The 45,482-nt window shown below is 61.9% G+C and carries 47 protein-coding genes; 22 read left to right on the top strand and 25 right to left on the bottom strand.

Annotation, left to right across the window (positions count from 1 at the left end; translation table 11 throughout):
* The first annotated feature begins 487 nt into the window (after positions 1-487).
* Positions 488-1,414: an ABC transporter ATP-binding protein gene (locus EDE09_RS26625; protein WP_105372619.1), complete on the top strand. Its 927-nt coding sequence runs from the start codon at positions 488-490 to the stop codon at positions 1,412-1,414.
* On the top strand, positions 1,411-2,172 hold the full coding sequence (locus tag EDE09_RS26620; protein WP_105372568.1) for an ABC transporter permease: 762 nt from the start codon (positions 1,411-1,413) through the stop codon (positions 2,170-2,172). Before EDE09_RS26625 ends, EDE09_RS26620 begins: the two co-directional genes overlap by 4 nt.
* 24 nt (positions 2,173-2,196) lie before the next feature.
* On the opposite strand, the gene EDE09_RS26615 is transcribed toward EDE09_RS26620, so the two are convergent.
* Positions 2,197-3,414, bottom strand: coding sequence for an MFS transporter (locus tag EDE09_RS26615; protein ID WP_112798213.1), 1,218 nt, complete (start codon positions 3,412-3,414; stop codon positions 2,197-2,199).
* Positions 3,415-3,548: 134 nt separating this feature from the next.
* On the opposite strand from EDE09_RS26615, the gene EDE09_RS26610 reads away from it, so the two are divergent.
* Positions 3,549-4,520, top strand: a complete 972-nt coding sequence (locus EDE09_RS26610; RefSeq protein ID WP_105372620.1) for an AraC family transcriptional regulator — start codon at positions 3,549-3,551, stop codon at positions 4,518-4,520.
* Between the two features lie 5 nt (positions 4,521-4,525).
* Here the strand turns inward: EDE09_RS26610 and EDE09_RS26605 are convergent, their stop codons facing one another.
* The 5 genes from EDE09_RS26605 to EDE09_RS26585 all read right to left on the bottom strand — a co-directional run bounded on the left by EDE09_RS26605 (position 4,526) and on the right by EDE09_RS26585 (position 7,728).
* A complete protein-coding gene (locus tag EDE09_RS26605; protein WP_132413424.1) occupies positions 4,526-5,488 on the bottom strand; it encodes a hypothetical protein in 963 nt (320 codons plus the stop codon).
* A 36-nt stretch (positions 5,489-5,524) separates the two neighbouring features.
* Complete coding sequence (locus EDE09_RS26600) at positions 5,525-5,797, bottom strand: M15 family metallopeptidase (protein WP_132413422.1); 273 nt, start codon at positions 5,795-5,797, stop codon at positions 5,525-5,527.
* 213 nt (positions 5,798-6,010) lie between these two features.
* The gene (locus tag EDE09_RS26595) at positions 6,011-6,715 is read right to left on the bottom strand and encodes a TIGR02281 family clan AA aspartic protease (protein ID WP_112798212.1); all 705 of its coding nucleotides are present in this window, start codon (positions 6,713-6,715) and stop codon (positions 6,011-6,013) included.
* Positions 6,712-6,933 carry a DUF1289 domain-containing protein gene (locus tag EDE09_RS26590; RefSeq protein ID WP_132413420.1) on the bottom strand — a complete coding sequence of 74 codons (222 nt, stop codon included), beginning with the start codon at positions 6,931-6,933 and terminating at the stop codon, positions 6,712-6,714. The genes EDE09_RS26595 and EDE09_RS26590 overlap by 4 nt, the downstream gene beginning before the upstream one ends.
* Positions 6,934-6,951: 18 nt before the next feature.
* Complete coding sequence (locus EDE09_RS26585) at positions 6,952-7,728, bottom strand: adenosylcobinamide-GDP ribazoletransferase (protein ID WP_132413428.1); 777 nt, start codon at positions 7,726-7,728, stop codon at positions 6,952-6,954.
* 101 nt (positions 7,729-7,829) lie between these two features.
* Here EDE09_RS26585 and cobT point away from each other — a divergent pair, with 101 nt between their 5' ends.
* Both cobT and EDE09_RS26575 read left to right on the top strand, forming a co-directional pair.
* Positions 7,830-8,849 carry a nicotinate-nucleotide--dimethylbenzimidazole phosphoribosyltransferase gene (cobT, locus tag EDE09_RS26580; protein WP_132413418.1) on the top strand — a complete coding sequence of 340 codons (1,020 nt, stop codon included), beginning with the start codon at positions 7,830-7,832 and terminating at the stop codon, positions 8,847-8,849.
* Positions 8,850-8,854: 5 nt separating this feature from the next.
* Positions 8,855-9,247 (top strand): diacylglycerol kinase, encoded by a 393-nt coding sequence (locus EDE09_RS26575; RefSeq protein ID WP_132413416.1) that lies wholly within the window; start codon positions 8,855-8,857, stop codon positions 9,245-9,247.
* Between the two features lie 250 nt (positions 9,248-9,497).
* On the opposite strand, the gene EDE09_RS26570 is transcribed toward EDE09_RS26575, so the two are convergent.
* Positions 9,498-11,033, bottom strand: a complete 1,536-nt coding sequence (locus EDE09_RS26570) for a HAMP domain-containing sensor histidine kinase (protein WP_105372577.1) — start codon at positions 11,031-11,033, stop codon at positions 9,498-9,500.
* Positions 11,034-11,169: 136 nt separating this feature from the next.
* Here EDE09_RS26570 and EDE09_RS26565 point away from each other — a divergent pair, with 136 nt between their 5' ends.
* From EDE09_RS26565 to EDE09_RS26545, 5 genes are all read left to right on the top strand, one after another.
* Positions 11,170-11,745 (top strand): thermonuclease family protein, encoded by a 576-nt coding sequence (locus tag EDE09_RS26565; RefSeq protein WP_132413414.1) that lies wholly within the window; start codon positions 11,170-11,172, stop codon positions 11,743-11,745.
* Complete coding sequence (locus tag EDE09_RS26560; protein ID WP_165924276.1) at positions 11,723-12,367, top strand: uracil-DNA glycosylase family protein; 645 nt, start codon at positions 11,723-11,725, stop codon at positions 12,365-12,367. Before EDE09_RS26565 ends, EDE09_RS26560 begins: the two co-directional genes overlap by 23 nt.
* A gap of 65 nt (positions 12,368-12,432) precedes the next feature.
* Positions 12,433-12,921, top strand: a complete 489-nt coding sequence (locus EDE09_RS26555; protein WP_046637655.1) for an Lrp/AsnC family transcriptional regulator — start codon at positions 12,433-12,435, stop codon at positions 12,919-12,921.
* A 102-nt stretch (positions 12,922-13,023) separates the two neighbouring features.
* Positions 13,024-13,440, top strand: coding sequence for an ester cyclase (locus EDE09_RS26550; RefSeq protein WP_112798202.1), 417 nt, complete (start codon positions 13,024-13,026; stop codon positions 13,438-13,440).
* Between the two features lie 18 nt (positions 13,441-13,458).
* Positions 13,459-14,253: an AraC family transcriptional regulator gene (locus EDE09_RS26545; protein ID WP_132413410.1), complete on the top strand. Its 795-nt coding sequence runs from the start codon at positions 13,459-13,461 to the stop codon at positions 14,251-14,253.
* Here the strand turns inward: EDE09_RS26545 and EDE09_RS26540 are convergent.
* Together EDE09_RS26540 and EDE09_RS26535 are read right to left on the bottom strand one after the other, a co-directional pair.
* A complete protein-coding gene (locus EDE09_RS26540) occupies positions 14,207-14,899 on the bottom strand; it encodes a DNA alkylation repair protein (RefSeq protein ID WP_132413408.1) in 693 nt (230 codons plus the stop codon). The two genes, EDE09_RS26545 and EDE09_RS26540, sit on opposite strands and share 47 nt — an antisense overlap.
* Complete coding sequence (locus tag EDE09_RS26535; RefSeq protein ID WP_132413406.1) at positions 14,896-15,783, bottom strand: NAD(P)-dependent oxidoreductase; 888 nt, start codon at positions 15,781-15,783, stop codon at positions 14,896-14,898. Before EDE09_RS26535 ends, EDE09_RS26540 begins: the two co-directional genes overlap by 4 nt.
* A gap of 272 nt (positions 15,784-16,055) precedes the next feature.
* On the opposite strand from EDE09_RS26535, the gene EDE09_RS26530 reads away from it, so the two are divergent.
* The 4 genes from EDE09_RS26530 to EDE09_RS26515 are packed head-to-tail and all read left to right on the top strand — an operon-like array spanning position 16,056 to position 19,923.
* Positions 16,056-17,021, top strand: a complete 966-nt coding sequence (locus EDE09_RS26530; RefSeq protein WP_105372584.1) for an aliphatic sulfonate ABC transporter substrate-binding protein — start codon at positions 16,056-16,058, stop codon at positions 17,019-17,021.
* Positions 17,022-17,056: 35 nt separating this feature from the next.
* Positions 17,057-18,229 carry an FMNH2-dependent alkanesulfonate monooxygenase gene (gene ssuD, locus EDE09_RS26525; RefSeq protein ID WP_132413404.1) on the top strand — a complete coding sequence of 391 codons (1,173 nt, stop codon included), beginning with the start codon at positions 17,057-17,059 and terminating at the stop codon, positions 18,227-18,229.
* A 24-nt stretch (positions 18,230-18,253) separates the two neighbouring features.
* A complete protein-coding gene (ssuC, locus tag EDE09_RS26520; RefSeq protein ID WP_132413402.1) occupies positions 18,254-19,096 on the top strand; it encodes an aliphatic sulfonate ABC transporter permease SsuC in 843 nt (280 codons plus the stop codon).
* Positions 19,097-19,098: 2 nt separating this feature from the next.
* Entirely contained in the window at positions 19,099-19,923 is an 825-nt protein-coding gene (locus tag EDE09_RS26515) for an ATP-binding cassette domain-containing protein (protein ID WP_132413400.1), read from the top strand.
* Positions 19,924-19,926: 3 nt separating this feature from the next.
* On the opposite strand, the gene EDE09_RS26510 is transcribed toward EDE09_RS26515, so the two are convergent.
* On the bottom strand, positions 19,927-20,244 hold the full coding sequence (locus EDE09_RS26510) for a helix-turn-helix transcriptional regulator (protein WP_132413426.1): 318 nt from the start codon (positions 20,242-20,244) through the stop codon (positions 19,927-19,929).
* Positions 20,245-20,274: 30 nt separating this feature from the next.
* Here EDE09_RS26510 and EDE09_RS26505 point away from each other — a divergent pair, with 30 nt between their 5' ends.
* Positions 20,275-22,224, top strand: a complete 1,950-nt coding sequence (locus EDE09_RS26505; RefSeq protein WP_132413398.1) for a cation:proton antiporter — start codon at positions 20,275-20,277, stop codon at positions 22,222-22,224.
* On the opposite strand, the gene EDE09_RS26500 is transcribed toward EDE09_RS26505, so the two are convergent.
* Genes EDE09_RS26500 through EDE09_RS26490 form a run of 3 tightly spaced genes read right to left on the bottom strand, consistent with a single transcriptional unit; the run spans position 22,225 to position 24,031 of the window.
* Positions 22,225-22,635: a CopD family protein gene (locus EDE09_RS26500; RefSeq protein WP_105372588.1), complete on the bottom strand. Its 411-nt coding sequence runs from the start codon at positions 22,633-22,635 to the stop codon at positions 22,225-22,227.
* Positions 22,636-22,641: 6 nt separating this feature from the next.
* Positions 22,642-23,196 (bottom strand): DinB family protein, encoded by a 555-nt coding sequence (locus EDE09_RS26495; protein ID WP_132413396.1) that lies wholly within the window; start codon positions 23,194-23,196, stop codon positions 22,642-22,644.
* Between the two features lie 25 nt (positions 23,197-23,221).
* Entirely contained in the window at positions 23,222-24,031 is an 810-nt protein-coding gene (locus EDE09_RS26490) for a methyltransferase domain-containing protein (protein WP_105372624.1), read from the bottom strand.
* A 122-nt stretch (positions 24,032-24,153) separates the two neighbouring features.
* Here EDE09_RS26490 and EDE09_RS26485 point away from each other — a divergent pair, with 122 nt between their 5' ends.
* Positions 24,154-24,876, top strand: coding sequence for a DUF2270 domain-containing protein (locus tag EDE09_RS26485; RefSeq protein ID WP_105372590.1), 723 nt, complete (start codon positions 24,154-24,156; stop codon positions 24,874-24,876).
* A gap of 16 nt (positions 24,877-24,892) precedes the next feature.
* On the opposite strand, the gene EDE09_RS26480 is transcribed toward EDE09_RS26485, so the two are convergent.
* The 4 genes from EDE09_RS26480 to EDE09_RS26465 form a co-directional block, all read right to left on the bottom strand.
* A complete protein-coding gene (locus EDE09_RS26480) occupies positions 24,893-25,156 on the bottom strand; it encodes an usg protein (protein WP_105372591.1) in 264 nt (87 codons plus the stop codon).
* A 154-nt stretch (positions 25,157-25,310) separates the two neighbouring features.
* On the bottom strand, positions 25,311-26,141 hold the full coding sequence (locus EDE09_RS26475; RefSeq protein ID WP_105372592.1) for an ABC transporter permease: 831 nt from the start codon (positions 26,139-26,141) through the stop codon (positions 25,311-25,313).
* Complete coding sequence (locus EDE09_RS26470; protein ID WP_105372593.1) at positions 26,138-26,920, bottom strand: ABC transporter permease; 783 nt, start codon at positions 26,918-26,920, stop codon at positions 26,138-26,140. The genes EDE09_RS26475 and EDE09_RS26470 overlap by 4 nt, the downstream gene beginning before the upstream one ends.
* 130 nt (positions 26,921-27,050) lie before the next feature.
* Positions 27,051-27,833: an ABC transporter substrate-binding protein gene (locus EDE09_RS26465; protein WP_105372594.1), complete on the bottom strand. Its 783-nt coding sequence runs from the start codon at positions 27,831-27,833 to the stop codon at positions 27,051-27,053.
* A gap of 322 nt (positions 27,834-28,155) precedes the next feature.
* Here EDE09_RS26465 and EDE09_RS26460 point away from each other — a divergent pair, with 322 nt between their 5' ends.
* The gene (locus EDE09_RS26460; protein WP_132413394.1) at positions 28,156-30,252 is read left to right on the top strand and encodes an OmpA family protein; all 2,097 of its coding nucleotides are present in this window, start codon (positions 28,156-28,158) and stop codon (positions 30,250-30,252) included.
* 49 nt (positions 30,253-30,301) lie between these two features.
* Here the strand turns inward: EDE09_RS26460 and mobB are convergent, their stop codons facing one another.
* The 4 genes from mobB to EDE09_RS26440 are packed head-to-tail and all read right to left on the bottom strand — an operon-like array spanning position 30,302 to position 33,602.
* A complete protein-coding gene (gene mobB / locus EDE09_RS26455; protein WP_112798183.1) occupies positions 30,302-30,817 on the bottom strand; it encodes a molybdopterin-guanine dinucleotide biosynthesis protein B in 516 nt (171 codons plus the stop codon).
* Entirely contained in the window at positions 30,814-31,440 is a 627-nt protein-coding gene (gene mobA, locus EDE09_RS26450) for a molybdenum cofactor guanylyltransferase MobA (protein ID WP_112798181.1), read from the bottom strand. Before mobA ends, mobB begins: the two co-directional genes overlap by 4 nt.
* Positions 31,440-32,666, bottom strand: coding sequence for a multidrug effflux MFS transporter (locus EDE09_RS26445; RefSeq protein ID WP_112798179.1), 1,227 nt, complete (start codon positions 32,664-32,666; stop codon positions 31,440-31,442). The genes mobA and EDE09_RS26445 overlap by 1 nt, the downstream gene beginning before the upstream one ends.
* A 30-nt stretch (positions 32,667-32,696) precedes the next feature.
* On the bottom strand, positions 32,697-33,602 hold the full coding sequence (locus EDE09_RS26440; protein ID WP_105372598.1) for a DMT family transporter: 906 nt from the start codon (positions 33,600-33,602) through the stop codon (positions 32,697-32,699).
* 282 nt (positions 33,603-33,884) lie between these two features.
* On the opposite strand from EDE09_RS26440, the gene EDE09_RS26435 reads away from it, so the two are divergent.
* Positions 33,885-36,449, top strand: coding sequence for a methyl-accepting chemotaxis protein (locus tag EDE09_RS26435; protein WP_112798177.1), 2,565 nt, complete (start codon positions 33,885-33,887; stop codon positions 36,447-36,449).
* Between the two features lie 85 nt (positions 36,450-36,534).
* Here the strand turns inward: EDE09_RS26435 and moaA are convergent, their stop codons facing one another.
* Positions 36,535-37,584, bottom strand: a complete 1,050-nt coding sequence (gene moaA, locus EDE09_RS26430) for a GTP 3',8-cyclase MoaA (protein WP_112798175.1) — start codon at positions 37,582-37,584, stop codon at positions 36,535-36,537.
* Between the two features lie 158 nt (positions 37,585-37,742).
* Here moaA and EDE09_RS26425 point away from each other — a divergent pair, with 158 nt between their 5' ends.
* Complete coding sequence (locus tag EDE09_RS26425; RefSeq protein WP_112798173.1) at positions 37,743-38,117, top strand: DUF971 domain-containing protein; 375 nt, start codon at positions 37,743-37,745, stop codon at positions 38,115-38,117.
* Positions 38,118-38,124: 7 nt separating this feature from the next.
* Here the strand turns inward: EDE09_RS26425 and EDE09_RS26420 are convergent, their stop codons facing one another.
* Complete coding sequence (locus tag EDE09_RS26420; protein ID WP_112798171.1) at positions 38,125-38,601, bottom strand: MarR family transcriptional regulator; 477 nt, start codon at positions 38,599-38,601, stop codon at positions 38,125-38,127.
* Between the two features lie 260 nt (positions 38,602-38,861).
* On the opposite strand from EDE09_RS26420, the gene EDE09_RS26415 reads away from it, so the two are divergent.
* Together EDE09_RS26415 and EDE09_RS26410 are read left to right on the top strand one after the other, a co-directional pair.
* Positions 38,862-39,575 carry an alpha/beta hydrolase gene (locus EDE09_RS26415; RefSeq protein ID WP_245422892.1) on the top strand — a complete coding sequence of 238 codons (714 nt, stop codon included), beginning with the start codon at positions 38,862-38,864 and terminating at the stop codon, positions 39,573-39,575.
* A 68-nt stretch (positions 39,576-39,643) separates the two neighbouring features.
* The gene (locus tag EDE09_RS26410) at positions 39,644-40,252 is read left to right on the top strand and encodes a pyridoxamine 5'-phosphate oxidase family protein (protein ID WP_132413392.1); all 609 of its coding nucleotides are present in this window, start codon (positions 39,644-39,646) and stop codon (positions 40,250-40,252) included.
* Positions 40,253-40,280: 28 nt separating this feature from the next.
* Here the strand turns inward: EDE09_RS26410 and EDE09_RS26405 are convergent, their stop codons facing one another.
* Positions 40,281-41,351 (bottom strand): GGDEF domain-containing protein, encoded by a 1,071-nt coding sequence (locus tag EDE09_RS26405; RefSeq protein WP_105372605.1) that lies wholly within the window; start codon positions 41,349-41,351, stop codon positions 40,281-40,283.
* 286 nt (positions 41,352-41,637) lie between these two features.
* Positions 41,638-43,029, bottom strand: coding sequence for a class II fumarate hydratase (fumC, locus tag EDE09_RS26400; RefSeq protein ID WP_112798165.1), 1,392 nt, complete (start codon positions 43,027-43,029; stop codon positions 41,638-41,640).
* Between the two features lie 473 nt (positions 43,030-43,502).
* Here fumC and EDE09_RS26395 point away from each other — a divergent pair, with 473 nt between their 5' ends.
* Positions 43,503-45,347, top strand: a complete 1,845-nt coding sequence (locus tag EDE09_RS26395) for a L,D-transpeptidase family protein (protein ID WP_245505250.1) — start codon at positions 43,503-43,505, stop codon at positions 45,345-45,347.
* Positions 45,348-45,482 lie beyond the last annotated feature (135 nt).

The raw sequence follows: 45,482 nt of genomic DNA, 5'->3' as shown, positions 1-45,482 counted from the left end.
GCTTTGCCCTCAGCCATTGCGGTGTTGCGATCACCCCAATGACAAACGAGGCCGGAGCATCATAACAGACGCTCCGGCCTCTCAATGTATAAGGCCGGCACTGAGGCCGGCCAGGGCGGAGATCGACTTGGGGGAGCAGCCATGCCTCCGAAATGAGCTCTCTTACTGAAAATCAGAAGCAATGCGGCAAGCGAAAAGCAATGATCTGAAACATGTAGGTCATGACGGTCACGCAAGGGATGGGTGCGGCGGGGAAGCGGGACCGTTGCTTGCCTGACCGGGACAATGCTGCAGGAACGTCACGGGAAAATGACAGTCTCGGCAAGCGCCGCTTCCGATGGCCACTGTCTTTGCCGGCGATCGTGGGTCCGGCCGATTGGTCAAGAAAAGCGAACGCAATATTCGTTCAGGGAGGGATGGTTTCAAGGAAAGGGCTGCCTATATTGGCGGCACTTCTCGCAAATCCAATCCGCAAAGACCCGTTCGCATGGCTCCCGTTGTTTCCATCCAGAATCTGACCAAAACCTACGGCAACGGTTTTGAAGCGCTGAAAGGCATCGACCTCGAGATCGAGGAGGGCGAGATTCTTGCGCTGCTCGGGCCGAACGGCGCCGGCAAGACGACACTGATCTCGATCGTCTGCGGGCTGGTCAATCCATCGGGCGGCAAGGTGCTGGTCGGCGGCTATGACGTGGTACGGGATTTCCGCCAGACCCGGGCGATGATCGGACTGGTGCCGCAGGAACTGACGACCGATATGTTCGAGACGGTGTGGAACACCGTCAGTTTTTCCCGCGGGGTGCACGGCAAGAAGCCGAACCCTGAATTGGTCGAAAGCGTCCTCAAGGACCTGTCGCTCTGGGACAAGAAGGACAATATGCTGCGCGAACTTTCCGGCGGCATGAAGCGGCGCGTCCTGATCGCCAAGGCGTTGGCGCATGAACCGAAGATATTGTTCCTCGACGAGCCGACCGCTGGCGTCGACGTCAACCTGCGCCGCGAAATGTGGCAGGTGGTCGAAAGGCTCAGGGAAAATGGCGTCACCATCATCCTCACCACCCATTACATCGAAGAGGCGGAGGAGATCGCCGACCGGGTCGGCGTCATCAACGGCGGCAAGCTGCTGCTGATCGAGGAGAAAACGGCGCTGATGAAGAAGCTCGGACGCAAGCAGCTCCGGCTGGAGCTTGCCGAACCGCTGAAGAACCTGCCGGTCAGCCTTTCACCTTACAATCTGACGCTCTCGGAAGACGGTGCGGCACTGCTTCACGAATACCAGGGCGAGGAGGGGGACGGCAGTATCGCCTCGCTGCTCTCCATGTTGCAGGCAGAAAACATTCATTTCCGCGATCTTTCGACGCGGCAGAGTTCGCTGGAGGACATTTTTGTCGCACTGGTGGGAGAACAGGCATGAACGTCGAGGCAATCAAGTCGATCTATTTCTTCGAGATGGCCCGGATGCGGCGGACTCTGCTGCAGAGCGTCATATCGCCGGTCATCACCACCTCCCTCTATTTCATCGTCTTCGGCACGGCGATCGGCTCCCGCATGCAGGCGATCGAGGGCGTTTCCTACGGTTCCTTCATCACGCCCGGGCTGATCATGCTGACGCTGCTCACGCAATGTATCGGCAACGGCTCGATCGGCATCTATTTCCCGAAATTCACCGGCACGATCTATGAAATCCTGTCGGCGCCCGTCGCCATGACGGAGATCCTGATCGGTTACGTGGGGGCGGCGGCGAGCAAGGGGCTGATCATCGGCCTGATCATTCTGGCGACGGCGTCCTTCTTCGTCGACATCTCGATCGCCCACCCCTTCGTGATGCTGACCTTCCTGGTGCTGACGGCGGTGACCTTCAGCCTGTTCGGCTTCATCATCGGCATCTGGGCCAAGAATTTCGAGCAGCTCAACATCGTGCCGATGCTGGTCGTGCCGCCGTTAACCTTCCTCGGGGGCAGCTTCTATTCGATCGACATGCTGCCGCCCTTCTGGCAGGCGGTCAGCCATTTCAATCCGGTGCTCTATCTGGTCAGCGGCTTCCGCTGGAGCTTTTACGAAATCGCCGACGTCAATCCGCTACTCAGCCTCGGCATGGTCGGCCTGTTCCTGGCCATTTGCCTTTCCATTCTCGGCTGGATCTTCCACACCGGGTACCGGCTGCGGAGCTGACCGCAGCCGGTAGTTCGATCCGGTTCAGCCCTCGCTGAGCTGGAGCTGGCGCCCGCCGCGCAGGACCATCACCGACGCGCCCAGGATGGATGCGATGCCGAGGAAGGTCATGACGCCGAGCGGGCCCTCTGCATCGACCAGCAGCCCGCCGAGCACGGCGCCGCTGGAAATGGCGATCTGGAAGGTCGTCAGCAGCAGGGCGCCGGCACTTTCCGCCTCGTCGGATGCCGCCCGCGTGATGTAGCTCTGGATGCTGACCGGCAGCGCCCCGAAGGCAAAGCCCCACAAAGTGACCGCGACGGCGGAAGCCGCGAAGGAAACCCCGGTTGAAATGAGGATGACGGCGGTGAGCGCGAGAAGCCCGGCGCCGAAGATAACGCCGAGGGTAGCGCTGCGTTCGGTGATCATGCCCCCGACGATATTGCCGAAGAAGCCGCTGATGCCGAAGGCGAGCAGGACGAGCGAGATCATCTCGACGTCAAGCCGCGGAATCTCCTCGAGATACGGACGGATGTAGGTGAAGCCCGCGAAATGCCCGGCGACGATGAGAAGCGTCGCAAGAAGCCCGATGCGGATCTTCGGCCGCTTCAGGACGCTCACAAGCGTGCCGAGTCCGGCATGTCCGGCAGGCGGCAGCGAGGGCATGGTGATGGCCTGGGCAAGCAGCGCCAGCACGCCGACCGCGCCGGCCAGCATGAAAGCCGCCCGCCAGCCGAGAGTGGAGCCGATATAGGCGCCGAGCGGTGCGGCGGCGACCGTCGCCACCGAGACGCCGGTGAAGATCATCGCCATGGCCCGCGGCAGATGGTCCAGCGGCACGAGCCGCATGGCAAGCGCCCCCGACATGGCCCAGAAACCGCCAAGCCCGATGCCGAGCAGCACGCGCGAGACGAGAAGCAGGGGCAGGCCGTTGGCAACAGCGGCCAATGCGCAGGAGAGGATAAGCAGGGCGGTCAGACCGAACAGCGTCCAGCGCCGGTCGAGGCTGCGGGTGCCGATGACGACGCCGGGGCCGGCGAATGCTGCGACGACGGCCGTCACGGTCACCGTCTGGCCGGCGGTGCCGGAACTGATGCCGAGATCGGCGGAGATGGGGGTGAGCAGGCTCGCCGGCAGGAATTCCGCCGTCACGAGACCGAATACGCCGAGCGTCAGAGAGACGACCGCGTCCCACCGGGCCTTGCTGCCGGAAACGGACGTATCGCGCAGGCGACCGTCCTCTTCGAAAGTGCTGTCTGTCATGGTTCATGTTCCTGTGTTGGGAGGTGGCACAGTTTCCCTATCGGGGTTGACCAGACGTAGGCGTGACAGCCTGTAGTTTCCATGCTAGAAAATCCGACATGCTTGACCGTTCGTCCAAAATTGAACCCGCTGATGTGGCCGATCCTTTGACCGAGATGTTGCGCGGGCTGCGGCTCGACGGCGTCGAATACGGCCGCTGCAGATTGGCCGAACCCTGGGCGACCTCCTTTCCCGCGCAGGAAGCGGCACGGCTCCATTTCATCTCCTCGGGTTCCGCCTGGCTGCAGACGCCGTGCGGGGAATGGCTGGCTTTGCGGCCGGGCGATGCGGCACTTCTGCCGCGCGGCGATGCGCATGTGCTGGCGAGCGCACCCGGTATTCCGGCGCTGCCGTTCGATCATTTCGGCCGCAAGGAAGTCTGCCAGGGGGTGTTCGACGTAAAATGTGCCGAAGTCTGCGGCGGTACGGTGGCGCTCACGGCTTCGATGCGTTTCAATATCGACAAGCTTCATCCGCTTTTGCAGCTCATGCCGCAGGTGATGCTGACCAGCGATCTGGCGAAGAACGAGCCGTCGATCCCGCATCTTCTCGATGCCATGGCGCGGGAGGTGGAATTGGACCGGGTGGGCGCCGGGGGAATTCTGGCGCGCCTTGCCGACGTTCTGACGGCCACCCTCATCCGCACCTGGGTAGAGCACGGTTGCGGCGACACGACGGGCTGGATCGCGGCCGTCCGCAATCCCGAAGTCGGCCGGGTGCTGGCAGCCATCCATCTGCAGCCGGAACGGGACTGGAGCGTGGCGGCCTTGGCGCGGATCATGGGCGTGTCCCGCTCCGGATTTGCAGAGCGGTTTCTTCGGGTGGTGGGCGAAACGCCGGCGCGGTATGTAGCGCGGGTGCGCATGCACCAGGCGCGCCAATGGTTGGGCAACGGCATGCGCGTGTCGGTCGTCGCGCAGCGTCTGGGCTACGATGCGGAAGCCTCGTTCAGCCGCGCCTTCAAGCGCATCATCGGAGCACCCCCGAGCCAATTCAGGAAAAAGGGCGACGGCGATGAAGCGGTTCGAGGTTTGGTTGACATTGGCCCGATGAGCAGACCGAACTGAACTGTCTACCGCAGTCCGACCTCCTTCAGAACGGCGCAGGCGTCCCCGAACCATTGCGCGGCGCGGTCCAGATGATTGCCGTGGCTGCGCAGGTGCCAGGCATTGGCGTCGGTTTCATACAGTCCGCCGGCGTTGAAGGCAGCCGCAACGAGAATCGGATCCGTGCCCGTCAAGCCGAACCGCTGCTTGATCTCGGCGATGCCGATCTCGATATTGGTCGTCGCATCGTAGAGGGGATGGATCGCCGGCGGAGGCGAAGGCCGCAAAGGATAGACGGGCGCCACCTGAAACTTGTGGTAGGGAAGCGACTGCGCGTCGATCACCCATCGCGCCGTGGTGGCGAGTGTCTGCATCGGGCCGGCGCTGTAGTCTCCCTGCACCGGTGGGTTGACGTCCTTGTTCCAGACATGCGCCTCCCAGCGGAATGTCGAAGGGCCGGTGAAACCCTGCGCGCGATAGGCAGCAGCTTCGGCAGCAATCGTCGTGATGATGATTTCAGGGGGTATGGCGAAGCGGCGGGCCATCAGATCGATCTGCACGCTGAAAGCATCCCAGATGGCGCGACAGGTCAACGGAGCGCCCGAACTGCGCAACGGTTTCTGGCCTCCGGCATAGCTGCGAATATAGATGCCATCCTCGTCAAAGCGCCATTCGATGCCGTTGAACTTGCGATGCCAGCTTTGCTGGCCGACTGCAGGCAGCGGATTGGACTGCGTAAAGGTTTCGGTCGCGACGAGGGCTTCCATCGGCAAAGGAGGGCGGGTCGGTATCTCTTCCGGTACCGGTGGTGCGGCGGGCGTGCCGGACCAGCCGGCAATCGCGGCTTCCAGATTTTCGGCCCAGCTCTCATCGCCACCGGAGGGGTATTTGCCGTTCGCAAGATCGCCGCTGTCCAGTCCGGCCATCTGCAGATGCGGCAGCTCCCAGGACAATGCTTCGAGCCCGTGGCTCTCGCCGATCTGGTGCACCCTTTTCCACGCGTCACGATATTCGCCGCTGGTCTTCTAGCTCCACTGCCCATTCACGAACAGGACCAGATCGATCGCCAGTCCATACTGGTGGTAGGACCTCCACGGTCTCGCCTTCGTCACGATCGGACCCGGACGCGTCCGACCCTGCGCATATAGAAATTCCTGCCGCTGGGGAGAGCGAAAAGCCTCGAATATCCGGAAGGGAAAGCCTTCGGTGTTGAGCTCTTCGACGATCAACCGCGCCGCCTTCCGAACGGCTGGATGAAGATGAGCAGTATCCACGTCTCGCTGGTGCGGCGACGACATAGGTTGTCCTCCCACTTTTAAAGGAACGATGAGAAAATACAGGTGATGGATTCAGTGATGCTTGCGGAATGCTTGCGCGCGAGAAGGTGAACTATAATTGCCGCGAGTGGAGCGGCAGTCAACCGACAGATAGTATTATATACTAACAACACGTTTTGATTGCGTTTGGGGCAAAAGCGTCCATCGAGCCGTCCACGACCCGCCGGGTAGCTGTCAGTCTCTCAACCGGAGCTCGTCGGTCTGCATCTGCAGCGAACCGAGCGTGGAGAGGAAGCTCATGCCGAGAAGGCTTTCGTCAAGCCGTCCTTCCTCTGCCACCAGGGCGCGGATGTTTTTTCGGACGATAGGTCCTATGGCGATCTCGTCGAGACGCACGGGTGCGGCCATGGCGCGGCCGTTGGCCGTCATGACGCTGACTGAAAAGTCGAGAGCTCCAGGATCGAGGCCGATCGCCCGCGCATGTTCATAGGAAAGCACCACGGTGCTGGCGCCGGTATCGACGAGCATCGGCAGCACCTTGCCGTCGACACGGACATTGGTCTGGAAATGGTTGCCGCGCGTCTTGTGGATGATCACCTCGTTGCCACCCTCGCTGGTCGTCACGGACACCGCGGTGCCGGGCAGCAAGCCCGCGGTCATACGGGCGCCGAAACTGCGGGCGTCGTCCCGGTAGAGATAGGCGGCGACCAGCCCAAGCACGATCAGTAGCCAGATGGCGATGTTCCTCAGCACTTCGCCGGATCTGCCGCGGCGGCCGGAGAGGATGCCGACCGACAACAGGCCGGCGATCGGAAGCAGATAGATGATCTGCCCGAAATCGTCATTGGCGATGCCGAAGGTCTGGCCTGCGTCGTGATTGAATATCAGCAGCGCAAGTCCCGCGCCGAGGACGAGGAGAATGAGCGTTAGGGCGTTCATGCGTCGTAGCGCTCCCTGGCCAAACGCTGCCGTTTCGTTTCCCGGCGAGGCTTCCGCTCGACGGTCTCGAGCCGTGCGGGCAGTGTTTCCATCAGTGCGAGCCGTTCGGCATCCGTGTAGTCTATCCAGGCGGCGATTTCCTCGCGCGTGCGCCCGCAGCCGAAGCAGTAGCCGGTCTTGGTGTCGATGGAGCAGACGAGAATGCAGGGCGAAATCATGCAACCTATATCGTGGGTTCAGATGGCGAGAGCAAGAGTGGCAAGCATGCCGATCTCTGAGAGTTGTTGGCTGGCGCCGATCGTATCGCCCGTATGGCCTTCGATCTTGCCGCGCACATAACGGGTAAAACCGAAGCAGAGCGCGCCTGCGACAATCAGCGACAGCAGCACTTTGGGCAACCCAAGAACGAGGACCAGGAGGACCAGGGCCAAAGCGACGCCCATGAAGAGGGCGACATTGCGTGCCGTAGTTTCAGGCAGGCCGGCGCTGGCCGCCACCCCGGTTTCCCTTGCGGATGGCAGTGCGTGCCAGTGCCAGACCATCAGGGCACGGCTTACAGCTGCAGCGCCAAGGAGCGCGAGCGCGGCTGCCGCCGGCTCGTGGCGCGCAAGAGCGGCAAGCGCGCTCGCGCGCAATCCGAACGAAAGGATAAGCGCGATCACGCCGTAGCTGCCGATGCGGCTATCCTTCATGATGACAAGCGCATGTTCCCTGTCGCGCCCGCCGCCGAGACCATCGGCCGCATCCGCAAGACCGTCTTCGTGGAGCGCTCCCGTCAGAAGCGCCAGAAGCGTGAGCGCGATCAGACCTGCGGTCAGGGCATCGCCAGGTGCAAGGAGAAAAAGGGCGATGGCAGGAAGGGTCGCGATCACGAGCCCGGCCGCCGGAAAGGCTTGGACGGCGCGCGAGATCGAGCCGGACTGGCCCTTGAAAAAACGGTCCGGCACCGGCAGACGGCTCAGGAAACCGATCGAGCGTGCAAGGTCTGCGACGAATTCGCTTGTGTTTGGCAGTTGTCCCACCGTGAGTCCCCGACTATGAGAAACGCAAAGAAGCGCGATTTGCCGGGAAAAGACAAGCCGACCCCCGGACGACCAGAGCAAGAGAGATCTCCATGAGCGTGAGTGGCCTGCCTTTCGACGATTTCCGCACCCTGCTTGCCAATCTTCCGGGACCGGATTCTCGCGCGCTTGTCGCGGCGCGCGAACGGGACTCCCAGCTCACCAAGCCGCCGGGCGCGCTCGGCCGGCTGGAAGAGATCGCCTTCTGGCTTGCCGCCTGGACCGGCAGGGCTCCGGCAGTCAACCGCCCTCTGGTGGCGATCTTCGCCGGCAACCACGGGGTCACGAAGCACGGCATCACGCCCTATCCCTCCTCGGTGACACAGCAGATGGTCGAGAATTTCGCGGCCGGCGGTGCCGCGATCAACCAGATCTGCGTGACCCACGATCTCGGCCTCAAGATTTTCGATCTCGCACTTGATTACCCGACCGGTGACATCGCGACCGAAGCCGCGCTTTCCGAGCGAGATTGCGCCGCGACCATGGCCTTCGGCATGGAAGCGATTGCAGGCGGCACCGACCTCCTGTGCATCGGCGAAATGGGGATCGGCAATACGACGGTCGCCGCGGCGATCAATCTGGCGCTTTACGGCGGCACGGCCGATGACTGGGTTGGCCCCGGCACCGGCTCGCATGGCGAACTGCTGGAGCGCAAGATCGCGGTGGTGAAGCAGGCGGTGGAATTCCACAAGGATCATCTCTCCGATCCGCTGGAAGTGCTGCGCCGGTTGGGCGGACGTGAGATCGCGGCAATCGCCGGCGCCATCCTGGCTGCCCGCGTCGAGAAAATTCCCGTGCTGCTCGACGGTTATGTGGTGACGGCCGCGGCGTCCATCCTGAAGGCCGCCAACCCGTCCGCGCTCGACCACTGCCTGGTCGGCCATGTCTCCGGGGAACCTGGCCATCTGCGCGCCATCGAGAAGCTCGGCAAGACGCCTTTGCTGGCGCTCGGCATGCGCCTCGGCGAGGGGACGGGTGCTGCACTCGCGGCCGGCATCGTCAAGGCCGCCGCCGCCTGCCATTCCGGCATGGCGACGTTCGACCAGGCAGGTGTCAGCAACAAGAGCAACTGATCCGGATGGAAAAGACGCCGCTCGACAGCAATATCGCAAAGGCGAGCGGCATCCGCCGGGTCATCGCTGCGACGCGCTATTCCATGCAGGGATTGGTCCGGCTCTGGAAAGAGGAGGCGTTTCGCCACGAGGTCGTCGCCTTTGCCGCTGGCCTCGTGCTCTTCGCGCTGGTCGGTGCGTCGGCGCTCGATTATTTCGTCTTTCTCATCCTGATGCTGGTGCTGTTCTCGGTCGAATCGCTGAATACGGCAATCGAGGAGCTGGTGGATCGCATTTCCCCGGAAATCTCGACAGTCGGCCGGCATGCCAAAGATCTCGGCTCGTTTGCGGTGTTTTGCCTGCTCTGCGCCAACGGGCTCTTCGTGCTTTACGTGGTGGTCAAGAATCTAGCCTTCTAAGGCGGGCATAGAACCATGCTTGGTCAGGATGGCCAGAACTTCCTGCCTCTCCGGTTCAGGCAGGGTTTTGTAAAAATCTCATTTCCCGAAGGCACGAGACCGGCTAATTCGTGCTGATATCGGGTGATAGCGACCGCTAACCGATCCTGTTTATGGTCGGGCAGGCCTTTTGCAACTTCGCTTGCGTAGTCGAGAAGCGCGGCCATACTGTCAGTCTGCACTGGAACCTGTCATTGTAAAAGAGCCTGCATTACGCAAAGCTCTTGCGGCGGCGTTCGATGGCTGGCGCGTCGGCCACGGCGGGGACGCTCTGCAGCACGCGGGTTGCGGGCAGGATGGCGATCGCCTCGGTGCCTTCGCGCAGCTTGGAGCGCAGGATGAACTGGCCGTCGTGCTTGGCAAGGATCGCCTGTACGATCGGCAGGCCGAGGCCGGTACCCTGTTCGGCGCTCTTGATCGCGATCGATCCCTGGCCGAAGGCCGAGAGGACGACGGGTATTTCCTCTTCCGGAATGCCGGGGCCGTTGTCCTTGATGGCCACATACTGGCCGCCGCCGGCCGTCCACCCGACCTTGACCATGACCTCGCCGCCTTGGGGGGTGAATTTCACCGCATTCGACAGGAGGTTCAGCAATACCTGCCGCATGGCCTTTTCATCGGCCCAGACCTGCGGCAGATCTGGCTCGAACTGCTCGCGGATCGAGATGTTCTTGGCTCGGGCCCGCAGCTGGACCATGCCGATGCAATCCTCGGCGATTTCGAGGAGCGAAAGCGCCTCTTCGCTGAGATCGTAGCGGCCCGCCTCGATGCGCGACAGGTCGAGGATTTCGTTGATGAGGTTGAGGAGGTGATGGCCCGAACGGTGGATATCCCCTGCATATTCCCGATAGGTGGGATTGGCGAGCGGGCCGAGGACCTCCGAACTCATCACCTCGGAAAAGCCGAGGATGGCGTTGAGCGGTGTGCGCAATTCGTGCGACATGGAGGCGAGAAAGCGCGATTTCGCCAGATTGGCTTCCTCGGCTCGCCGGCGGGCCTCGTCCGACATGGATTTGGCCACTTCCAGTTCCGCAATCAGGTCGTCCTTTTCCGACTGGTAGGACATCAAGGTGAGATTGGAGCGGTAGAGCCGGTCGGCGATATAGTGGAAAAAGACGACCGCGATGGCGCACATCGCCGTCATGCCGATATCGAGCACCTGCCGCGAGAAGAACGACATCGCGAGCAAGACTGCGACCGCCGGCAGGAAGCCGAAAAGCACTCCGAGCCTCAGCATGAAGGTGCTCATTGCCATGATGGAGATAGCAAAGAGCAGAACCGCGCCCTTATAGAAATAGTAGCCCTCGCCGGAGCAGGCGCTGCAGTCCTGGAGCGCGAAGAGAGCCCAACCGACGCCGAGCAACACCTGTGCCGCGAGCAGCCTGTTTCGCCATTTGCGGGTCTCGATCGCGGCGATTTCCTTCCGGCTTGCCCGCCGTGCGAGCAGCACGTTGATAGCATGCAGGCTGAGCATCAAAAGAGCCCAGCCGAACAGATTGGCGCTCGGGTTGATATAGATGCCGATCGCCGTCACAACGATCACGAACAGCGGCATGATCGACGCGCCCTGCAGCACGGCGCTCGCATGCATGGACAGCATGTCGCGGTCGAAGACCTGATTGCCCTTGGAGCTGGATTGCAGCCGTTCGCGGGTGGCCCGGACAGCCTTCGATACAGCCTTGTTGCGGTGGCTGCGCGATCGATCCACGATGATCTTGTCGGTCGAAGTGCTGACGCCGTTACTCATGACCACTGAACTGCTTACCCGGGTGGTTGAGAGACTAGGGTCAAAACCTTAAGAGAGTCCTGCCGGGAAAGGTTTTGTTTGCCATTTCTCTGAAGCTTCCGTTTTCCAATAAGGCGCGATTGTGGCGATAGGGCTCATGAAATTTAGGGATGGCGTGGTTCTGGTGGCCATGCTCATCCTTCTGGCGCTTATCGTCACCAAGTTGAACGACGGGTCCGACAGCGCGATCCGCGGACCCTTTCACGCGGTCGACGGCGATACGCTTTCAGCGGGCGGCGAAAGGCTGCGGCTGGAGGGCATCGATGCGCCGGAACTCGATCAGACTTGCGAGGACGGCGGCGGACGGAGATGGGCCTGCGGTGCGGAGGCCAGACGATATCTGGCGCATCTGGTGTCGACGGACGAAACAGAGTGCTTGGGGCACGAGCGCGACCGCTACGAGCGGCTCGTGGTGCGCTGCCATGCGGGTGCGGTGAGTGTCAACGGCACGATGGTCCGTGAGGGTCTGGCGGTCGCTTACGGGCTCTACATGCAGGAGGAACGTACGGCGCGGCGCGAGCGGTTGCGGCTCTGGGCAGGGCGGTTTGAAAATCCGCGCGACTGGCGCGCCAGCCGGGGCATGATGGATGGATCGGGCTTACTGGAGGCGGTTCTGGAATGGCTCGAACGATTGATCGGTTCGAATGGGAATGAGGCATATGGCCAATCGTGAGGCGGAGATCGAGGCGCTGCGGCGGGCGATATCCGTCTGCCGCGTCTGCCGGGACGCGCCGGCGAAGAGAGAGGGCGACCGCCTGCCTCACGAACCGCGGCCGGTTGCCGTGTTGTCGAGGACGGCCCGCGTCTTGATCGCCGGACAGGCGCCAGGCCTGCGCGTGCATGAAAGCGGGCTGCCCTTCAACGATGCCTCCGGTAACCGGTTGCGCGACTGGATGGGGGTAAACCGAGAGGAGTTCTACGATCGGGAGCGCTTTGCGATCGTGCCGATGGGTTTCTGTTTTCCGGGTTACGATGCAAAGGGGAGCGACCTTCCGCCAAGGCGCGAATGCGCGCCGCTCTGGCGCTCCCGGGCGATATCGGCAATGCCGCAGATCGAGCTCATCTTGGCCGTCGGCGGTTATGCCCACGCCTGGCATCTCGGCGCGCGGCGCAGGAAGGGCATGACGGAAACGGTTGCGAACTGGCGCGAGTATTTCTTCGCCAACGAAGGGCCGCGCATCCTGCCGCTGCCGCATCCGAGCTGGCGCAATACCGGCTGGCTGAGGAAAAATCCCTGGTTCGAGGCCGAGATACTGCCTGTCCTGCGACAGAATGTGGATAGCCTCATCCGTTGAAACAAAATTCGGTTAACTGCTATGATTTAGGTGTATAACGAAAAATGATTTCGAAAGGGAACTGAATGGACCGCCTCGACCGCAAGATCCTGCGCATTCTGCAGGAAGATTCAACTCTGGCCGTCGCAGATCTTGCGAAGAAGGTAGGGCTTTCGACCACGCCGTGCTGGCGGCGCATCCAGAAGATGGAAGAAGACGGCGTCATTCGCCGCCGCGTGGCGCTCCTCGATCCCGTTAAGGTCAATACCAAGGTCACCGTCTTCGTGTCGATCCGCACCGCCAGCCACTCGATCGAGTGGTTGAAACGGTTTTCGGAGGTGGTCGTGGATTTCCCCGAAGTGGTCGAATTTTATCGCATGAGCGGCGATGTCGACTATCTCCTGCGGGTCGTGGTGCCGGATATCGGCGCCTACGACGCCTTCTACAAGCGGCTGATCGCCAAGATCGAAATCCGCGACGTCTCCTCCGTCTTCGCCATGGAGCAGATCAAATATACGACCGAACTGCCGCTCGATTACATGACGCTCGACAACCAGAAATCGGGCGAGGAATAATTCGCCAATCGGCGGATCGGGATTATTTTCTGGCAGGACGGGCCAAGTAGTAACGGCCCGCTTTCGTGTATCCGTGTTCCGCACAACAAGCTGGAGCGCGAGATGCAGAACCAAGCCGATGCCAACAAGGCGATCGTCCACCGGTACGTAGACGAGATCTGGAACCGGGGAGAGGTCGGGAGGTTCGCCGATTTCTTCGCGGCCGACTATGAAGAGGCCAGCTATTCGCCAGCCAATGCCGATGGGCACTGCGCCATGGTGGCAGTGCAGAAGCGGATCATGCCGGATGCCGTTTGGTCGATCGAGCGGTTGACTGCCGAGGATGATCGCGTCGTCTGCGAATTGGTCCTGCGCGGCACCCATCAGGGGGCGTTTAAAGGTATCGAGCCATCCGGCAATCCGGTTTGCGTGCGCGCCTATCGAACCTTCGTTTTGCAGGACCAGAAGATCGTCCGCCATTCCGCATTGCTCGACACTGCCGAACTGCTAAAGCAGATGCGGGGACAGCAGGTGGCGTAGAGCAAATCCGGCAGGGCGATGGCGACAATCTCTCATGCGTATCATCGGGTTATTGACGAACCATTCGAGATCGAACGGGCCTTCGATGCCGATTACCTGCTCTACGCGTCGGCCGGTACTTTCATTCTCGACATCGGCCAGCGCCGCTGGATGCTGCCGCCACAAAGGGCGGCGCTGATTGCGCGGGGAACGGTGATTGCGGTACGAAGCAAGGGCCCGGCCACGGCATCCTCGGTCCTCTTCGGCGATGGCGAGTTTAAAGCGCCGCTGCCGGGCTGCCGGGTCTTTGGCCTTTCCGAGCTGGTGCGGCAGATGCTCCTGTATGTCATGCGCTGGGATTTCGGGCGCAACGCAGGTGACGGAGCTGCGAATGCCTTTTTCAAGGCGCTTGCGTCCGCAGCAGGCGAATTGGCCGCGGCAGAAGATGACACCTGGTTACCGAAACCGCAGTCGCCGTGCATGGCAGTCGCCATCGACCGGTTGCTGGAACAGCTGGACAGCGATGTCGATTTCTCCACCCTGGCGGAGGCAGCGCGTCTTTCGGAACGGACGTTGGCGCGGCGGTTCGACGCGGAGCTCGGCATGAGCTTTCGCGATTTCCGGCACCGGGCGCGGATGGTGAAAGCCAAGGAGATGCTGCTGGCCGGAGGGGAGCCGGTCACGGAAATCGGGCTTGCATGCGGGTTCGAAAGCACGAGTTCCTTCATCAAGGCGTTTCGGACATTTGCCGGCGCGACGCCGCGGCAATACCGGGTGGGAAGACCGACTAAGGCTTTAGCCGAGCCAGAAGCTTTTCGCTTGCGAGTTCCTTGACGGCATCCTTGCCGATCCAGCGCGCGGTCTTGTCGGTAGAGGCGGCGAGCCTTTCGGCCAGCGCAAGGGCGGGAGGGTGGCAGGTTCGATTGCGCTTGCCGATATTGCGCAGCGCCCAGTTAACGGCTTTCCTGACGAAATTGCGCGGATCTTCTGCATGGCGTTCGATCAGCGGAAGGTAGCTGATGAACGTCGCATCCGGTTCCTGCTTGTTGTGGACAACCGCGCCTGCGATCATCGCAAAAGCGGTGCGGCGCACGAATTCCTGCTCCTCCTCGGCGAATTCAGCGATCAGTTCCTTCCAGAACGGCGTTTGGGTGAAGAGATCGGCGGCGGTGTCGACGATCTCCCACGAATTGAAGTCGCCCGCCCAGCGCCTCGCCTCCGTCTTGGTCAGCGTTTTAGGATCGGCTGTGAGGATGGCGGCCATGCGGGCGTCGCGAAGCCCGGTATTCCAGAGCCTCAGGGCGCGGGCGTGATCTTTCCCGACCTGACGGACGATCGTCTTCATCTGCGGCGTGGTGATGCCGAGCGCTGTGGCGGTGTCGATGCCGAAGCGGCCCATGCCCGCGATATTGGCCTCGTTGCGCAGCGTCTGAAGATGCGCAACGATATCTTCGGCGGACGAAGAGGGGACGAGTTTCATTTCTTTTCGAGCCGGGCGAGTAGCGACGACGTATCCCAGCGCTTGCCTCCCATCGCCTGGACGTCGCCATAAAATTGATCGACAAGGGCGGTCACCGGGAGCTTCGCGCCGTTGCGGCGGGCTTCGGTCAACACGATGTCGAGATCCTTGCGCATCCAGTCGACCGCGAAGCCGAAATCATATTTGCCGGCATTCATCGTCTTGTAGCGGTTTTCCATCTGCCATGAGCCTGCCGCACCCTTGGAGATGACCTCGATGACCTTTTCGATGTCGAGGCCGGCCTGTTTGCCGAAGTGGATCGATTCGGCGAGCCCCTGGACGAGGCCCGCGATGCAGATCTGGTTCATCATCTTCGTGAGCTGGCCGGCGCCTGCCGGACCCATCAGGCCGACCATGCGGGCATAGGCGTCGATCACCGGTTTTGCCTTGTCGAACGTCGCCTCGTTGCCGCCGCACATGACGGTCAGCACACCGTTTTCGGCTCCCGCCTGGCCCCCGGAGACAGGCGCGTCGATGAAACCGACGCCTTTTGCCTTCGCGGCGGCCTCCAGCTCACGGGCGACCTCGGCGCTGGCGGTCGTGTTGTCGATCAGGACCGCACCCGGTTTCATGCCGGCGAGTACGCCCGTATCGCCCAATGTCACCGAGCGGAGATCGTCGTCATTGCCGACGCAGGTAAAGACGAAATCGGCATCCCTGGCGGCCTCTGCGGGGGTAGATGCGGTCTTGCCGCCGTACTTCCCGGCCCAGTCGGAGGCTTTCGAGGCCGTGCGGTTGTAGACGGTAACCTCATGGCCACCCTTTTCCTTCAGATGCCCCGCCATCGGAAAACCCATCACTCCGAGACCGATGAATGCCACCTTCGCCATGCTCACCTCCTGCATTTTCTTTCCTGAGGATTAGAGCAAAGCAGGCATCGGGAAAAGGCGCTTCCTGCGAAAAGCGACGATTTCGCTGCAGAGGGCAAAAGTCGAGATGGTGGAGTTTGTCGTTTCGATTACGCGCCAATCGGGGAATAAATTCTCCCGATGGGCGGATAATTCGAACGAATTTAATGTCGACCACATCGATAGACTATGGAACGATCCTGAACGTCGAAGGGCAAAGCGGCGGGCACGCCGCAATGGACCGGATACCAGAGGGAAAGGCTAGGACCATGGTAACACGCAGACAGACACTCGGGCTAATTGGGGCCGCGGCCGCGGCGGCGGTTCTGCCGGTCGCGGGAGGGGCGAGGGCAGCAGCGAAAGAGCTTCGGATCGGTTGGCAGAAGAACGGCGTTCTGGCGCTGGCAAAAAGCCAGGGGGCGCTCGAAAAGCGTTTCGCGGATCGCGGGATCTCCGTCGCCTGGTCGGAATTTACCTCCGGTCCGCCGCTGCTCGAAGCGCTCGGAGCCGGTGCGCTCGACTTCGGGCCGACAGGCGACGTGCCGCCGCTTTTTGCCCAGGCGGCCCGCGGCAACCTGCTCTATGTCGGCACCTACAGGGGCAGTTCGGCGGGTTCTGCCATCCTCGTCCACAAGGACTCGCCGATCCGGACGCTCGCCGACCTTAAGGGCAAGAAGCTCGCCTTCAAGCGCGGATCGAGTGCTCACAACATCACCGTCAAAGTGCTCCGCAAGGGTGGGCTCACTCTTGATGACGTGACACAGCTCGATCTCGCGCCACCGGATGCGGCAGCCGCCTTCAAGAATGGTTCAATCGACGCATGGTCGATCTGGGATCCCTATACCGCAATCGCCCAGAACGATCCGCAGACGCGGGTGCTGACGACTGCCGAGGGTATCGTCGATTCCTGGAGCTACTTCCTAGCGAATACCGACTTCACGGAAGCGAATGGAGACTTGGTCCCGGAAATCCTTGACGAGTTGAGGAAGGTCGGCAATGCCGCCCAGGCCAATTTCGAGGAGACGGTCAAGGCGCTGGCGACGATCACGGGCGTACCGCAAGAGGTGACGCGGGTTGTCCTTTCCCGCCGCGGCGCAAATCTGGGCGCCGTGTCGACGCTGACGGACGAAGTGGTCGCCTACCAGCAGTCGCTCGCCGACGAGTTCTACGATCTCAAGATCATCCCGCGAAAGCTCTCCGTCAGCGACATCGTCTGGCGCCCGAAACAGAGCTGACCATCCGACCTCTTTCCCCGACAAGGATCTGACCGATGACCGATACATCCAAACCCATCGATTTTCTCTGGTTCATCCCGACCGCCGGCGATGGCACCTATCTCGGCGGCAGCGAGCTCAACCGCGCACCGGATCCCCGTTATCTGCGGGAGATCGCTTCCGCCGTCGACCGGCTTGGCTATTCCGGCGTTCTGCTGCCGACCGGGGTGTCCTGCGAGGAATCCTTCGTGACGGCGGCTTCCCTGGCGCCGTTTACCGAGAAGCTGAAATTTCTCGTGGCTATTCGTCCCGGCACGGCATCGCCCGCCTATTACGCGCGGCTTGCCGCAGCTCTCGACCGGGTTTCGAACGGTCGCCTGCTTCTCAATATCGTCGTCGGGGGAAGCCCGGCGGAACTGGCCGGGGACGGCATTTTTCTGGAGCACGACGAACGCTACAGCCACGCGGAAGAATTCTTCCAGGTATGGGAGGATCTCGTCACCAAGGGACAAGCCGATCTCGACGGCAAGCACATCAAGGCAAAGGGTGCCAGGCTCGGTTTCCCGACCATCCAGCAGCCGCGTCCACCTCTCTATTTCGGCGGATCCTCGGATGCGGGCATCGAGTTCTTTTCCGGCCGTGCGGACAAATACCTCACCTGGGGCGAACCGCCGGCGCAGGTGGAGGAGAAGATCAAGGCCGTGCGGGCGGCCGCAGCCAGGAAGGGCAGGGACGTGACCTTCGGCATCCGCCTCCATTTCATTGTCCGGGAAACGGACGAGGAGGCCTGGGCCGCCGCCGACCGTTTGATCTCCAAACTGGACGACGAAACGATCGCTAAGGCGCAGGCCCATTTTGCCAACGGTTCAGATTCTGTCGGCCAGAAGCGCATGGCCGCTCTGCACGGGGGACGGCGCGACCAGCTGGAGGTATCGCCGAACCTCTGGGCAGGCATCGGGCTTGTGCGTTCCGGCGCCGGCACGGCGCTCGTCGGATCACCTAAAACGGTGGCGGAACGGCTGCGTGAATATCAGCAGCTCGGAATCGATACGGTCATCGGCTCGGGCTACCCGCATCTGGAAGAGGCCTATCGCGTCGCGGAACTGCTGTTCCCGGAACTCGGCATTGGCCGGGAGGAGCAGCCGACCGTCTTCGGCAGCGAGTTCGGCGGTAAGCGCATCTTCGCCGGCGGCGGTCACGCGACCGTCCGCGCCGTCGCGGCTTCGTAGCCGAAGGTTTGAGAGGATCAGACCATGACCATAGCCGAAGCGTTCGCAGGGAGCCGCGAGGCTCGAAAACCGGAGGGTAGGCGAATTCGCCTGCCGTCCCTCTCGAAAGACGCATTTCTGCCCTATCTGGTGCCGGTGCTGATCGTTGCCGCTTGGCAGGCGGCCTCCTCGGCAGGCTGGATCTCGGACCGCATCATGCCCGCTCCGGTCGCGGTGGTGAGAGCCTTCTGGGACGTGGCTCTTTCCGGGCAGCTGGCGCATGACGTCGCCGTCAGTGGTGCGAGGGCGCTGACTGGGCTGCTGATCGGCGGCTCGATCGGATTTCTGCTCGGTATTGCCAATGGCGTGTCTAGGCTGTCCGAGCAGCTCACCGATACCACCTTGCAGATGCTGCGCACCATCCCGCATCTGGCGATGATCCCGCTGGTTATCCTTTGGTTCGGCATCGGCGAGGAGGCCAAACTTTTTCTGACCTCGCTGGGCGTGCTGTTTCCGATCTACCTCAACACCTATCACGGCGTGCGCAATGTCGACCGCGACTTGATCGAGATGGGGCGGATCTACGGCATGAGCGGCTGGTCGCTGTTCCGCAAGGTGATCTTTCCGGGCGCTCTTCCGTCGATCTTCGTCGGCCTGCGCTACGCGCTTGGTATCATGTGGCTGACGCTGATCGTCTCGGAATCCATCGCCGCCTCATCCGGCATCGGGCACATGGCCAATACGGCGCGTGAGTTCATGATGACCGACGTCGTGGTGCTGGCGCTCGTCATCTATGCCGCGCTCGGCAAACTGGCGGATGTGATCGCTAGGATGCTGGAGCGCTGGACGCTGTCGTGGAACGTGGCTTACCAACGTCAAGGAGCCTGAAAATGCCGATCAGACCTTATCAGCGGCCGCTCGCCTTCGTCGGCGGTGAGCCTTTGGAATATGAACCGCCCATTCCGGCGAGGGCGAACCGGCCGCAGGCCGCCGCCGTGAAGCTGTCGGGAATCCAGAAACAGTTCGGCGACAACCGCGTGCTGCGGGGCGTCGACCTCCAAGTACCTGCCGGACAATTCCTGGCGATCGTCGGTAAAAGCGGTTGCGGCAAGAGCACGCTCCTGCGGCTGCTCGTCGGGCTCGACAGCCAGACGTCGGGCGAGATCTCGTTTAAGAACGGGGCGGGGGCCGAGATCGTCCCCAACGCCCGCATCGTCTTCCAAGAGCCCAGGCTTCTGCCCTGGTTCACCGTGTCGGAAAATGTCGAAGTCGGCCTTGGAGACGGGGTGCCGAAAAATCTCGCGCGACGTCAGGCCGAGGCGGTGCAGGCCGAGGTGCAGCTCCGGGAGAAGGCCGGCGAATGGCCTGCCAGACTTTCCGGCGGACAGAGGCAGCGCGTGGTGCTCGCCAGGGCTCTTGTCAGCCGGCCGGGGCTGCTCGCCCTCGACGAACCGCTCGGCGCGCTCGACGCCCTGACGCGCATCAGCATGCAGCAATTGTTGACCCGCGTCTGGCGCGAGCTTGGCTTCACGGCCGTTCTGGTGACCCATGACGTCACGGAAGCCGTGCATCTGGCGGACCGGGTTATCGTGCTGGACGAGGGACGCATCAAGCTCGACCTCGCCATTCCCCAGGCTCATCCGCGCCGGCATGGGGATCCGGATCTCGCTGCGCTCGAAGGAAAATTGCTCTCCGCCATTCTCGGAGAAAGTTGAGCGTCAGCGAAGGGGCGAGGTCGAGCTGCCTTTTTGGCAGACACCCAGGCCGCAGCCTTCCACTTCCATGAAAACGACGCCGCCATCCTCGAAGGCGCGTCGGATCTGGGCAGCCGTCGCGCGGTGAACGTCGTGGCGGCTGCCTTCGTAGTCGCGGATCGTGCTGCGGGAAATTTCGGAACGCTCCGCGAGTTCGCTTTGCGTCCAATCGAGAAGCCCCCGTGCTGCGCGACAGAGCGCCGGCGTCAAAATGATCTGTTTTGCGTCTTGACCCATTTCACCAGGCTGCCCATATTGGTCAACATACGCCATATATGGCAGATTTTCAGGAGATTTCCAGAGGGAGCGCGGATGCCGCACGATACCCCATTGATTTCGACCATCGTCGGCGGTCTCGTGCTTGCATTCATATTCGGCGCTATCGCCAATCGGTTCCGTCTGCCGCCGCTGGTCGGCTATCTTTTCGCCGGCATCCTCGTCGGCCCTCATACCCCGGGTTATGTGGCCGACCAGAACCTTGCGCCGGAGCTTGCCGAGATCGGAGTCATCCTGCTGATGTTCGGCGTCGGCCTGCATTTTTCACTGAAGGATCTTCTGTCCGTACGCGGCGTCGCCGTACCGGGCGCCATCGTCCAGATCGGCTTTGCCACCTTGCTCGGCTGGGGCATGGGCGCGCTGATGGGCTGGCCGCTTGGAGGCAGCCTCGTTTTTGGCCTGGCGCTGTCGGTTGCCTCCACCGTCGTGCTGCTCAAGGCGCTGCAGGAAAGGCGTCTTGTCGAGACGGTGCGCGGCAAGATCGCGGTCGGCTGGCTGATCGTCGAAGACCTCGCCATGGTGCTGGCGCTGGTGTTGATCCCGGCACTCGCGAGCATCGGCGGCGAGGCGGCACATCCCGATCCGGTGGCGATCGCGGTTGCGGACCTTTTCGACATCGAACTCGGCGTTGCCGGTGTCATCGGCATTACTCTGTTGAAGGTCATGGCCTTTCTCGGGGTCATGCTGGTGATCGGCCGGCGCGTCATCCCCTGGATACTGCACCGCATCGCCCATAGCGGCTCACGCGAACTTTTCAGGCTCGGGGTCCTTGCGATCGCGCTCGGGGTCGCCTTCGGTGCCGCCAAGCTCTTCGGCGTATCGCTGGCGCTGGGTGCCTTTTTCGCCGGCATGATCCTTTCGGAAAGCGAGCTGTCGCACAGGGCGGCTCAGGAAACCCTGCCGCTGCGCGATGCTTTCGCCGTACTGTTCTTCGTCTCGGTCGGCATGCTCTTTGATCCGAACATCATCCTGTCGAACCCGCTGCCGGTGCTTGCGACCGTCTTCATCATCCTGATCGGCAAATCGATGGCTGCCTTCCTGATCGTGCTTGCATTCCGAATGACGGTACCGACGGCGCTGACCATTTCAGCCAGTCTGGCACAGATCGGCGAATTCTCCTTCATTCTCGCCGAACTCGGTGTGGGGTTGAACCTGCTCCCGCAAGAGGGCCGCGACCTGATCCTCGCCGGCGCGATCATTTCGATCATGCTCAATCCCGTGATGTTTTATCTCGGCGACAAGCTGATCCCGCGGCTGGAGGCGCGGCTGATCCGTGCGCCGGAAGGCGAGGGCGAGGCGGCGATTGCCACGCAGACCGGCGCCCATAGCGACGATGCCGTGCCCGGCCAGGAAACTCCGACGCCGAAGGAGACCGAGCCGGTGCTGACTACTGCCGGTGAGGAGGGCGAGGTGGCCGTGAGCCGGCTCATGGATCATGCGGTCGTGGTGGGCTACGGCCGGGTCGGCAGCATCGTGGTGGCCAACCTGAAATCCTCCGGCACACCGTTTCTGGTGATCGAGGATTCGGAAAACCGGGTTCAGGATCTCTTGAAGCAGGGGATCGAAGTCATCGTCGGCAATGCGGCTTCGCCCAAGGTGCTGGAGCTTGCCAATCTGGGAACGGCAAAGAGCCTCGTCGTGGCGATCCCGAACGCTTTCGAGGCCGGCAATGTGGTCATGCAGGCACGTGAGGTGAACCCTGCGCTTCTGATCCTGTGCCGCGCCAATTCCGACGCCGAGATCGAGCATCTGACCAAACTGGGCGCCGACAAGACGATTATGGGCGAGCGCGAAATCGCCTATGGCATGCTCGACGGCCTCGATCAGGTGCATTACCGCGCGGATGTGCTGGAAGAGGCGGAAGAAGCGCCGAAGCCGCAAGCGCCTGAGCCAACCGGGCTGACGGAGGTCGCGTCGGAGAGGCCACATGACGAGCCCGCGGCCCCCTCCGATGTCGAGCCGCCTGCGGAGCCGACTAAAGCCTGATCAGAATGGCTTGATCACGGCGAGCAACACGACCAGAACGACGGAAACCAGGATGATCGGCATGCCGACGCGCACGAACGCCGGCGGATCGAGTTTCGGGTCGGCCCGCATGCGGCGCATCCAGCCCTGCTGCATGCCGTGCAGGGCGGAAAGCATGACCACCAGGACCAGCTTGGCGTGCAGCCAGCCGTCGGAAAAGCCGACGTAACCGAAGATGAGCCAGAGGCCGAAGAGCCAGGCGCCCCCGAGGGCCGCCGTCGTCACTGTCCGGTCATATTTCCAGAGCGCTGCAATGACGCCGACGCGGATCGCGGGAGGCACCATGCCGATGACGAAGGCATTGATCAACATGCCGCCGATCAGAAGAAAGTCGGAGAGAATGTGCAATGCCTTGATGACGAAATACAGCATGGGGGGTCAACTCCAGATCATGGCTTCGGTAAAATTGAGTTCGGCGAAATCCTGCTTGCGCAACTTTTCCTCGTCGGCTGCGAAAAACTCGTCAAGCTGCGGGGGTGGGACGGAGGTTCCGGACAGCATCGCGTGAACCTGGCCGCGGTGATGGATCTGGTGCTGGAAGAGGTGCAGCAGCACCCGATCGGCGGTTTCCACCTGTACATGGTCGGCACGGGGAATGCGGACCTCCTGCATGACGGTTTCGGCAACCATCTCACGACAGTGGTCGATCAGCCGCCGATCGGCGGCATGCTGTTCGCGGTTAAGATCAGCAAAGTGCACGAAGGGTATCTCCGGCTCGAATGCTGCCGCGCCGATGCAATTGCCCTCCAGCGCACTGATGTAGAGCCAGTCGACCGTCAGGATGTGGTTGAGCGTATGGATGATCGACGGAAAGAAATTGGTGCGGGGTGCGGCCAGTTCCTCCGCCGAAAGCTTGCCGCATGCCCTTAGAAGCCGATGATTGGCCCAGGCATTGTTATAGGCCTGGGCAAGAAGATAGCGCTGTGGGGTCATCGAATCCTCCGTTGCGGAGGCGAAACTAGCCTTTCAGCCGCGCAATGACCAGATGGCCCGGCGACGGCTGTCCATCCTGCATGCGCACATTGATTTCGGAGATTTCCAGCACCTCAAACCCGGTGTCGGCAAGCCGCGATCGGACGTATGCTTCGCTATGGAGAAAACGCTGGTGCGGGCCGACTGCATAGGTACGGCCGTCGGCATCGGACAGGCTCTCCGACGAGAAGGCGAAAATGCCGCCTTTCAGCATATTTTCCGCCACGCCGAAGAACAGCGGCTCGAGCGCGCCGAGATAGGGAAGCACGTCCGTTGCGGTGACAAGGTCGAAAGGCTCGTCGTCATTGTCTTCCAGGAAATCTTCGACTTCCGCTACGTAAAGCGTTTCGTAAAGATCCTTTTCGTGGGCGATTTCAACCATGTTCTCGGAGATGTCGATACCGGTAATATCGTCAACCATGTCGCGCAGCGTGCCCCCCGTCAGCCCGGTGCCACAGCCAAGGTCGAGCATACGCTTGAAGTGCCCGAGCTTCAGCTCCTGGAACCGCTGGCGCACCATCACCGGCACGGCGTAGCCCAGTTGCTCTACAAGGATGTCCTCGAAACTTTCGGCATGTTGATCGAAGAGTGTTTCGACATAGGCATCCGGCGCCTTCGGTGGCGTCTCGCCGCGGCCCATTGCGGCGATCCGCACCGCGGCGCCGCCGTGATCCTCGGGATCGAGCGCCAGCACATCCTCGTATGCCTTGACCGCCGCATCGATCTCGCCGGCTTTCTCCAGCGCCAGAGCGCGATTATAGGCTTCCGCCAATGCTTCCTCGTCGATCTTCTTCATCACTCTGTCCTTTGTTTTGAGGCGCTTTAAGCCGGTGGCGCCCGTTTGTCCATCGCCGCGGAACGTGTCGGGCGCTGGCCCGTTGAGCAAAGGAGCAGAAATTTTTGCCTGGAGAAAGGATCATGGCCGGCGATCAGGGGCCGAACGTGCTGGAGCAGAATATCGAGCGACGGGCACCGTCGCTGCCGATCACATCCGCCGAAAAGGCCAATATGATCATCCACTATTACCGCGGCGAGATGGGGCGGATGGCCGGTTGGCGCGACCGCATCGACCGCACGTCCAACTGGGCCATCACCATGGTCGCGGGTCTTCTCTCCGTATCGCTCTCGACGCCGACCTCGCACCATGGCGTCGTGCTGTTTGCCATGCTTCTCATCTCGCTGATGCTCTTGATCGAGGCGCGACGCTATCGCTTCTTCGATGTCTATCGCGCCAGAGTGCGCAAGCTGGAGCGGCATTATTTCGCCCAGGCGCTGGATCCGCAGGCCGATCTCAAGCCCGACTGGGCGGTCGGCATTGCCCGTAGCCTGCGCAATCCGAGCTTCCTCATCACCTATCGGGAGGCGCTGTTCAGGCGCATCCGGCGAAACTATGTCTGGATGTATGTCATCCTGCTGTTCGCCTGGCTGCTGAAGATCTCAACGCCGAAACTGCTTCCCAACGAGCCCAAGACGGATGTCGTCTTTTCGGTCGGCGAGGCCGTCAACAATGCGGCGCTCGGGCCGGCGCCGGGGTGGAGCGTGATAGCGGTGGTCGCGTTCTTTTATGCCGCAATCCTGTATGCCGCCATCCATCGAGAGCCAGATGACGGCGAATTCGCTCACGGCGAAGTGCATGTATGAGGCCGCCGGGTTCTCGCTAGTGGATGATGATCTCTCCCTTGACTGCGCGCCACTCGCTTGCCGATATCAGCTTCCGATGCACATAGCGGACGGAATGCAGAGGCCCGTCCAATTTTTCCTGCCAGAATTTCAGGAAACCCTTCATCTCCGGAAAATCCGGAGCAAGGTCGTAGTTCTGCCAGATATAGCTCTGCAACAGGGCCGGGTGATCGGGCAGGCGATAGAAGATCTGGGCCGTTGTCAGGCCGTATCCTTTCAGCATCATTTCCATCTCAGACATAGAGCAGTTCCCACTTATTCTTTTTCAGGAGGACGCTTTTCGCGTCACCCCGATATGGGAGCATGCCACGGTTAATCGAGGCTTTACAATTGAGCTATAAAGGTGCTTTCGTGAATTTTTTCAGTATGTTAGCAGCGAGATTCGTTGAGTGCTGCTACCGCTTCAGATGCCGGGTCAGGCGGGCTTCCAGGAAGGCCCATACGTGCCTGAGAGTTTCGACCATGGCGAGGTAGAAGATCGCCGCCCAGAGGTAGGCCTGATAGTCGAAGGTGCGGGAAAAGGCGTAGCGGGTCTCGCCCATCAGATCGTAGACCGTCACGATGGCGACGACTGCGGAGCCCTTCATCATCAGCACAAGTTCGTTGCCATAGGGCCGGAGCGCTACGATCAGTGCCTGCGGCAGGATGATCTTTGCGAAGGCAACCTGCTTGGAAAGGCCGAGTGCCGCGGCGCCCTCACGCTGACCGCGGGGAACGCTTTCGATCGCGCCGCGCAGGATTTCCGCCTGATAGGCGGCGGTGTTGAGCACGAAGGACAGGAGGCCGCAATACCAGGCATCCCTGAAGAACCACCAGAGGCCGGCGCTTTCCAACTGCGGCTTGAAGCTGCCGAGGCCGTAATAGATCAGGAAAAGCTGAGCAAGCAGCGGCGTGCTGCGGAACACATAGACATAGGCGTAGGCGATGCCGTTGAGCACGCGGTTTTTCGACATGCGTGCGAACGCGATCGGCACCGACAGCAGCGCCCCGAAGACGACGGCAAGACCGACGAGAGAGATCGTCGTCCAAAGGCCGTTTAGGTAGCGGGGGCCATAACGCAGGAATTTGTCCTGATCCCAGCCGTTGACAACCATGGCAACGAGCCCGGCGGCGAGCATTGCCCAGAGGATGAGGATGCCGATCGCGGCGATCCTGGCGCCGGTGATGGGACGAGCGGGCGCAAGCGGGGCCGGTTGCGGCGGGATGAGTTCCCTCACATAGCTCATCGGGCCGTCTCCGCCCGCTTTGCCCAGCGCTCGACGAAGCCGAGTCCGAAGGACGAGATCATCGCAAGGATCAGGTAAAGAAGACAGGCGATGAAATAGAAGAAGAAGGCTTCCTTGCTGACTCTCGCGGCGATGCCCGTCTGCCGCACGATGTCGGCAAGCCCGATGACCGAGACATAAGAGGTATCCTTCAGGAGGATCAGCCAGAGATTGGTGAGGCCGGGCAGGGCGATTCGGATGAGCTGCGGCAGGACGATCAGCCGCATGGTGCGTCCGCGATGCAGGCCGAGCGCATCGCCGGCCTCATATTGCCCGCGCGGGATTGCCCGGAAGGCCGAAAGCAACACTTCGGAGGAATAGGAGGAAAAGACCACCGCAAGCGCCACCATGCCGGCGAGGAAGGCGTTGATTTCGACGCGCCCCTCGTAGCCGAGCCAGGCGAGCACGGACTGGATCAGGATCTGCAGCCCGTAATAGACGATGAAGAGCGTCAGGAGTTCCGGCAGGCCGCGGAAGATCGTCGTGTAGATGCCGGTGGCGAGCCTCAGCAGCTTGTCCTCCGATTGCGCGGCGAGCGCGATCAGGAAGCCGAGAAAAAGCCCGACGGGTACCGTGGCGAGCGCCAGCGAAATGGTGACTTTGACGCCGAAGGCGATTTCGTCGCCCCAGCCCGCTTCGCCGCAGGCGACGAGGGTGCCGGAGCCGAACAGCGAGAAGATGCCGACAGGACCGCAAAGCGGATCGAGCGCGCCGAAGAGGGCGGAAAAGAATCCGCTCATAAAATCGTTTTCCCCTGCGGCTTCTGTCGTGCCGCTTGTTGTCTGAGCACCGGAGATGCTTCTGTTTCATTAAAAAGAAAAACGGCGGAAGGGCAAGCCTTCCGCCGGGTTCTGACGGACGATCCGGCGATTAGTTGCCGCCGTAGACGTCGAAGTCGAAATATTTGTCCTGGATCTGCTTGTATTTGCCGTTGGCGCGGATTGCAGCGATAGCGGCGGTGAACTTGTCGGCCAGTGCCTGTTCGCCCTTGCGCACGGCGACGCCGGCGCCTTCGCCGTTGATTTCCACGTCGACCGGAAGCGGCGCGAGAATCTTGCAGCACTTGCCGGCATCCGACTTCAGCCATTCCGAAAGCACGACGATATCGTCCACCACGCCATCGATGCGGCCGTTGGAAATGTCGAGCTTGTATTCGTCGGCGGTCGGATAAAGCTTCAGCTCGGAATCCGGCATGTGCTTTTCGGCATAGTTGGAGTGGGTCGTCGAGCCCTGGGCGCCGAGCGTCTTGCCCTTCAGCGACGCCGCCGAGGCGTCCTTGATCGGCGAATCCTTCGGCACGGCGATGGCCGGAGGCGTATTGTAATACTTCTTCGAGAAGGTGACCTGTTCCTTGCGTTCCGGCGTGATCGACATGGAGGCGACGATCGCGTCGAACTTCTTCGACTGCAGCGCCGGAATGATGCCGTCCCAGTCATTGGTGACGAAGGTGCAGGTGACTTTCATCTCCTCGCACAACGCCTTGGCGATATCGATATCGAAGCCGGTGAGCTGGCCGTTGGCTTCGAGGTTGTTGAAGGGCGGATAGGCGCCTTCCGTGCCGATCACGAGCTTTTCCTGGGCCATGGCCGAGCCGGCAAAAAGCGACAGCGCGGCGATCGAGGCGGCGGCGAAGAATCGGGTGGAGATATTCATGTGATCCTCTCTGTTGGCGGCCCGACGGCGTGTTCATCTTTTCTCGCCGCCAGGAAGCAGGGTGCAAGCCCTGTCTCAGCTTTTTAGATACCGGCTCGCGGGAAATTGCAACGGCATATTGCGTGCCTGCCACAGGCCGTTTGCGTGCGAGTCACGGGTGGTCCCCGCGGATGAACGGCATATTCACGCGACGTTCAGGCAGGCGGCGACACCCTCGGGGAACCATTTCGGCTGGAGAACATTCAGTCGCCGCGTAAGTCCGCCCAAGCCGGCAATAAAGGACGCGCATGAAAGGGATGATACCCGAGAAGAGGAAATGTCCATGTCACAGAAATTCAGACTGTTCGCCAGTGTTGCGGTGCCGTTCGTGTCGCTGCCGCTGATGATCCAGCCGGTCGCGGCCTTGCCGCTCAAGCCCTCGGCGGACGCGAGCCCGATGTCTGGTGTGATCCAGGTCCAGCAAGAGGATCCGTTGATACTGAAGAAGCGGAAGGCGCAGGACGAAGAGGGCGGTGCAGAACAGCAGAAGCCGCGCCGCGAGCAGAGCGGCGGTGCAGAACAGGGCGGCGGAGAACGTCGACAGGCTCCGCAGGCTCAGCAGGAAGAGCCGCCGCGGCGCCAGCGTCAGGCCGAACCGGAAGCTGCGCCCCGCGAAGCTCCGGCTGCCGAGGCGCCAGCCCGCGAACGGCCGCAGCGCCGCCAACAGCAGGCTGATGAAGGGCAGGGTGAAGGTGCGCGCCCGCCGCAGCGTCGCCAACAGCAACAGGCGGCTCCTGAGAGCGAGCAGCCTGCTGCGCGCGAGACCCAGCAGTTGCGTCCCCCGGTAGCGCCCGAAGGTAATGAACGTCCGCAGCGCCGCGACGCTCAAGACAAGAAGGCTGCTCCCGCGGAGAATCAGGCGGAAACGCCGAAGCCGCCGCGCGCCAAAGATCGCGCTGTGACCCCGCAAGCTCAGCCCGAGCGTCCGCCGCGTGGCGATGCGAAAGGCCAGACGCCCGCACCGGACAGCGGCACGGCACAGGATGCCCGCCCGCGCCAGCCGGCCACCGAAAGCCCGGCTGTCGGAACCCGGCAGACCCAGGATCCGCAGCTTCCCAGGCCGCCGGCGGAGGGTCAGGCAGCTCCTGCTCAACAGCAGCCGACCCAGGAGCAGCCCGCTCAATTAAGGGCTCAGCCACAGCCGGCGCAAACACCGGAGCAGGTCGATCGGGCTCGCCAGATTGCCCGAGATCCGGCTTCGGCCCGCGAAGGCGAACAGGTCACTCTGCCGGTCGAGAACGGCGCTGCAGTGCTCGACAGCGCCAAGGAGCGGCCGGCGCGTCCCCGCCGCGATGGCGACCGTCCGCGCCGCGATGCCACCCAACAAGCCGAACAGCAGCAGCTTGCCCCACCGAAGTCGGATGCCGAGGCGCAGGCCGGTGCGACGTTTACTCCTGAGCAGGAGGAGCAGGTCCGCGCGATAATCGAAGAACGCGGCGAACGGCTCGACGGTCGTCCCGAATTCGAGCGGCCGCAGGGATGGCGGTTCGGCGAAGAGGTCTCGCGCAGCAGGGATCGCGAACGGGATCGCGACGGTGCCCGCGTGATCATCTCGATCGACGACCAGAACTATGTCCGCCACGACGACAGCCGCCGTTTCTACGACCGGGACGGACGCCAGCCGGAATACGAACGGCTTCGTGACGGCCAGGTGCGCGAGGTCATCATACGCGATGACGGAACCAGGATCGTCACCATCCGCAACCGCTACGGCGAGATCGTCCGTCGGACCCGCGTTGTCCGGGGCGGCGACGAATACGTGCTGTACTACGCGCCGGAACTGGTGGAAGCGCGCCGTGGTCCCGACTATGTCTGGCGTGACCCGGGCGAGGATCTCCCGCCGATGCGGTTGACGGTGCCGATCGACAACTACATCATCGACACGTCGAGCGAACCGGACCGCGACTACTACGAGTTCCTGGAGCAGCCGCCGGTCGAACGTGTGGAACGCGTCTATACGCTGGACGAGGTCCGCTATTCCGCCCGCATTCGTGACAAGGTGCCGCGTATTGATCTCGATACCATCACCTTCGCCACGGGCAGCGCCGAAATCCCGATGAACCAGGCCAGCTCACTTCGCAAGGTTGCCGAGGCGATCAACAAGGTACTCGAGAAGGATCCGTCCGAAACCTTCCTGATCGAAGGCCATACGGATGCGGTCGGCGGCGACCAGGATAACCTCATCCTGTCCGACGAACGTGCCGAAAGCGTTGCCCGTGTGCTGACCGATGCCTTCGGTATCCCCCCGGAAAACCTGACGACGCAGGGCTACGGGGAACAGTATCTGAAGGTGAACACGGATGGACCGAACCAGGAAAATCGCCGGGTCACCGTCCGCCGCATCACCCCTCTGGTGAAGCCGGTCGCCTCGAACCGGTAACCGATGGTCCGAAACGAATGGAGCCGCCGGAGCGATCCGGCGGCTTTTTTTATTTGGCGGCAAGTCCGGTTATGCGCAGAATGAAGTCGGCGATGGCTGCCGTAGCGCCGAGATCGAAGACTGGCAGCGTCGTGTCGGCCACCGGATGGTCGGCGGCAATTGCGACGATGTGCGGATCGCCGGGAGAAAGCGGTTCCCGGCTTTTCGCCTCGAGACGCCGCAATTCGATCTTCGGCACGGGCTCACGCTTGTAACCCTCGATCAGCACGAGGTCGCAAGGCGCAAGACGACCCAGTATCTCCTCAAGGCTCGGCTCGCTCCCCTCGCGGAGTTCGTGCATGATCGCAAAGCGCTTGCCGGAGACGATCGCCACTTCGAGCGCGCCCGCCTCCCGATGACGGAAGGAATCGGCGCCCGGCTTGTCTATGTCGAAGTCGTGATGGGCATGCTTGATCGTTGAAATCCTGTAGCCGCGAGCGGTCAGTTCGCGAACCAGCCGCTCGGTCAGGCCCGTCTTGCCGGAATTCTTCCAGCCGGAAATACCGAAGACGCGGTGAGGGGTCATGCGAGCATTTCCGCAAAGCGTCGGGCCTCTTCGAGATCCTGCGGCGTGTTGATGTTGAAAAACGGGTCGAGCGGGCCGAAGTCCGTCTCGACCATCGGAAAATCGACCGTCACCAGCCGATGACGCTGGAGGAAAGCCTTGATCCGACGGTTCTCCGGGTTCGAAAGCCAATCTTCCAGATCGTCGGCGATGGCCAGCGGCCAGAGCCCGAATACCGGATGATCGCGCCCGCCGGAAGCCGTGATGACGATCGTCATCGCATCATCGGCTCCCGCCTGAAGGCGGGCGGCGAGGTCAGCCGGAAAGAAGGGGCTATCGGAGGGCACCGTCAGGAGATGCGTCGCGGGCAAACCGTGGTCGACGACATCGCGGAGTCCGGAGAGGACGCCGGCAAGCGGGCCGGCTTGGCTGCCCGTCAGGTCAGGCACGAGGCGCAGACCAAGCGGGTTGGGAAACCCCTTCGGGGCGTTAAGGATAAGCTCGCAAACCTGGGACTTGAGGCGCCGGACCGTGTGACCGAGGATGCTGTCGCCTCCGATCTTGAGAAATGCTTTGTCAGTTCCCATGCGGCTCGACTTGCCGCCTGCGAGGATCAGGCCGGGAGGTGCGCCGACGTGGCTCATCAGTCACCACCTCCGCTGACCAGGGCCCCTTCGCGGCGATCGACCTGCCGGACGTATTCCGTGGCGGCGACCGCCAAGAGCGTGGAGATCCCCATCACGGCAAGCACCGGCATGGCGCCGTCGGAGTCTTTCAGGACGGCTGCTGCAAGTGTCGACATCGCAGCCCCGCCGCCGACCGTGATCGCGCCGCCGAGGCCGGAGGCGGAGCCGGCCAGCCGCGGACGCACGCTCACCACCCCCGCATTGGAACTCGGCAGCGTCAGGCCGTTGCCGACGCCGGTGAGCGCCAGTGGAGCGAAGAAGGCCGTGGCGGATGCCACGCCGCCCAGCTGCAGGGCCGCGGCAATGCCGATGCCGATCATGCTGACGACGCTGCCGGAGAACATCATGGTCATGGTGCCGAAACGGCGCGTGTAGCGGCCGGAGATGAAGTTGCCGACCATGTAGCCGGCAGCGATCAGGAAGAACTGCACGCCGAGCATCGTGGGCGTCAGGTGATAGATCGCAGTGCCGATAAACGGTGCGCCGCCGAGAAAGGCGAAGAAAACGCCGGAGGAAAAGGTCGAGGTCAGCGTATAACCCCAGAAGCGGCGGGATCGCAGGAGGTCCGGCCAGCTGCGGAACTGCGCGGTAAAGCTCTCGGCAGGCGTCATGTTCGTTTCCCCGAGATCGGCGGAAACCAGCATGAGCGTCAGCAGCCCGAGCCCCAGCATCAATATGAAATTGGATTCCCAGCCGAACAGGTCGTTGAGCGTGCCACCGACGGTAGGGGCGACCATGGGTATCAGCGACATGCCCATGGTCACGTAGGCGATCATCGACGCGGCGCCTTCCATCGGCACCGTGTCGCGGATGATGGCGCGTGGCAGCACGAAGCCGGCGACGACCGCCGTCTGCAAGAGCCGGCCGATCATGAAGACCGTGACGGTCTGTGCAAAAAGACAGATCAGCGTACCGATCAGCAGGATGACGATGCTGCCGATCATCACTCGCCGACGGCCGAAGATGTCGGAAAGCGGGCCGAGCACCAGCTGCAGCAGCGCCGTTCCGGCGATGTAGCCGGAGACGGCGAACTGCATGACCGCGTAATCGGTGCCGAAATACGCTGCCATGGCGGAAAGCGAAGGAAGAATGATGTTGAGCGACAGGGCGCCGAGCCCCGCGCAGACGACCAGAGTCGTGATGTGCGGCGGGGTCCGTCTGTCCAGAAACCGGGTTTCCTGCACGTCGTCTCCTCTTCGAGCGGTCCGTTCCCGTCAGGGCGGCGGCGCGGCGGTTGCTTTTTCGGCCACAGAAACCTGCCGCTTTCGTTCGCGATAGAATGTATAGAGGCCGGAGCCGATGACGACGACCGCCCCGGTGAGCATGTAAATATTGGGCCGCTCTCCGAAAAAGAAGATCCCGATGGCAAGCGCCCAGAGCAGGCCGGTGTAGCGGAAGGGGGCGACGAATGAAATCTCGCCGCTGCGCATGGATTTGATGACCGTCTGGTAACCGGCAAAGACGAGAACCGAGGCAAGAGCCAGATAGGTGAATGCGCCGGCGCTGACTGGTTGCCACCCGCCCATGGGCACGATCAGCAGAGCCCCGATGACGGTATTGGCGAAAGAGGTGAAGAGCGTCACGCTGATGGTCGGTATGTCGGCTTTGAGCCGCCTCGTCGTCAGATCGCGACTGGCGGTGAAGAAGACGGCTGCGACGGCAAGCAGCGCCGCCGGCGTAAAACCTTCAGGACCCGGTCGGATGATGATGAGGACGCCGACAAAACCGACGGCAATCGCCGTCCAGCGCCTCCAGCCCACGGGCTCGCCGAGGAAAAGCGCCGCACCTAACGTTACGGCAAGCGGCAGCGACTGCATGATCGATGATGCGGCCGCAAATTCGATATGGGCGAGTGCCGAGAGGAAGGTGAGGGTGGCGCCCAGTTCGAAGAGCGTGCGCAGCAGCACGAGCGGGTGCGCGATGGCCTTGAACGACATCGTTACGCCGAGATAACGGGCAATTCCGTAGACGAGCAGCGTCGTCATGACCCCGCGCACGGTCATGATCTGGGGTATGCTGAGTTCCGAGGTAACGGCTTTGACCAGGGCGTCGTTGAAGGTGAAAGCGGCCATTGCGAGCGACATGAAGAGCGCGCCTCGCGAATTTTCCGACGATGCCATTGCCGATTCCTTCCGTAACCACGGTGTCTTAAAGCAATGGCTTACCCCTCGCCAGCCCGATCGCGTCCCGGGCGGTACTGTTTTGGCCGGTGCAGGAAAGCTTGCCCCGATAGGTGGGCGGATGTGGCAAAAGAGAGATATCGGGTTGTGAGTTAACCCTTGTTCAACTGAAAAGTCCGACTGTAGCGGCAATCATTCCCGCATGAGGCTGGAATCGTGCCGTTGCCGTTTCGCGAATGCCATGAACCGCGAACCCGGTACCTGATTGCAGTTGGGGAACACATGTCTTTCATCGATCGCCTTCTTCAGAGCCGCAGGATCGTCACCAAGGTTCTTCTGTTCGTCATACCGCTGATTCTGTTGATCGCCGGCGTCGGGCTTGCCGGTTATTACACAGCCAACATGCTCAACGGCCATATGACGGTCACGCGGGCGACGATCGAAAACATCGGCGATTTTGAGCATCTGCAGGCATCCCTGCAGGCCTTTACCGAGGCCCCGGACGAGGCGTCGCTGACAGCCTTGCGTGGAGGCATCGACCGGCAGAGCAAGGGCGTCGCCAATCTCGAGGCGCTCCTGGCGAACGAAGGCGACCGAAGCCGCGTCGCCGTGGTTGCCGCACTTGCCGGCAAGCTTTCCGCCAACACCGACACGCTCTGGGCCGTGGAGCAGAAGCGCAAGCAGAACGTGGCCGCCATCAACGAGATCCTGAATGGCGTGCGCGGCGCCGCAACGGGCGTCGACAAACAGGTCGAGGTGATCCAGAAACAGTTCGACGGCAAGGAGCGCTTCGCCAAGAAGCTGCTTTTCGAGGCTTTCGCCTACCGGTCGATCGCCCGCCGGCTGGAAAACCTGCGCACCGCCGTCAGGGCGGCCGACAGCGATGAGGGCACGGTCAAGGCCGGCTCTCTCTATGGCGAGACCTTGAAGAACGAGTTCGCCAAGATCGAGAGCATGTTGTCGTCCAACGGGCGCACGGCGATGCAGCCTATCCAGCAGGCGACCGACAGCTTCCTCGCAATCGTCAACGGAAGCCAGACCGCAACGGAAAAGGCTCAAGCCATGCGGGTCGCCGCAAGCGCCTTCATGAAACCGCAGGGCGACCTCAACGCGGATGTCACCAAGAAATCCGGCGACGCATCCGAGCGATTTGTCGAGCTTGAAGGCGAGATCGCCGCTCTAAAGAGCGTTCTCGAACAGATCGATCTGTCGCTCCAGCTGGCCAACGCCTTGCAGCTCCACACGGAGCGTTTCGTCACAAATCCCGGCAAGGAATCCCGCGCTCTCATCGCGTCCGATATCGAAGGCCTGCGCTCGACCAGCGCCAAGGTTTCCGACCTCAATCCGCGCAACGCGGCCACGCGGGATTTCGGCGCCACACTGGACAAGCTGCTGGGAACGCTGGGGCAGCGCGCCGACGAGATGCTTACGATCACGCAGGAATGGGCCGGCGCACGAGCCGCCGCGACCGAAACGCTGACCGCGGGCATGGCGGGCCTGAAGAATTTCGTCGCCCAGGCCCAGGAAGTCGGCAAGGAAGATAGCGAACGCTCCGCCCAGCTTTCCGTCATCGCCATGGTGGTCGGCACGGTGCTGGCGATCGCTGGCGGGCTGATGCTCGTGGAGACCCTGCGCGGGCCGCTGCGGCGCGTCACCGACATCATGAAGCGGCTGGCCGACGGGGACCTCGAAGTGAAGATCGAAGGCCGGGAGCGGGGCGACGAGATCGGCGACATGGTCCGCTCGGTCACCGTCTTCCGCGATGCCGCGCTTGAAAACGTCCGCCTCGAACAGGAAGCGGCTGCGGCCCGCGATCTTTCGACCGCGGAAGCCGAACGCCGCGCTTCCGATCGGGCCCGCATCGCGGCTGAGCAGCGGCAGGCCCTGAGTGCGCTTTCGGAGGCTTTGGGCCAGCTCGCCGAGGGCGACTTGGAACGCAGCATGGAAGAGAACCTGCCCGAAGATTTCGTGGAAATGGCGCGGACCTACAATCAGGCCGTCGAAGCGCTTCGGGCAACGCTTGCCGATGTCCGTTCCACCGCCGAGGATATCAACGGCGGCACGGGCAATCTTGCGGCCTCGGCGGATGATCTTGCCCGCCGCACCGAACAGCAGGCCGCGGCGTTGGAACAGAGTTCGCGTGCGCTGCGCCAGCTGAGCGACATCGTCAGGACAACGGCTGAAAGCGCCCGTCAGACCTCCGTTTCCGTCAACGAGACAGAGGAGTTCGCGGTGCGCTCCGGCGAGGTCGTGGCCCGCGCAGTCGACGCCATGGGCGAGATCAGCCGCTCGTCTGAAAAGATCGCCACGATCATCGGCGTGATCGACGAAATCGCCTTCCAGACCAATCTTCTGGCACTCAACGCAGGCGTCGAGGCCGCGCGGGCGGGCGAGGCGGGGCGTGGTTTTGCGGTGGTGGCTCAGGAAGTGCGCGAACTGGCGCAGCGTTGCGCCGGGGCCGCCCGCGAGATCAAGGGCCTGATCTCGGCAAGTTCCACGCAGGTCCAGAGCGGCGTGCATCTGGTTGAGGAAACCGGCACGGCGCTCACCGAGATCATCGGCCACATTACCGACGTCCGCAAGCTCGTGGCTCAGATTTCTGCAGCCACCGGCGAACAGTCGACCGGTATCAGCGAAGTGACAAGCGCCGTGCATGAAGTGGAACTGATCACCCAGCAAAATGCCGCCATGGTCGAGGAGAACAATGCCGAAATCCATGGCCTGCGCCAGCGCGTCGAGACGCTGTCGGAGAAGATCGAGCGCTTCAGGACCGGAGATGCAGGCCCGAAGTTTCATGCTGGCAACCATCACCACCGGGCAGACAATCGCCGCCGCGGTGCTGCCTGAACGCCTTTCGGTCGCTTAACCAAAAAAAGCCGGGGTCTCGAAGCCCCGGCTTTTTGCTGTCCTATAACGGGCAGAGAACGCGAGCTCAGCCCCCGGTAACGCTCATATGGCGGGCGACGGCGGGCCGGTTGTGCTGGCGGTCGATAATGAAGTCGTGGCCCTTGGGCTTGCGGGTGATGGCTTCGTCGATCGCCGCGGACAGATAGTCGTCGCTGTCGGAGGCGCGCAGCGCCGTGCGCAGGTCCGCCGCATCGTTCTGGCCGAGGCACATGTAGAGCGTGCCGGTGCAGGTCAGCCGCACGCGATTGCAGCTCTCGCAGAAATTATGCGTCATCGGCGTGATGAAGCCGAGCCGCCCGCCGGTCTCCTTGACCTCGACATATCGTGCAGGCCCGCCCGTCTTGTAGGGAATCTCGGTCAGCGTGAACTGTTCTTCGAGATCAGCGCGCAGCTTAGACAGCGGCAGATACCGGTCGGTCCGGTCTTCGTCGATCTCGCCCATCGGCATGGTTTCGATCACTGTGAGGTCCATGCCGCGGCCGTGGGCGAAGCGCAGCATGTCGGCGATTTCGAACTCGTTGAAATCCTTGAGTGCAACCGCATTGAGTTTGATCTTCAGGCCGGCCTTCTGGGCAGCTTCGATGCCCTCCATCACCTTGCTGAACTCGCCCCAGCGGGTGACCGCCTTGAATTTGACGGGATCGAGCGTGTCGAGAGAAACATTGATGCGCCGAACGCCGCAGTCGTACAATTCCTCCGCATGTCGGGCAAGCTGGGAGCCGTTGGTGGTGATCGTCAGCTCGTCCAGTTTGCCCGCATGGACTTGTGCGCCGAGCTCGCGGACGAGGAACATGATGTTCTTGCGCACCAGCGGCTCGCCGCCCGTCAGCCTGATCTTGCGCACGCCCTTGGCGATGAAGGCGGAACAGAGCCTGTTCAGCTCCTCGAGCGTCAGGAGGTCCTTCTTCGGCAGGAAGGTCATGTGCTCCGCCATGCAATAGGTGCAGCGGAAGTCGCAGCGGTCTGTGACGGAGACGCGCAGATAGGTGACCGCGCGCCCGAACGGATCGATCATCGGTGCCTTGTCGGCGACAACTGGCGCTGCGCCTCCGATCGGACCTGTGAAGCTGTTCACGCGATATCTCCCTTATCCCGGAAAGTGGGGACATCATGACATTTCGTCAAGTGTATGACACCAGGGCCGTCAAGAACAGATGGGCGGCGGAAAATCGCTTGCGGCCATCCGGCGAAGCTCATAATCCTCGGCGATCGTGACGATGCGGAGGTTTCACTATGAGCGATATCTGGCCGACCGAACTGAGGGTCTCCAAGGACCGCCGCACGCTCAATGTTACGTTCAGCGACGGTGCGGCCTTTGCGCTGGCTGCCGAAACCATGCGGGTTCTCTCGCCCTCCGCCGAGGTGCAGGGCCATGGTCCCGGCCAGAAGGTGACGGTGCCGGGCAAACGGTATGTCGGGATAAGGTCGATCACGCCGACCGGCAACTATGCAGTGCGAATCGGCTTCGACGACGGCCACGACAGCGGCATCTTCACCTGGACCTACCTGCGCGAGCTCGGGGAACGCGGCGCAGAACTCTTTGCCGACTACGAGCGGGAGCTTGCCGAAAAGGGCCTGAGCCGTGACCCGGGACATCGCTCGCGCTGAACCAGGCTCAGGCTGATTCGGTCTCGTCGACGACTTCTGCGTGCAAGGCGACAATGATCTTTTCCATCGATTCGGCCATCGCATGGCATTGCTCGATCGGCGTCGAGGATAGGGTGCGTTCGATCAGGCTCGTTTGAATGGCCATGGCTTCCTCTGCGACCGCCCGGCCTTCCTCCGTGAGGAAAAGCCGCAGAACGCGCTTGTCCCTGGTATCGCCGCGCCGCTCGATCAGCCCGCGCTTTTCCATCTGCGGCAGCGTCATGCTCATGTTCGAACGACCGACAAGCAGCTTTCGAGCCAGTTCCTGCTGCGAAATCCCCTCGAAACGATAGAGATTGACCAGAATGTCGAGATGCGGCGGCTTGATGTCGAGGTCCGCCAGTTCACGCGTCAGCACGGTTTGCATCAGCTGGCAGGCGCGCGCCACGGCGATCCAACTTCGAAAACGCGGATGATCCCAGAGCAGGGCTTGATTTTTGTTCATTGTTGTACTTTATTGTTCAATGTTGAACATTATTGGATTTTCCCACTATGCCATCCTTTGCACTTCAGGTCATCCGTTTCGCCTTCGCAGCTGGAGGAAGTGTCTTTCCTCGCCCCGCTGCCAAACTCGCATTTGGGTTGTTCTGCCGAACGCCGTCGCGACGCCCGAAGGGGGAAAAGGCCCGGGCCGCGCATGCGGAGGGGCGGCAACGGTTGGCGGCAGCGCAGACTGCGCCATTTGCGGTGGGGAAATCCAGAGTCATGGCCTATCGCTTCGGCGGTGCCGGGAGACCGGCCGCACGTCGGTACCTCGTCGTGCACGGCTGGGGTTCCAGTGCGGCCTATATCTCGGCCCTGCCGGCAGGGCTCGCCGAAACGGGTGCCGAAGTTGTGGTGCTGGACTTTCCCGGCCATGGACTGTCGGATGGCCGCAGTCTCAACATGCGTCAGGCTGTCGATGCGATCGTTGAGGCGGAGCGGCGCTTCGGTCGTTTCGATGCTGCAATCGGCCACTCGTTCGGGGGTGCGGCATTGATGCTGGCCGCAGGCGGAGTGATGAAGGAGGCGGGATCGATTTCCCCCGAAAAGCTCGCCGTCATCGGCTCGCCGAGCCATATCCACTGGCTGTTCGAGGAGTTCTCGCAGATGGTCGGGCTGCCGCCGCGCGTCAAGGCGCTGCTGGTCAGTCATGCCGAGCAGGTGGCAGGCACCTCCCTCGATGATTTCGACACGGTGGCAAGTGCGCGAAAGCTCGCAAAGCCGCTTCTGGTCGTTCATGCCGAAGAGGACAAGGAAGTTGCGGCCGATCATGCCCGCCGTTTCGAAGGCGTTGCGACGGCGCGGCTTCACTGGGCAAACGGACTGGGACACCGCCGGATCGTCAGCGACCCTGCGGTCATCGAGACGATCAAGTCCTTCCTCGCCGAAGATCATCGACCGGCGCAGGCCAGCTCCGGCAAGGACGCAGCCGCTTGATCGGATAAATCTGTCATCCTACTGTCGCCCTTGTCGGTTAAGAGCCGGCGCTGCATCGGGGACGGGACATGAGCATCATCACATCGGTCGAAGAACTGAAGGCCATCTACGAGGGCGTCTCGGAGGCTTCCATCGCCAAGGTCACGAAGGTTCTGACGCCGGAATACAGGCGGATGATCGAAACGTCTCCCTTCATGGCGCTTGCCACTGTCGGTCCGGAAGGTCTCGACTGTTCGCCGCGCGGCGACCTTGGGGGAGTGGTGCGGATAAGCGACGATGCGACGCTGTTATTGCCCGACTGGCGCGGCAACAATCGTATCGATTCGCTCCTCAACATCGTGCGCGATCCGCGCGTGGCGCTGATGTTCCTGGTGCCCGGATCGAATACCGCCATGCGCATCAACGGCCGTGCGGTCATTTCCGCTGAGCCGGAATTGCTCAAGAGTTTCGAAATGGATGGCAGGCATCCCCGCAGCGTCACGGTGATCACCATACATGAGGTCTATTTCCAGTGCGCCCGGGCGCTGATGCGGGCGGAATTGTGGAATCCGGAACGGTTTGTGGATCCAAAGAGCCTTCCGACGCCCGGGAACCTCCTGAAGGCTGCAAAGGCGGATTTCGACCAGGAAACCTACGATCGCGAATGGTCGGAACGCGCCGCCAGGACAATGTGGTAGGAAGCCCAATTCAGGCCCGAGGCCCGGCCTATTTCTTGTAGATCAGCCAGTTCTTGCCGGTGTAGTCCTTGTTCATGCCGTCTTCGAAGAAAACGGTGCGGTTACGCCCGCCGTTCTTGGCATGATAAAGGGCCGTATCCGAATTGGCGTAGAGCTCGCCCGGGTCATTTGCCTGCGAGGCCATGGCAAAACCGACGGAGATCGTGACGGGTCCGTAATCCACTCCGGAGCGTGAATTGCGGAAGGTGCGGGTTTCCAGGGCCCGCCGAACCCGCTCGCAGATGATCATCACCTCTTCCGCCGTATTCCCTTCGACGATCATGGCGAATTCCTCGCCGCCGGAACGGGCGACGAAGATGTCCTTGCGGACATTCGACCGGATGACGGAGGCGACGGTGGCAAGGATCTTGTCGCCCACCGGATGGCCGTAGCTGTCGTTGATCTTCTTGAAGTTGTCGATGTCGGCAAGCACCAGCGCCGTGACGGGGAGCACCGCGGAATTGTCGTAGGCCGACGCCAGGCGTTCGTCGAAGGCGCGGCGATTGGCGATGCGCGTCAGCGAATCCGTATTGGCGATGCGCTTGTATTCGTCGAGCTCCCGACGGACTTGCTCCATTTCCTGCGACCGTTGGGCGACGCCGCCGGCCGTCTTTTCTCCATGGGCGAGGGTCGTCCCGGTCGCTTCAGTGAGCAATGCAATCGCGCTCGTCAGGATTTCGGACGAAAGATTGTTTTTCGAGTTGATCCGCTGGGCGGTTTCGCCGAGCAGCTTGCTGTAGCTCTCCAGCGAATGCTGCTCCTGGCGCAGCAGACGCAACAGCGATTCCAGCTCCCCGAGGATCCTGTCATGAGCGTTTTCAACAACCGTGGTCTGGTCGGTTCCCAGATAACGCCGGGAGAGTTCATCCAGCTCTTCCTGGCTCGCGCGGCTTCCCAGCGCCGCCAGTTGCAAGGTCAGTTCGGGGTTCGAGCCGATATAGGCTTCATAGAAGAGCTGGTAGTTACGCGGAATCGGCGCCGCGCCCATGGAGCGCACCGCATAGATGATCTGGCTGACCAAATCGTTAGATTGCGCCTTCGGCGCCGTTGCCGTCGTCATCGACGATCCCCATACCCGCCCGGATTCGATAGATGAATAAGTATGCGAAAAATATTGGAAAAGAATTAAGGGGTCGTTTCGAAAGATTTATTCTCAAATACGGGTTCTGACCTTAAAACCGTTGATTTTCTTCAAGGATAACGCCGGTTTACTCCATTGCGCCCCCTGTTGAATTCTTTTTGAGAAATATGACTCATGGTCAGATATTAACATTTTCAACCCATTTAAAATATGACCCCGCCTTGTTCAGGGGCGGGGCCTTTGCCGGATCGTGAGAAAACAGGGGTTATTTCGGTCCGATCATGTTCTCCGGCCGGACATACTGGTCGAATTCTTCGTTGGTCAGGTATCCGCCGCCAACTGCTTCTTCGCGAAGAGTTGTACCGTTCTTGTGAGCGGTCTTGGCAATCTTGGCGCAGATATCATAGCCGAGCTTGGTATTGAGCGCGGTGACCAGCATCAACGAATTTTCGACGCCGCGCTTGATATTGTCCTCGCGGGCCTCGATGCCAACGACGCAATTGTCTGTGAACGAAACCGCGGCATCGCCGAGAAGCTGGACGGACTGCAAGAAGTTGTAGGCCATCATCGGGTTGAAGACGTTCAGCTCGAAATGGCCCTGGCTGCCGGCAAAAGTGATTGCCGCATGATTGCCGAAGATGTGGGCGCAGACCTGGGTCAGGGCCTCCGATTGCGTGGGATTGACCTTGCCGGGCATGATCGACGAACCGGGTTCGTTTTCGGGAAGGGCAAGTTCGCCGAGACCCGCACGGGGACCGGAGCCCAGGAACCGGATGTCGTTGGCGATCTTGAACAGCGCCGCCGCGGCGGCATTCACCGCGCCGTGGGCAAAAACCATAGCGTCATGCGCTGCGAGCGCCTCGAACTTGTTCGGCGCGGTGACGAAGGGCAGGCCGGTGATCTTGGCGATCTCGTCGGCGACCTTTTCGGCAAAGCCGACCGGGGCGTTGAGGCCGGTGCCGACAGCCGTTCCGCCCTGCGCCAGTTCGTAAAGGCCCGGAAGAGAAATCTCGATGCGCTTGATGGCCGACGCCACCTGCGCCGCATAGCCGGAGAATTCCTGTCCAAGGGTCAGCGGCGTGGCGTCCTGAGTATGTGTGCGGCCGATCTTGATGATATGCGCAAAGGCTTTGACCTTCGCTTCCAGGGCGGCATGCAAATGCTTCAGTGACGGAATGAGATGGCGGACGATCTGCTCGGCGCAGGCGATATGCATGGCCGTCGGATAGGTGTCGTTGGACGACTGGCTCATATTGACGTGGTCGTTCGGGTGCACCGGCTTTTTAGAACCCATGACGCCGCCGAGCATTTCGATCGCCCGATTGGAAATCACCTCATTGGCATTCATGTTGGACTGCGTGCCCGAGCCCGTCTGCCAGACGACCAGCGGGAAATGCTCGTTGAGCTTTCCGTCGATGACTTCCTGCGCGGCTTCGACGATCACCTGGCCGATCGCGGCATCGAGCCCGCCGAGTTGCATGTTGGCGCGAGCTGCCGCCTGCTTGACGATTCCGAGCGCGCGCACGACGGCAAGCGGCTGCTTTTCCCAGCCGATCTTGAAATTGCCCAGCGAGCGTTGCGCCTGAGCGCCCCAATAACGGTCGCTTGCCACTTCGATCGGGCCAAACGTGTCGGTTTCGGTGCGTGTCGCTGCCATCTTCGCTGCCTCTGTTATTCGTGGTCCATGCCGGCTCCGGCTGATCAACAACGCGTTATAGCGCGCATAGGCCGGACGGCCGGCATTACTATACGATTGCGGCGGGTCCGCAAGCGGGCGGACCGGGCTTTTTGCTAGACTTTCGGCGTGCCTTTTATGACACGGGAGACGGAATTGTGATACCGATATAGTCTGTAACGCGCTGGGAAACGGAAAGACGTCAGTAAAAAATTAACCAATAGTTTCTTAACCTTCTGCAGGTGCGCCGGCACTTTGTCCGGCGCCGGGGATCCGGCCGGACCGGCCGGGCGTTTCTTTCCATCCCTTACGCGATCGGCTAGATGGCGTGGTATATATTCAAGGCCCGCAAACGCAGGCGCGGGATGCACGTGACGGGGACGACATTGCAGCACAGACATAAAAAAATTTCGATCGCACTGGCCCTCACGTCAGGCATTTCGATCTTCGCAGGGATGACCGTTCCCGCTCAGGCCCTGACGCTCATGGACATCCTGCGTGGCGGCCCAGGTGCGAACAGGGCAGGCCAGGCGGACAACGGGTTGCCCGGCGTGGCCGGCGGGCGCTCGGCGATGCCGAGCGAGAGATCGCTTGCCGATCCGGAGCCGCTGCCGAAGGTGTCCGGACCCCGCTACTACACCTACAAACCCGATGCCGAACGCCCCGTGAAGACCGCAGGTTTTGCGGCCGCCTCCGCGGCTGACGCTTCGCACCTGCTGATCGAGGCAAAAATCTCCGCGCCAGCGGATATCGCCGCTGCCTTGGAGGCGTTCTATGGCAAGACCGCCCAGCCTATCTGGATATCCGACGGCGACATCAACGAGAAGGCGAAGAGCGTTCTGGCTCTTTTCGAACGGGCAGCCGACTACGGTTTGGAGCCCGCCGACTATCTTCTGTCTGCACCTGCCCTGACGACGGCAAGCGTTGTCGAGCCGACGGCTTCCGGTTCGCCGGTCGTGGCTTCCGATGCTGCACCCGCTTCGCCTGCCGATGGCCATGACCGCGCGCTGATGCAATTCGAGCTGGCGCTGTCCGAAAAGGTGCTGATCTTTGCCCAGGATATGCTGCGCGGCCGCATCGATCCCAACCGGGTTTCCGGCTATCACGACTTCAAGCGCAAGGACGTCAACCTGGCGCTCGTGCTGCCCTTTGCGGAGAAGGGATCGGACGCCGCTGCTTACCTGGAAGGGCTGGCGCCGCAGAGCGCGCATTTCCAGGCGCTGAAGGCCGAGCTTGCGAAATTGCGTGCAGAAGCGACCGACAACGGGCCGCAGGTCTCGCTGCCCGACAATCTTCTGCTGAAGCCGGGCAAGAGCAGCCCGGATATGGCCGGCATCATCGCCGCAATCCAGCATACGGGCTCGGACGCCCTGAAGACCAAACACGCCGCGACGCTTGCTTCCTATCAGCAGACGCCTGAATACACGCCGGAACTCGTCGAGGTTGTGAAGACCTTCCAGGCGGAGGCGGGGCTGAAGCCGGACGGCGTCATCGGTGCCGCCACCATCCGCAAGATGGTCGGCCATACGTCCAAGGACCGGATCGGCAAGGTTGTCATCGCCATGGAACAGGCGCGCTGGCTGCCGAACGATCTCGGGCAGCGCTATGTCTTCATCAACCAGCCTGCCTTCCAGGTCTATTATCATGACCATGGCGTGGAGCAGTTCTCCATGCGCGTGGTCGTCGGCTCCAGGTCCAACCAGACCTATTTCTTCCAGGACCAGATCGAGACGGTCGAATTCAATCCCTATTGGGGCGTGCCGCAGTCGATCATCATCAACGAAATGCTGCCGCATCTGCGCCAGGATCCGAGCTATCTCGACCGGCTCGGCTACGAGGTCTCGGTCAACGGCCGGGCGGTCTCTTCGAGCAACGTCGATTGGTACGGCTCCACCCAGAATGTCTCCGTGCGTCAGCCGCCGTCCGGCGATAATGCGCTCGGCGACCTGAAGATCCTCTTCCCGAACAGCCATGCGATCTACATGCATGACACGCCCTCGAAGAGCTTCTTCCAGCGGGATATGCGCGCCCTCAGCCATGGCTGCGTCCGCCTTGCGGAGCCACGCAAGATGGCCGCTGCCGTGATGGGCACCACGATCGAGGACATCAACGGGCGGATCGCGGCCGGCGAGAATGTTGCCGCCAAGGTCCCGGCCAAGATCCCGGTCTACGTCTCCTATTTCACCGCCTGGCCGAACAAGGACGGCAAGGTGGAGTTCTTCGACGACGTCTATGGTCGCGACGAGGCCATGCTGAAGGCGTTTGCGGCGACCACCAGGGTTCGCGCGGCGCAAATCTGACCCAAGGCCTTTAAAAGGATTAAAAAGGGGCGGCGGCGAGCCGCCCTTATACATTGAGAGGCCGGAGCGTCTGTTATGATGCTCCGGCCTCGTTTGTCATTGGGGTGATCGCAACACCGCAATGGCTGAGGGCAA

It is taken from the genome of Neorhizobium sp. S3-V5DH, from assembly GCF_004343065.1.
GTDB lineage: Bacteria > Pseudomonadota > Alphaproteobacteria > Rhizobiales > Rhizobiaceae > Neorhizobium > Neorhizobium huautlense.
This window is presented reverse-complemented; position numbering and strand designations above follow the sequence as displayed.

Bases quoted from the DNA above. Each gene is read 5' to 3' on its own strand.
- EDE09_RS26480 (WP_105372591.1), bottom strand. From the start codon at position 25,156: ATGTCTGAGATGGAAATGATGCTGAAAGGATACGGCCTGACAACGGCC.
- EDE09_RS26500 (WP_105372588.1), bottom strand. From the start codon at position 22,635: ATGCTGTATTTCGTCATCAAGGCATTGCACATTCTCTCCGACTTTCTT.
- EDE09_RS26560 (WP_165924276.1), top strand. From the start codon at position 11,723: ATGAGGCATATGGCCAATCGTGAGGCGGAGATCGAGGCGCTGCGGCGG.
- EDE09_RS26515 (WP_132413400.1), top strand. From the start codon at position 19,099: ATGCCGATCAGACCTTATCAGCGGCCGCTCGCCTTCGTCGGCGGTGAG.
- EDE09_RS26620 (WP_105372568.1), top strand. From the start codon at position 1,411: ATGAACGTCGAGGCAATCAAGTCGATCTATTTCTTCGAGATGGCCCGG.
- EDE09_RS26420 (WP_112798171.1), bottom strand. From the start codon at position 38,601: ATGAACAAAAATCAAGCCCTGCTCTGGGATCATCCGCGTTTTCGAAGT.
- EDE09_RS26540 (WP_132413408.1), bottom strand. From the start codon at position 14,899: ATGAAACTCGTCCCCTCTTCGTCCGCCGAAGATATCGTTGCGCATCTT.
- EDE09_RS26470 (WP_105372593.1), bottom strand. From the start codon at position 26,920: ATGAGCGGATTCTTTTCCGCCCTCTTCGGCGCGCTCGATCCGCTTTGC.
- EDE09_RS26575 (WP_132413416.1), top strand. From the start codon at position 8,855: ATGGAAAAGACGCCGCTCGACAGCAATATCGCAAAGGCGAGCGGCATC.
- EDE09_RS26505 (WP_132413398.1), top strand. From the start codon at position 20,275: ATGCCGCACGATACCCCATTGATTTCGACCATCGTCGGCGGTCTCGTG.
- ssuD (WP_132413404.1), top strand. From the start codon at position 17,057: ATGACCGATACATCCAAACCCATCGATTTTCTCTGGTTCATCCCGACC.
- EDE09_RS26495 (WP_132413396.1), bottom strand. From the start codon at position 23,196: ATGACCCCACAGCGCTATCTTCTTGCCCAGGCCTATAACAATGCCTGG.
- EDE09_RS26590 (WP_132413420.1), bottom strand. From the start codon at position 6,933: ATGATTTCGCCCTGCATTCTCGTCTGCTCCATCGACACCAAGACCGGC.
- mobB (WP_112798183.1), bottom strand. From the start codon at position 30,817: ATGACCCCTCACCGCGTCTTCGGTATTTCCGGCTGGAAGAATTCCGGC.
- EDE09_RS26545 (WP_132413410.1), top strand. From the start codon at position 13,459: ATGGCGACAATCTCTCATGCGTATCATCGGGTTATTGACGAACCATTC.
- EDE09_RS26615 (WP_112798213.1), bottom strand. From the start codon at position 3,414: ATGACAGACAGCACTTTCGAAGAGGACGGTCGCCTGCGCGATACGTCC.
- EDE09_RS26405 (WP_105372605.1), bottom strand. From the start codon at position 41,351: ATGACGACGGCAACGGCGCCGAAGGCGCAATCTAACGATTTGGTCAGC.
- EDE09_RS26535 (WP_132413406.1), bottom strand. From the start codon at position 15,783: ATGCAGGAGGTGAGCATGGCGAAGGTGGCATTCATCGGTCTCGGAGTG.
- EDE09_RS26555 (WP_046637655.1), top strand. From the start codon at position 12,433: ATGGACCGCCTCGACCGCAAGATCCTGCGCATTCTGCAGGAAGATTCA.
- EDE09_RS26410 (WP_132413392.1), top strand. From the start codon at position 39,644: ATGAGCATCATCACATCGGTCGAAGAACTGAAGGCCATCTACGAGGGC.
- EDE09_RS26440 (WP_105372598.1), bottom strand. From the start codon at position 33,602: ATGGCATCGTCGGAAAATTCGCGAGGCGCGCTCTTCATGTCGCTCGCA.
- EDE09_RS26600 (WP_132413422.1), bottom strand. From the start codon at position 5,797: ATGTCGTCGCCGCACCAGCGAGACGTGGATACTGCTCATCTTCATCCA.
- EDE09_RS26490 (WP_105372624.1), bottom strand. From the start codon at position 24,031: ATGAAGAAGATCGACGAGGAAGCATTGGCGGAAGCCTATAATCGCGCT.
- EDE09_RS26460 (WP_132413394.1), top strand. From the start codon at position 28,156: ATGTCACAGAAATTCAGACTGTTCGCCAGTGTTGCGGTGCCGTTCGTG.
- EDE09_RS26530 (WP_105372584.1), top strand. From the start codon at position 16,056: ATGGTAACACGCAGACAGACACTCGGGCTAATTGGGGCCGCGGCCGCG.
- mobA (WP_112798181.1), bottom strand. From the start codon at position 31,440: ATGAGCCACGTCGGCGCACCTCCCGGCCTGATCCTCGCAGGCGGCAAG.
- EDE09_RS26395 (WP_245505250.1), top strand. From the start codon at position 43,503: ATGACCGTTCCCGCTCAGGCCCTGACGCTCATGGACATCCTGCGTGGC.
- EDE09_RS26465 (WP_105372594.1), bottom strand. From the start codon at position 27,833: ATGAATATCTCCACCCGATTCTTCGCCGCCGCCTCGATCGCCGCGCTG.
- cobT (WP_132413418.1), top strand. From the start codon at position 7,830: ATGAGCGTGAGTGGCCTGCCTTTCGACGATTTCCGCACCCTGCTTGCC.
- EDE09_RS26595 (WP_112798212.1), bottom strand. From the start codon at position 6,715: ATGAACGCCCTAACGCTCATTCTCCTCGTCCTCGGCGCGGGACTTGCG.
- EDE09_RS26475 (WP_105372592.1), bottom strand. From the start codon at position 26,141: ATGAGCTATGTGAGGGAACTCATCCCGCCGCAACCGGCCCCGCTTGCG.
- EDE09_RS26565 (WP_132413414.1), top strand. From the start codon at position 11,170: ATGAAATTTAGGGATGGCGTGGTTCTGGTGGCCATGCTCATCCTTCTG.
- ssuC (WP_132413402.1), top strand. From the start codon at position 18,254: ATGACCATAGCCGAAGCGTTCGCAGGGAGCCGCGAGGCTCGAAAACCG.
- EDE09_RS26425 (WP_112798173.1), top strand. From the start codon at position 37,743: ATGAGCGATATCTGGCCGACCGAACTGAGGGTCTCCAAGGACCGCCGC.
- EDE09_RS26570 (WP_105372577.1), bottom strand. From the start codon at position 11,033: ATGAGTAACGGCGTCAGCACTTCGACCGACAAGATCATCGTGGATCGA.
- EDE09_RS26415 (WP_245422892.1), top strand. From the start codon at position 38,862: ATGGCCTATCGCTTCGGCGGTGCCGGGAGACCGGCCGCACGTCGGTAC.
- fumC (WP_112798165.1), bottom strand. From the start codon at position 43,029: ATGGCAGCGACACGCACCGAAACCGACACGTTTGGCCCGATCGAAGTG.
- EDE09_RS26485 (WP_105372590.1), top strand. From the start codon at position 24,154: ATGGCCGGCGATCAGGGGCCGAACGTGCTGGAGCAGAATATCGAGCGA.
- EDE09_RS26625 (WP_105372619.1), top strand. From the start codon at position 488: ATGGCTCCCGTTGTTTCCATCCAGAATCTGACCAAAACCTACGGCAAC.
- EDE09_RS26550 (WP_112798202.1), top strand. From the start codon at position 13,024: ATGCAGAACCAAGCCGATGCCAACAAGGCGATCGTCCACCGGTACGTA.
- EDE09_RS26435 (WP_112798177.1), top strand. From the start codon at position 33,885: ATGTCTTTCATCGATCGCCTTCTTCAGAGCCGCAGGATCGTCACCAAG.